51 protein-coding genes, 1 pseudogene and 1 other annotated feature (1 of these 53 running past the window's edge) are annotated in these 57,671 nt (G+C 45.8%); of the genes and pseudogenes, 50 read left to right on the top strand and 2 right to left on the bottom strand.

Annotated elements, in window-relative coordinates; all coding sequences use genetic code 11:
- The 34 genes from ACFSUO_RS06135 to ACFSUO_RS05970 form a co-directional block, all read left to right on the top strand.
- On the top strand, positions 1 to 989 hold the 3' portion of the coding sequence (locus tag ACFSUO_RS06135) for a stage V sporulation protein D (protein WP_382392110.1). The gene continues 946 nt to the left of window position 1, outside the view; only the last 989 of its 1,935 coding nucleotides appear in the window; its start codon lies off the left edge, out of view; its stop codon occupies positions 987 to 989.
- An 86-nt stretch (positions 990 to 1,075) separates the two neighbouring features.
- A complete protein-coding gene (locus tag ACFSUO_RS06130; protein ID WP_382392108.1) occupies positions 1,076 to 2,548 on the top strand; it encodes a UDP-N-acetylmuramoyl-L-alanyl-D-glutamate--2,6-diaminopimelate ligase in 1,473 nt (490 codons plus the stop codon).
- 68 nt (positions 2,549 to 2,616) lie between these two features.
- Complete coding sequence (locus ACFSUO_RS06125; RefSeq protein WP_382392106.1) at positions 2,617 to 3,993, top strand: UDP-N-acetylmuramoyl-tripeptide--D-alanyl-D-alanine ligase; 1,377 nt, start codon at positions 2,617 to 2,619, stop codon at positions 3,991 to 3,993.
- A gap of 51 nt (positions 3,994 to 4,044) precedes the next feature.
- On the top strand, positions 4,045 to 5,010 hold the full coding sequence (gene mraY / locus ACFSUO_RS06120) for a phospho-N-acetylmuramoyl-pentapeptide-transferase (protein ID WP_382392268.1): 966 nt from the start codon (positions 4,045 to 4,047) through the stop codon (positions 5,008 to 5,010).
- The gene (gene murD, locus ACFSUO_RS06115) at positions 5,007 to 6,353 is read left to right on the top strand and encodes a UDP-N-acetylmuramoyl-L-alanine--D-glutamate ligase (protein ID WP_382392104.1); all 1,347 of its coding nucleotides are present in this window, start codon (positions 5,007 to 5,009) and stop codon (positions 6,351 to 6,353) included. The genes mraY and murD overlap by 4 nt, the downstream gene beginning before the upstream one ends.
- Positions 6,354 to 6,452: 99 nt before the next feature.
- The gene (spoVE, locus tag ACFSUO_RS06110) at positions 6,453 to 7,619 is read left to right on the top strand and encodes a stage V sporulation protein E (protein WP_382392102.1); all 1,167 of its coding nucleotides are present in this window, start codon (positions 6,453 to 6,455) and stop codon (positions 7,617 to 7,619) included.
- A 137-nt stretch (positions 7,620 to 7,756) separates the two neighbouring features.
- Positions 7,757 to 8,554, top strand: coding sequence for a cell division protein FtsQ/DivIB (locus tag ACFSUO_RS06105; protein ID WP_382392100.1), 798 nt, complete (start codon positions 7,757 to 7,759; stop codon positions 8,552 to 8,554).
- A 201-nt stretch (positions 8,555 to 8,755) separates the two neighbouring features.
- Positions 8,756 to 10,036 carry a cell division protein FtsA gene (gene ftsA, locus ACFSUO_RS06100; RefSeq protein WP_382392098.1) on the top strand — a complete coding sequence of 427 codons (1,281 nt, stop codon included), beginning with the start codon at positions 8,756 to 8,758 and terminating at the stop codon, positions 10,034 to 10,036.
- A 114-nt stretch (positions 10,037 to 10,150) separates the two neighbouring features.
- The gene (ftsZ, locus tag ACFSUO_RS06095; protein ID WP_382392096.1) at positions 10,151 to 11,314 is read left to right on the top strand and encodes a cell division protein FtsZ; all 1,164 of its coding nucleotides are present in this window, start codon (positions 10,151 to 10,153) and stop codon (positions 11,312 to 11,314) included.
- Between the two features lie 369 nt (positions 11,315 to 11,683).
- On the top strand, positions 11,684 to 12,604 hold the full coding sequence (gene spoIIGA, locus ACFSUO_RS06090) for a sigma-E processing peptidase SpoIIGA (RefSeq protein WP_382392094.1): 921 nt from the start codon (positions 11,684 to 11,686) through the stop codon (positions 12,602 to 12,604).
- Positions 12,605 to 12,762: 158 nt separating this feature from the next.
- A complete protein-coding gene (sigE, locus tag ACFSUO_RS06085; RefSeq protein ID WP_382392092.1) occupies positions 12,763 to 13,482 on the top strand; it encodes an RNA polymerase sporulation sigma factor SigE in 720 nt (239 codons plus the stop codon).
- A gap of 121 nt (positions 13,483 to 13,603) precedes the next feature.
- Positions 13,604 to 14,383: an RNA polymerase sporulation sigma factor SigG gene (sigG, locus tag ACFSUO_RS06080; protein WP_382392090.1), complete on the top strand. Its 780-nt coding sequence runs from the start codon at positions 13,604 to 13,606 to the stop codon at positions 14,381 to 14,383.
- Between the two features lie 166 nt (positions 14,384 to 14,549).
- Complete coding sequence (locus ACFSUO_RS06075) at positions 14,550 to 14,819, top strand: YlmC/YmxH family sporulation protein (protein ID WP_382392088.1); 270 nt, start codon at positions 14,550 to 14,552, stop codon at positions 14,817 to 14,819.
- A gap of 112 nt (positions 14,820 to 14,931) precedes the next feature.
- Positions 14,932 to 15,741, top strand: coding sequence for a peptidoglycan editing factor PgeF (pgeF, locus tag ACFSUO_RS06070; RefSeq protein WP_382392086.1), 810 nt, complete (start codon positions 14,932 to 14,934; stop codon positions 15,739 to 15,741).
- 25 nt (positions 15,742 to 15,766) lie between these two features.
- Entirely contained in the window at positions 15,767 to 16,450 is a 684-nt protein-coding gene (locus tag ACFSUO_RS06065; RefSeq protein ID WP_382392266.1) for a YggS family pyridoxal phosphate-dependent enzyme, read from the top strand.
- Positions 16,451 to 16,454: 4 nt separating this feature from the next.
- Positions 16,455 to 16,898: a cell division protein SepF gene (locus tag ACFSUO_RS06060; RefSeq protein WP_382392084.1), complete on the top strand. Its 444-nt coding sequence runs from the start codon at positions 16,455 to 16,457 to the stop codon at positions 16,896 to 16,898.
- 6 nt (positions 16,899 to 16,904) lie between these two features.
- Positions 16,905 to 17,168, top strand: coding sequence for a YggT family protein (locus ACFSUO_RS06055; RefSeq protein ID WP_382392082.1), 264 nt, complete (start codon positions 16,905 to 16,907; stop codon positions 17,166 to 17,168).
- A gap of 11 nt (positions 17,169 to 17,179) precedes the next feature.
- Positions 17,180 to 17,956, top strand: a complete 777-nt coding sequence (locus ACFSUO_RS06050; protein WP_382392080.1) for a YlmH family RNA-binding protein — start codon at positions 17,180 to 17,182, stop codon at positions 17,954 to 17,956.
- Between the two features lie 111 nt (positions 17,957 to 18,067).
- Positions 18,068 to 18,595: a DivIVA domain-containing protein gene (locus ACFSUO_RS06045; protein WP_382392078.1), complete on the top strand. Its 528-nt coding sequence runs from the start codon at positions 18,068 to 18,070 to the stop codon at positions 18,593 to 18,595.
- 68 nt (positions 18,596 to 18,663) lie between these two features.
- Positions 18,664 to 18,887, top strand: a binding site (T-box leader).
- Positions 18,888 to 19,123: 236 nt separating this feature from the next.
- Positions 19,124 to 21,880, top strand: a complete 2,757-nt coding sequence (gene ileS, locus ACFSUO_RS06040; protein ID WP_382392076.1) for an isoleucine--tRNA ligase — start codon at positions 19,124 to 19,126, stop codon at positions 21,878 to 21,880.
- 144 nt (positions 21,881 to 22,024) lie between these two features.
- Positions 22,025 to 22,525, top strand: a complete 501-nt coding sequence (lspA, locus tag ACFSUO_RS06035) for a signal peptidase II (protein WP_382392074.1) — start codon at positions 22,025 to 22,027, stop codon at positions 22,523 to 22,525.
- Complete coding sequence (locus ACFSUO_RS06030; RefSeq protein ID WP_382392072.1) at positions 22,488 to 23,396, top strand: RluA family pseudouridine synthase; 909 nt, start codon at positions 22,488 to 22,490, stop codon at positions 23,394 to 23,396. The genes lspA and ACFSUO_RS06030 overlap by 38 nt, the downstream gene beginning before the upstream one ends.
- Positions 23,397 to 23,567: 171 nt before the next feature.
- Positions 23,568 to 24,110: a bifunctional pyr operon transcriptional regulator/uracil phosphoribosyltransferase PyrR gene (gene pyrR, locus ACFSUO_RS06025; RefSeq protein ID WP_382392070.1), complete on the top strand. Its 543-nt coding sequence runs from the start codon at positions 23,568 to 23,570 to the stop codon at positions 24,108 to 24,110.
- A 538-nt stretch (positions 24,111 to 24,648) separates the two neighbouring features.
- Positions 24,649 to 26,037, top strand: coding sequence for a solute carrier family 23 protein (locus ACFSUO_RS06020; protein ID WP_382392068.1), 1,389 nt, complete (start codon positions 24,649 to 24,651; stop codon positions 26,035 to 26,037).
- 33 nt (positions 26,038 to 26,070) lie between these two features.
- A complete protein-coding gene (locus ACFSUO_RS06015) occupies positions 26,071 to 26,958 on the top strand; it encodes an aspartate carbamoyltransferase catalytic subunit (RefSeq protein WP_382392066.1) in 888 nt (295 codons plus the stop codon).
- Complete coding sequence (locus ACFSUO_RS06010) at positions 26,955 to 28,238, top strand: dihydroorotase (RefSeq protein ID WP_382392064.1); 1,284 nt, start codon at positions 26,955 to 26,957, stop codon at positions 28,236 to 28,238. Before ACFSUO_RS06015 ends, ACFSUO_RS06010 begins: the two co-directional genes overlap by 4 nt.
- On the top strand, positions 28,231 to 29,331 hold the full coding sequence (locus tag ACFSUO_RS06005) for a carbamoyl phosphate synthase small subunit (RefSeq protein ID WP_382392062.1): 1,101 nt from the start codon (positions 28,231 to 28,233) through the stop codon (positions 29,329 to 29,331). Before ACFSUO_RS06010 ends, ACFSUO_RS06005 begins: the two co-directional genes overlap by 8 nt.
- Positions 29,324 to 32,524: a carbamoyl-phosphate synthase large subunit gene (gene carB / locus ACFSUO_RS06000; protein WP_382392060.1), complete on the top strand. Its 3,201-nt coding sequence runs from the start codon at positions 29,324 to 29,326 to the stop codon at positions 32,522 to 32,524. The genes ACFSUO_RS06005 and carB overlap by 8 nt, the downstream gene beginning before the upstream one ends.
- Positions 32,521 to 33,276, top strand: coding sequence for a dihydroorotate dehydrogenase electron transfer subunit (locus tag ACFSUO_RS05995; RefSeq protein ID WP_382392058.1), 756 nt, complete (start codon positions 32,521 to 32,523; stop codon positions 33,274 to 33,276). The genes carB and ACFSUO_RS05995 overlap by 4 nt, the downstream gene beginning before the upstream one ends.
- The gene (locus ACFSUO_RS05990) at positions 33,273 to 34,187 is read left to right on the top strand and encodes a dihydroorotate dehydrogenase (RefSeq protein WP_382392056.1); all 915 of its coding nucleotides are present in this window, start codon (positions 33,273 to 33,275) and stop codon (positions 34,185 to 34,187) included. Before ACFSUO_RS05995 ends, ACFSUO_RS05990 begins: the two co-directional genes overlap by 4 nt.
- Positions 34,184 to 34,894 (top strand): orotidine-5'-phosphate decarboxylase, encoded by a 711-nt coding sequence (gene pyrF / locus ACFSUO_RS05985; RefSeq protein WP_382392054.1) that lies wholly within the window; start codon positions 34,184 to 34,186, stop codon positions 34,892 to 34,894. The genes ACFSUO_RS05990 and pyrF overlap by 4 nt, the downstream gene beginning before the upstream one ends.
- A complete protein-coding gene (gene pyrE, locus ACFSUO_RS05980; protein WP_382392264.1) occupies positions 34,887 to 35,495 on the top strand; it encodes an orotate phosphoribosyltransferase in 609 nt (202 codons plus the stop codon). The genes pyrF and pyrE overlap by 8 nt, the downstream gene beginning before the upstream one ends.
- A gap of 124 nt (positions 35,496 to 35,619) precedes the next feature.
- Positions 35,620 to 36,480: a LysR family transcriptional regulator gene (locus ACFSUO_RS05975; protein ID WP_382392052.1), complete on the top strand. Its 861-nt coding sequence runs from the start codon at positions 35,620 to 35,622 to the stop codon at positions 36,478 to 36,480.
- Between the two features lie 98 nt (positions 36,481 to 36,578).
- Positions 36,579 to 37,010, top strand: coding sequence for an Ohr family peroxiredoxin (locus tag ACFSUO_RS05970; protein ID WP_382392050.1), 432 nt, complete (start codon positions 36,579 to 36,581; stop codon positions 37,008 to 37,010).
- 697 nt (positions 37,011 to 37,707) lie between these two features.
- Here ACFSUO_RS05970 and ACFSUO_RS05965 read toward each other — a convergent pair.
- Positions 37,708 to 39,423 (bottom strand): Rqc2 family fibronectin-binding protein, encoded by a 1,716-nt coding sequence (locus ACFSUO_RS05965; protein WP_382392048.1) that lies wholly within the window; start codon positions 39,421 to 39,423, stop codon positions 37,708 to 37,710.
- Between the two features lie 181 nt (positions 39,424 to 39,604).
- On the opposite strand from ACFSUO_RS05965, the gene ACFSUO_RS05960 reads away from it, so the two are divergent.
- The 14 genes from ACFSUO_RS05960 to spoVM all read left to right on the top strand — a co-directional run bounded on the left by ACFSUO_RS05960 (position 39,605) and on the right by spoVM (position 55,098).
- Positions 39,605 to 42,259 (top strand): calcium-translocating P-type ATPase, SERCA-type, encoded by a 2,655-nt coding sequence (locus tag ACFSUO_RS05960; protein WP_382392046.1) that lies wholly within the window; start codon positions 39,605 to 39,607, stop codon positions 42,257 to 42,259.
- 545 nt (positions 42,260 to 42,804) lie between these two features.
- Entirely contained in the window at positions 42,805 to 43,071 is a 267-nt protein-coding gene (gene remA / locus ACFSUO_RS05955; protein WP_382392044.1) for an extracellular matrix/biofilm regulator RemA, read from the top strand.
- 11 nt (positions 43,072 to 43,082) lie between these two features.
- Positions 43,083 to 43,703, top strand: coding sequence for a guanylate kinase (gene gmk, locus ACFSUO_RS05950; protein ID WP_382392262.1), 621 nt, complete (start codon positions 43,083 to 43,085; stop codon positions 43,701 to 43,703).
- Positions 43,700 to 43,903 (top strand): DNA-directed RNA polymerase subunit omega, encoded by a 204-nt coding sequence (rpoZ, locus tag ACFSUO_RS05945; protein ID WP_382392042.1) that lies wholly within the window; start codon positions 43,700 to 43,702, stop codon positions 43,901 to 43,903. The genes gmk and rpoZ overlap by 4 nt, the downstream gene beginning before the upstream one ends.
- Positions 43,904 to 43,999: 96 nt before the next feature.
- Positions 44,000 to 45,208 (top strand): bifunctional phosphopantothenoylcysteine decarboxylase/phosphopantothenate--cysteine ligase CoaBC, encoded by a 1,209-nt coding sequence (gene coaBC, locus ACFSUO_RS05940; RefSeq protein WP_382392040.1) that lies wholly within the window; start codon positions 44,000 to 44,002, stop codon positions 45,206 to 45,208.
- On the top strand, positions 45,205 to 47,613 hold the full coding sequence (gene priA, locus ACFSUO_RS05935; RefSeq protein ID WP_382392038.1) for a primosomal protein N': 2,409 nt from the start codon (positions 45,205 to 45,207) through the stop codon (positions 47,611 to 47,613). The genes coaBC and priA overlap by 4 nt, the downstream gene beginning before the upstream one ends.
- A gap of 47 nt (positions 47,614 to 47,660) precedes the next feature.
- Positions 47,661 to 48,605 carry a methionyl-tRNA formyltransferase gene (fmt, locus tag ACFSUO_RS05930; RefSeq protein ID WP_382392036.1) on the top strand — a complete coding sequence of 315 codons (945 nt, stop codon included), beginning with the start codon at positions 47,661 to 47,663 and terminating at the stop codon, positions 48,603 to 48,605.
- Positions 48,606 to 49,952: a 16S rRNA (cytosine(967)-C(5))-methyltransferase RsmB gene (rsmB, locus tag ACFSUO_RS05925; protein WP_382392034.1), complete on the top strand. Its 1,347-nt coding sequence runs from the start codon at positions 48,606 to 48,608 to the stop codon at positions 49,950 to 49,952.
- Positions 49,953 to 50,005: 53 nt separating this feature from the next.
- On the top strand, positions 50,006 to 50,761 hold the full coding sequence (locus tag ACFSUO_RS05920) for a Stp1/IreP family PP2C-type Ser/Thr phosphatase (RefSeq protein ID WP_382392032.1): 756 nt from the start codon (positions 50,006 to 50,008) through the stop codon (positions 50,759 to 50,761).
- Complete coding sequence (gene pknB, locus ACFSUO_RS05915) at positions 50,761 to 52,776, top strand: Stk1 family PASTA domain-containing Ser/Thr kinase (RefSeq protein WP_382392030.1); 2,016 nt, start codon at positions 50,761 to 50,763, stop codon at positions 52,774 to 52,776. The genes ACFSUO_RS05920 and pknB overlap by 1 nt, the downstream gene beginning before the upstream one ends.
- The gene (gene rsgA, locus ACFSUO_RS05910) at positions 52,777 to 53,658 is read left to right on the top strand and encodes a ribosome small subunit-dependent GTPase A (RefSeq protein WP_382392028.1); all 882 of its coding nucleotides are present in this window, start codon (positions 52,777 to 52,779) and stop codon (positions 53,656 to 53,658) included. It begins immediately after the preceding gene.
- A gap of 1 nt (position 53,659) precedes the next feature.
- Positions 53,660 to 54,316 carry a ribulose-phosphate 3-epimerase gene (rpe, locus tag ACFSUO_RS05905; RefSeq protein WP_382392026.1) on the top strand — a complete coding sequence of 219 codons (657 nt, stop codon included), beginning with the start codon at positions 53,660 to 53,662 and terminating at the stop codon, positions 54,314 to 54,316.
- A complete protein-coding gene (locus ACFSUO_RS05900; RefSeq protein WP_382392024.1) occupies positions 54,316 to 54,969 on the top strand; it encodes a thiamine diphosphokinase in 654 nt (217 codons plus the stop codon). The genes rpe and ACFSUO_RS05900 overlap by 1 nt, the downstream gene beginning before the upstream one ends.
- A gap of 45 nt (positions 54,970 to 55,014) precedes the next feature.
- Complete coding sequence (gene spoVM, locus ACFSUO_RS05895) at positions 55,015 to 55,098, top strand: stage V sporulation protein SpoVM (RefSeq protein ID WP_382392260.1); 84 nt, start codon at positions 55,015 to 55,017, stop codon at positions 55,096 to 55,098.
- A gap of 444 nt (positions 55,099 to 55,542) precedes the next feature.
- On the opposite strand, the gene rpmB is transcribed toward spoVM, so the two are convergent.
- Positions 55,543 to 55,731, bottom strand: coding sequence for a 50S ribosomal protein L28 (rpmB, locus tag ACFSUO_RS05890; protein WP_382392022.1), 189 nt, complete (start codon positions 55,729 to 55,731; stop codon positions 55,543 to 55,545).
- 322 nt (positions 55,732 to 56,053) lie between these two features.
- On the opposite strand from rpmB, the gene ACFSUO_RS05885 reads away from it, so the two are divergent.
- Together ACFSUO_RS05885 and ACFSUO_RS05880 are read left to right on the top strand one after the other, a co-directional pair.
- A complete protein-coding gene (locus ACFSUO_RS05885; protein WP_382392020.1) occupies positions 56,054 to 56,416 on the top strand; it encodes an Asp23/Gls24 family envelope stress response protein in 363 nt (120 codons plus the stop codon).
- Between the two features lie 80 nt (positions 56,417 to 56,496).
- Positions 56,497 to 57,671: pseudogene (locus ACFSUO_RS05880) on the top strand (DAK2 domain-containing protein); the annotation flags it as partial.

Genomic DNA, 57,671 nt, shown 5'->3' with positions numbered 1-57,671 from the left:
ATGAATACAATGATGATGGTGATATATCAGTCGGCGGCACGGAGCTGCATTGTTGGAAAAGCGGGGGACATGGGAACCAGACATACCTTGAAGTGGTCCAGAATTCATGCAACCCCGGTTTTGTCAGCTTGGGTGAAAAGCTCGGCAAAGAAAGGCTATTCAGTTACATTAAAGATTTTGGCTTCGGGAAGAAAACAGGTATCGATCTGCGGGGTGAAGGGAAAGGAATTCTGTTTGACCCTGATAATATTGGCCCGGTTGAACTTGGGACGACTTCGTTCGGCCAGGGTGTTTCGGTGACACCGATCCAGCAGGTGATGGCGGTTACCGCAGCCATTAATGGCGGAAAGCTATATAAACCGCATATTGCGAAAGAATGGATTGATCCGCGCACCGATGATGTGGTGGATAAAATAGAGCCGACGATGAAGGAAAAAGTTATTTCCAAATCAACGTCCAAAGAAATCCGTGAAACGCTGGAAAGTGTCGTCGCCAAAGGAACCGGCCGACCGGCATATGTTGATGGGTACCGTGTTGGCGGCAAGACAGGGACAGCACAAAAAGTTGGGCCTGACGGGAACTACCTTGCCAATAACTATATTCTGTCTTTTATTGGTTTTGCTCCGGCGGATGACCCTGAAATTGTTGTCTATGTTGCTGTCGATAATCCAAAGGGGACAGCCCAGTTTGGAGGGGTTGTCACAGCGCCTATTGTGGGTACGATTATCCATGACAGTCTACAGGCAATGGGTGTAGAGCCAAGTGAAGGTGGTCTGGAGAAAGAGTATACCTGGCCTGACAAGCCGAAAGTAGAAGTGCCTGATCTAATCGGACGGACGAAAAAAGAATTATCTGAGTTTTTGACGACTTTGTCCATTGAAACCAGTGGATCGGGAAAATACATCATTGATCAGGAACCAAGCCCGGGAACAAAAGTCGAACAAGGCGAAAAAGTAAGAATTTATCTATCTGATGAAAATCCATCGTGAATGTGGCTGATGTTTGCTATAATAAACAAAGATTGCTTTAATAACGGACTAAAAGGGAAAAAATATTGCAGTATAGGATGATGGTTATGAGACTGAAAAAATTGCTTTCCGCTTTGCCCTTCTATGATGCGCAGGGAATGCTGGATGATGTGGAAATCAGCCATCTTGAGGCCGACTCGAGAAAGGTGAAAGAAGGTAGCTTGTTTGTCTGTATCAAAGGCTATACAGTGGATGGTCATGATTTCATCAATCAGGCTGCCGCCAATGGGGCTGCAGCGATCCTGGCGGAAAAAGAAGTGGATGCGTCCGTACCGGTTATCCGTGTTGCAAGCACGCAGCGGTCAGCTGCGGTGCTTGCTTCCGCATTTCACGGCCATCCGACAAAGCAGTTCCCGCTGATTGGTGTGACGGGAACAAACGGCAAAACAACCGTTACATATTTATTGGAATCCATTCTAAACGAATACGATCAGAAAACGGGATTGATAGGAACAATCCAAATGAAAATCGGTCAGGATGCCTATCCGGTGCAAAATACGACTCCTGATGCCTTATTTTTGCAGAAAACGTTTCAGGATATGCACCATGAAAACGTTGATGCGGCAGTTATGGAGGTGTCGTCACATGCACTGGATTTGGGACGTGTCCACGGCTGTGACTTTGACGTTGCGGTTTTTACGAATTTATCACAAGATCACCTTGACTACCATAAGGATATGAACGATTACCTGCATGCCAAAAGTCTTTTGTTTGCCCAGTTAGGGAATACGTATGCCCAAGGGCAGAAAAAATTCGCGGTCATCAATGAGGATGATCCGGCTGGTGCTGTTCTGAGAAAAAGCACGGCACAGCATGTTATCACATATGGATGTGAAGCTTCTGCTCACGTCAGGGCAACAGACATCCAGCTGGAGGTGACCAGAACGGCCTTCACCATGGAAACACCAATTGGATCCATAGGGATTAACAGCAACCTGATTGGTAAATTTAATGTTTACAATATGCTGGCAGCGGCTGCGGCAGCGATTTGTGCCGGTGTGCCGCTACCTGTCATCCAACAATCCCTGGAAAAAATGAAAGGTGTCAGCGGAAGGTTTGAGCCTGTGGATGGCAGCGATGATTTTGCTGTCGTGGTAGACTACGCACATACTCCAGATTCTCTGGAAAATGTGCTGGAAACCATCAATGGGTTTGCAGAAAACAATGTGTATGTCGTTGTTGGCTGTGGTGGTGATCGGGACAAAAAGAAACGCCCGCTGATGGCATCCATTGCCTTGGAATATGCTGATCATGCTATTTTCACATCGGATAACCCGCGCACCGAGGATCCAGGTGCTATTTTAGCTGACATGACCAGTGAGCTGTCCGGTTCTGGCTTCGAAGTGGTGGAAAACCGAAAAGATGCGATAGCCCGAGCGGTCAACCTTGCTGAAAAAGGTGACATTGTATTGATTGCCGGAAAAGGGCATGAAACATATCAGGAAATTGGCCACACCAAATACGATTTTGATGATCGAGAAGTGGCCAGGGAAGCAATCCGGGCATCTGCTGCCAATTAAGATAATGCAGCAAGCAATGCCTGTTTGTTTTGGCATGCTGATTGCTTGATAATGAAGGAGAGAGGCCTATGTTATTTACTACTGAATGGCTCACAACTTTATTTGCCAATTACAGAGGTGCGGCAGCGGAACAGAATTCTCTTTTCGAAGTAGCTACAGACAGCCGCAAAAAAACGGAATGTTCTTTGTTTGTTCCGCTGTCTGGTGAGAATTTTGACGGCCATGACTATGTGGAGCAAGCCATTAATAACGGGGCTGCAGCCGTGTTGTGGCAAGAGGGAAGAAAGCTCCCGGATTCTGTTCCAGCCGGTTTTCCGGTGTTCTTTGTTAATGATACATTACTGGCACTGCAGGAACTGGCAGCCGCATATAGACAAGAAGTGAATCCGGCTGTCGTTGGCGTTACAGGTTCTAATGGCAAAACGACAACGAAGGATATGATTGCATCTGTTGCTGGAAGTTCGTTCCGGACACACTTTACAAAAGGTAATTTAAATAATCAGATTGGGCTGCCCCTTACGATCTTATCCATGCCGAGGGGAACCGAGGTACTTGTTGTGGAGATGGGTATGAACCATAAGGGTGAAATTGAGACCTTAGCCAATATTGCCCGGCCCGATTATGGCGTGATTACAAACATCGGTGAATCCCATCTTGCTTATCTGGGTTCAAGGGAAGGAATTGCTGATGCCAAGCTTGAAATGACCAAAGGGATGCCTGAAGATGGCCATTTAATCATTGATGGGGATGAACCTTTGCTGCGGCAGGTATCCCGGCGTGAGCGTGTCATCACATGCGGTTTTGATTCAATGAATGATATTGTCATCAAGAATGTGAACTTAACGAAGAAGCACACCGAATTTCAGCTTGATACCGATGATGAGTTGTATACCATTCCGCTTCTGGGAAGCCATCATGCGCTGAATGCCGCATTCGCTGTAACGGTTGCCGGATTGCTCAAAATAGCAAAACGAGACGTCAGGCAGGCACTCCAGTCTCTGGAATGGACTTCGATGCGCTTTGAGTTGCTGGAAGGAAAAAACGGCTCATCCCTTATTAATGATGCGTACAATGCATCACCGACCTCCATGAAAGCAGCCATCAATGTTGTGAAACAGATGGAGGGTTTCAAGCGAAAAGTGCTTGTCCTTGGTGATATGTTTGAGCTTGGGGAGAATGCAGAGGCCCTTCACCGCTCGGCTGTCGAGAATGTTGACCAATCTATTGATGCTGTCCTGACAATTGGGGAACATGCAACAGCAATGGCAGCGGCGGTCAGTGATCAGATAGATACCATTGACAGCAGGCACTTCACTTCCAAAGAAGCTTTGTTGCATGCTATCGAAACATATACAGCTGAAGACACGCTGATTCTTTTTAAAGCATCACGGGGTATGCAATTTGAGTCATTGATTGATCATATAATGAATTCACCACAATCATGATGGACGGTCGATGTAAGAGGAGGAGAAACAGTGAATATAGTAGTATTCGTCATGACAATTGCCATAGCTTTTTTAATTACCGTCCTTCTGTCCCCGATCTTCATTCCATTCCTAAGGCGTTTGAAGTTTGGACAAAGCATCCGTGAAGAAGGTCCGGAATCACATATCAAAAAGACAGGCACACCGACAATGGGCGGTATTATGATTATAGTCAGTGTAGTGATAACATCGCTTATCATGGTTAATAAGTACAGTTCAGGTACGATTGGGTATGAGTTATGGCTTTTGCTGTTTGTGATGGTTGGCTATGGTCTGCTTGGGTTCCTGGATGATTTCATCAAAGTTGCCATGAAGCGTAACCTGGGGCTTACCTCCGGACAAAAAATGCTTGGGCAGCTAGTCATTGCACTTATTTTTTATTTCATTCTGCAATACAATGATTTTGCAACTTATATTCATGTACCGGGAACATCTATTCAGCTTGAACTGGGCTGGGGATATGCCCTTTTGATTATCTTTATGCTTGTCGGGGCTTCTAATGCAGTGAATTTAACGGACGGACTGGATGGCCTGCTTGCTGGAACAGCGGCCATTGCATTTGGCGCCTTTGGCATTCTGGCGTGGTATGGTTTTCCGCAAAATGAAGTGACTATCTTTTCGCTGGCGGCAGTCGGGGCATTGCTTGGCTTTTTGGTATTCAATGCTCATCCGGCAAAAGTGTTTATGGGGGACACCGGTTCGCTGGCACTCGGCGGAAGCATCGCTGCTGTAGCTATTTTGACGAAGCTTGAGGTCATTTTAGTAATCGTTGGCGGTGTGTTCGTCATCGAAACGTTGTCTGTTATTATTCAGGTTATTTCATTTAAAACAACCGGTAAAAGAATCTTTAAAATGAGCCCGCTGCATCATCACTATGAATTACTCGGATGGTCAGAATGGCGTGTTGTGACAACGTTCTGGCTGTTGGGACTGATATTTGCAGCGCTAGGTATATATATTGAGGTGTGGATAGTTTGAAGGCATTAACGAATTTCCCGTACGACCGTGTGCTTGTTTTGGGACTGGCAAAAAGTGGCAGTGCTGCTGCAAAACTCTTACTAGAGACCGGGAGAAAGGTCCGGGTGAATGATAAACAAGCGGTAGAGGACGGACTGCTTGATGAATTGCAGTCACGTGGAGCGGAACTGATTACCGGCTCCCATCCTTTATCTGTTTTGGATGACATGGAAGTAATCATCAAAAACCCGGGAATACCGTACGATAATCCTGTACTGGTTGAAGCGGCCAGGCGGGATATACCAATTTTAACGGAAATTGAGCTTGCCGGGATGCTCGTGGACAATACCATTATTGGCATTACCGGTTCGAATGGTAAAACGACGACAACAACATTAGCCACCGAAATGCTCAATCAGGGGAATCAGGCAGCTAAAATTGCCGGTAATATCGGTACTGTTGCAACAGAGGTGGCACAGACACTTGGGGAAAATGAGAAATTGGTCCTTGAGTTATCATCGTTTCAATTAATGGGTGTTCAGACCTTTAAACCTAATATTGCTGTTCTCTTAAATATCTTTGAGGCACATCTCGATTACCATAAAACATTTGACAATTATCGGCAGGCCAAATGCAATATATTTGCCAGTCAGACCTCTGATGACTATCTCGTTTATAATGCAGACGATCCGATTGTTGAGGCATCTGCGGCCATAGCAGCTTCCATGAAAGTTCCATTTTCAGCTTTGGGACGGGTTGAAAACGGTGCTTGGGCAGATGAAACCAGCATTTACTTCTGCGATGAAAAAATTGCTGATAAAAAAGATATCGTACTTGTCGGAAAGCATAATCTCGAAAATATTCTGGCTGCAGTCTGTGCCGCCAAATTGAGTGGTGCTGCAAATGAGGCGATACGGTATGTGCTGCAGACTTTTACCGGTGTAAAGCATCGTTTGCAGCATGTTGCGACTGTCAGAGATCGCATGTTTTATAATGATTCCAAAGCGACAAACATACTGGCAACACAAAAGGCTTTATCCGCATTCACCAATCCTGTGATCCTTTTGGCTGGTGGACTAGACCGGGGAAATGAATTTGACGATCTGAGGCCATATTTAGAGAATGTGAAGGGGATTGTCTTGTTCGGTGAGACGAAAGAAAAACTGAAGCGGATAGCTCTTGAGGCAGATATACCGTTTATTCGCACGACAGACCGGCTTGATGAGGCTGTCAAGCTTGCGTTTGATCACTCGGAGCAAGAGGATGTCATTTTGCTATCTCCTGCCTGTGCAAGCTGGGATCAGTATCGCACTTTTGAAGAAAGGGGAGACATGTTTGAACAAGCTGTGCATAGATTAATGTAGGGGCTTGTTTCAGACTCAGCCGGAAAGGAATAAGGTCACACGAACTGAAATCGGCACACGGGCCGTTTTCGGGTTCCAGACCGGTGGTGTTCAATTGAGATGATCGGAGGAAACGATGCCCCTATTCCAACAATCTGGAACGGGGTGTTTTTTGTGTTTCGAAAACTATTTAATACCAAATATGCACCAGACTACACGCTTTTCTTTGTTATTTTGGCATTGCTTGTGGTAGGCACCATAATGGTTTACAGTTCTTCTTACGTGTGGGCAGAGTATAAGTATGCAGATCCGCATTTTTTTCTGAAACGGCAGATCCTTTTTAGCGGAGTAGGCATTGTTGCGATGCTTTTTTTCATGGCAATCCCATACACTGTCTGGAAAAAATACAGTAATAGTATACTGCTGGCGTGTTTTTTGATGCTTTTGATTGTGTTAATTCCAGGGATTGGTATGGAACGCGGTGGTGCACAGAGCTGGATTGGTGTCGGTGCCTTCAGCATTCAGCCTTCTGAATTTATGAAGCTTGGCCTGATTATCTTTTTGTCTGTATACCTGGCTGTACAGCAAAAGTATATAACATCGTTTAAGAAAGGTTTTTTTCCGTCTCTGATACTGGTGTTTACGGCATTTGGGCTAATTATGATGCAGCCTGATCTGGGAACGGGTGTTGTGCTGGTTGCGACTTGCATGGTAATGATTTATGCTGCAGGGGCAAGACTGCTCCATTTCTCAGGGCTGATAGCAATTGGTGCTGTTGGATTTGCTGCGCTGATCCTTTCCGCTCCATACCGAATCAGTCGTATCACATCTTTTTTGAACCCGTGGGAAGATCCGACTGGTGATGGGTTTCAGATCATCCAGTCATTGTATGCAATCGGTCCAGGCGGGCTGATGGGCCTTGGTTTCGGGGAAAGTATTCAAAAGTATTTTTATCTCCCTGAACCGCAAAATGATTTTATTTTTGCGATTATAGGAGAGGAGTTTGGATTTTTAGGCGGTACATTTGTTCTTGGATTGTTCGTGCTGTTGTTTTGGAGGGGTGTTAAGATTGCTCTGCAAGCTCCTGATGCCTACGGAAGGTTTTTGGCGCTTGGCATTGTATCGATGCTGACTATTCAGGTGATGATCAACATTAGTGTTGTCATTGGTTTAATTCCTGTTACTGGCGTTACACTTCCATTCTTAAGCTATGGTGGTTCTTCACTGACGCTCACACTCTGCTCGGTTGGAATCCTATTGAATGTCAGCAGGTATGCCAAACTATGAAAAATGCACAAATTGGTACATGTTTACTACATATACCGCGGTAATATGTGATATAATGGGGGCAATAGAAGCGGCATGCTATAATGCCGTTTTTGCTTTATCAGACTTTAATTATCCAAAAAAGGGAAGAAATAGAAATGGAGAAAAAGAATGTCGTTTCCATTGAGGATCGCATACCAACACTGAAACAGGAACGTAAAAAGAAGGCTAACCGCCGTCTTATATTTTATCTTTCTATTTTTTTCTTTTTAATTTCTATTATTGTCTATCTTCAGTCGCCCTTAAGTGACATCCGAACGATTAAAGTTACCGGGAACGCATTTGTTGCCGAAGAACAAGTGCTGGATCAGGTTGACATGGCTGAAGGTGATAATATTTGGACAGTCGATAAGGAGGCTGTGAGCCAGGCGGCCGCATCTAATCCGGCAATTAAAAAAGCTGAAGTACATAGGCGCCTGCCATGGACGATTGAACTGAATATAACGGAAGTGAATCATGTTGGCTTCGTCAGCCGTGATGACAATGTTTATCCAATCCTAGGCAACGGGAAAGTGCTGACAGAACATGTTCAGTCTGATTCCATGAATGGCAATGCCCCACTCCTGGCCGGATTCTCTGAAGAGGCTTATCTGAAGGATATGGCGGAACAACTTAGCTCATTGCCTGAAAGTATTCGCAGTCTGATTTCGGAAATACATTGGAAGCCAAATGACGGAAACAAGCATAAAATTCTGCTTTACATGAATGACGGTAATCTCGTGGATGGAACAATCAGACACTTTGCGGATAAGATGAGTGTTTACCCGTCCATTGTTTCCCAGCTGGAGCCAGACAAAAAGGGGATTGTACATATTGGAGTTGGCGCATACTTTGAAGAATTTGGAAGCGCTGGGGAAGATTCAGGTAATACAGACGGAACAACAAATGAAAATTAAAGAAAAAATAAAATAAAATAGCGAAATAAAAAGGATTTGGCTGTTTTTATATCGAAATTAACGAATATATATTTTCTTTTTTTGATTATTCCTTTAAAATGATAGATTATAGGCAATTAATAGAATGAAATAAAAACATCTGGTTGCAGCTGAATCTTATAGGATTGAATCAGATGCTTCTCGATCAGGAGGTGCCTTTCTTTGAATAACAGCGAAATACTAGTCAGTCTTGATATAGGTACATCAAAAATTAAAGTTATCATTGGAGAAGTTTTAAATGATACCCTGAATATTATTGGGATGGGAACAGCCCATTCAAATGGTATGAAGAAAGGTGCAATTGTAGATATCGATCAGACTGTCCAGTCAATCCGGAATGCAGTTGAACAGGCGGAGCGTATGGTGGGCATGCAAATTGACAGTGTGGTTGTAGGTATTGACGGGAAACACATCCAACTGCAGCCTTGTCACGGGGTTGTGGCTGTACAGAGTGAGAACCGGGAAATCGGTAACGAAGATATTAAACGTGTTATTGATGGAGCACAAGTGGTCTCGATTCCGCCGGAGCGCGAGATCATTGATGTGATTCCGAAACAATTCATTGTTGATGGCCTGGATGAAATAACAGATCCGCGCGGGATGATTGGTGTACGGCTGGAAATGGAAGGGACGATTATCACCTGTTCCAAGACCGTTTTACATAACATCCTGAAATGTGTGGAACGCGCCAATCTCCATATTTCCGACATCTGTCTGCAGCCGCTAGCGTCAGGAACAGTCGCTTTATCGAAGGATGAGAAAAATCTTGGTGTGACATTAATCGATGTTGGCGGGGGTTCCACGACTGTTTCCGTTTTTCAGAATGAACAATTGGCCAGTACAAGTGTCATACCGCTTGGAGGCGATAATATAACGAAGGATCTATCAATTGGTCTGCGTACATCAACAGAAGAAGCGGAAGATGTCAAACTAAATTATGGGCATGCATTTTATGATGATGCGCAGGAAGACGAAACCTTCGAGGTGTCTATCATAGGCAGCAATCATTCGGAAGTGTACAATCAATTGCAAATTGCTGATATGATAGAGGCGCGGCTTGAAGAGATTTATGCGTATGCCGAGCGGGAAATTCGCCGCATGGGTTACCAGCAATTGCCAGGCGGTTATGTCCTGACAGGTGGTACAATGAAAATGCCCGGTGTTCTTGAACTGGCACAGGATTTGTTTCAGTCCAATGTCCGCATAGCAATTCCTGACTACATAGGTGTGCGTGAACCACAATTTGCTGCTGGTGTTGGCATCTTGCAATTTGCCTACCGTAATGCGAAAATACAAGGAAAAGAATTATTGCCTTCTGTAGCAGCGGATCATGACGAAGCAAAGCCGAAACGTACGAAAAAGCCGGCTGAAACGGATCAGCCTGCTAAAACAAAGAAAAAAGAATCCGGACTGGCCAACTTGTTCAAGTACTTTTTTGATTGAGCAAGTGTTCGGTTTACTGCAGAACCGGACCGGGAACTTCATATTTGCCCGGACGGAGACATGAAGTAACAATTTAAATGCGTTGTAATTCAGCATATTAGGAGGAACGGATGTATGTTAGAGTTTGATACGAACATGGACCAGCTGGCAACGATAAAAGTAATTGGTGTAGGCGGCGGCGGAAGCAACGCTGTCAACCGCATGATTGAACACGGTGTAGAAGGTGTCGAATTCATTGCTGTCAATACGGATTCACAAGCTCTGAATCTATCAAAGGCAGAAACGAAATTGCAAGTCGGCGGAAAATTAACGCGCGGACTTGGCGCAGGTGCTAACCCTGAAGTAGGCAGAAAAGCTGCTGAAGAAAACAAGGAGCAGCTTGAGGAAGCACTACAGGGGGCTGACATGATTTTTGTTACAGCCGGAATGGGTGGAGGCACAGGAACCGGTGCCGCACCTGTAATTGCTCAAATAGCGAAGGAACTTGGTGCACTGACCGTTGGTGTTGTGACCCGGCCGTTCACCTTTGAAGGCAGAAGAAGATCGACACAGGCAGTTTCGGGGATTGATGCACTAAAAACAAATGTCGATACATTGATTGTCATTCCAAACGATCGCCTGCTTGAAATTGTTGATAAAAATACACCAATGCTGGAGGCGTTCCGTGAGGCAGACAATGTATTGCGCCAGGGTGTTCAGGGCATTTCCGACCTGATCGCCAAACCAGGTCTCATTAATGTGGACTTCGCTGACGTGAAGACAATCATGTTTGATAAAGGGTCCGCATTGATGGGAATTGGAATTGCAACCGGCGAAAATCGGGCATCAGAAGCAGCGAAAAAAGCCATTTCCTCGCCACTATTGGAAACGTCCATCGACGGGGCACATGGTGTTTTAATGAACATTACCGGTGGAGCCAACTTGAGCCTGTATGAAGTTCAGGAAGCTGCAGACCTCGTAACATCAGCGGCCGACAATGAAGTGAACGTCATCTTTGGTTCCGTCATCAATGAAAACTTAAAAGACGAAATAATTGTAACGGTCATTGCAACTGGTTTTGATGAGAGCCAGCAAGAGGATAATCAGCCAAGGCAGCGCCCGGTTATCAATCATAATCAGCATGCAGCGACAAGGGCTTCCGAAGACACGCCGCGCGAACGTGAGCAGGGACAAAGCCAGCAAAATCAGCAAAACCAGCAAAGCCGTCCGACCCCGAGTCAGCAAGAGGATGAATTGGACATCCCTACATTTCTGCGGAACCGCAACCGCAACCGATAAAACCGGCTTTGGCTTTAATAACTAATAGTGCGTGTTCAAAAGGAGAAAGTGTCATTTTTACCGGACTTTTTGAACAACCTCTAATAGGATGAATCAAAAAAACACCGCCAATCGTGTATACAACACGATTGGCGGTGTTTTTTTGTTAGGGAAAATCTAGGACCTGCCTTCTCCGACAAAGTCCCTGATAAGCAGATAAAATTAGCCCCATTCCCTCTACACAAATTGACAGACTTTGCTGTCCAATCCCACTATACTCGTTGTAAAGGATGTTAGTTTTAGAAGCTCGGCACAACGCCAGCCTTAGTTGCACTTATGCAGTAAGAAAGAATTAATTCTTTCTTAACTGGAAAGGAAAGGAAGAACCATGTGACCATTTATCTTGATGCTGTCTGGCTTTTAAATTTCCTGCTGGATATGATGCTGCTCATGCTTACACAGGCACTGGCAAAAGACAGCACAGGAAAGCTCAGAATTATTTTTGGTGCGTTCATTGCTTCGTTGTTGGTTCCGTTGTCCATTTACTATCCGGATTCATTTTTTACTAGTATGATAGGCAAACTTATTTACTCTGTCATTATCATTCTCTGCAGCTTCCAATTTTATACCATCTATCGGATGGTTAAATTGTTTTTTCTATTTTATTTTGTAACTTTTTCCATAGGGGGTGGATTGATAGCCATACACTTTCTTTTCCAAAACCCGGTTGGTCTATCTGCAAATGGAATTCTCACGTTTAACAGTGGTTACGGTGATCCAATGAGCTGGCTGTTCGTCGCAGCAGGATTTCCGCTTTCCTGGTTGTTCACAAAGACCCGTATGGACAAGCACGCAGTAGAAAAAATCCGTTATGATCAGCTGTACCCGATTTCGATCCAAATGAAAAATATTGCCCACTCAACAACAGCTTATATTGACAGCGGGAACCAGTTGACAGATCCATTGACCAAAAATCCGGTTATCATTTGTGATGAGCATTTTTTGAAACAATGGTTTTCAGAAAATGACTGGATGAAACTGAAGGCCGTCCAGGATACGCTTGATTTCGAGCAGCTTCCTTCTGGCTGGGAAAAAAAGTTTCAGATTGTTCCTTACCAGGGGGTCGAAGGTAACCGTACATTTATGCTGGCTCTGAAGCCGGATCGAATAACGATTGATTATGACGAAAAGGAGATTGTTACACACAAAGCATTGATAGGTATCCAATTTGCATCATTGACAAAAGATCAGTCTTATCATTGCCTGCTCCATCCGCAAATCATTAAGATGGCAGCAGCCACGTCGGCATGACTGGCGTGAATGGGTGATAAAATGAATGGCTTATAAAGGTTGTTCAAAAAGTCCGGTAAAAATGACACATCGAATTTCTCGGTCCTTTTTATCCTCCTTTTTGAACACGCACTTATACTGCCATTGTTTGCAATAATAGCGAAAAGGAGCGACTCAATTTGGCATTACTCAGACTTCGACTGCGTTTATGGTGGTATAAATTATTATTTAAGCTTGGTCTCAAAACAGATGAGATTTATTACATAGGCGGCAGTGAGGCTCTTCCTCCACCGTTGTCAAAAGAAGAAGAACAGCGGCTTTTGGAATTGCTCCCCAAAGGCGATAAATCGGCCAGGGCAATGCTCATTGAACGGAACCTCCGTTTAGTCGTCTATATTGCCCGTAAATTTGAGAATACTGGTATCAATATTGAAGACCTTATCAGTATCGGAACCATTGGGCTGATTAAGGCAGTCAATACATTCAACCCGGAAAAGAAAATTAAGCTGGCAACCTATGCATCAAGGTGTATTGAAAATGAAATACTAATGTACTTAAGACGAAACAATAAACTAAAATCTGAAATATCATTTGACGAACCGCTGAACATTGATTGGGACGGCAACGAGCTGCTTCTGTCCGACGTTATGGGAACAGATGAAGATGTAACGACAAGAGACATGGAGACGAAGGTTGATAAACACTTGTTAAAAGATGCGCTTTCCCAATTGAATCCACGGGAAAAACAAATCATGGAACTTCGCTTCGGCCTGATTGGGCAGGAAGAAAAAACACAAAAAGATGTAGCCGATATGCTAGGCATTTCACAGTCCTATATTTCACGGCTTGAGAAAAAAATTATACGTCGGCTGCAAAAAGAATTTAATAAAATGGTGTGACCTGTACTGGCGTGATTTCCGGACGGTTTTAGACAAGCTATAGCTCAAGGCCACCTGCATAAAAACCCTCCTATGGGGAGATACTGTCCATGAACAGCATCTCCAACCGGGAGGGTAGAACATGACAAAACATAAAGTAGAAATTTGCGGCGTTGATACATCAACATTACCCGTACTAAAAAACGATGAAATGCGAGAACTATTCAAACAAATGCAAGACGGTGACCTGGAAGCACGCGAGAAATTGGTCAATGGGAATTTGCGGCTTGTGCTTAGCGTCATACAGCGGTTTAATAACCGTGGCGAATATGGCGATGACTTATTTCAGGTTGGCTGTATAGGACTTATGAAATCAATTGATAATTTTGATTTAGGACATAATGTACGGTTTTCCACGTATGCTGTTCCAATGATTATTGGGGAAATCAGACGCTATCTGCGTGATAATAACCCAATCAGAGTGTCACGGTCATTGCGTGATATTGCCTACAAAGCACTCCAAGTCCGGGAAAAGCTGATTAATAAGACATCGAAAGAGCCAACTGCTATGGAACTTGCCGAAGAGATGGGCGTCCCACATTCCGATATTGTTTTTGCACTGGATGCTATACAAGATCCAGTTTCCCTATTTGAGCCCATTTATAATGACGGTGGAGACCCCATCTATGTGATGGATCAATTGAGTGATGACAAGGACAAAGACTACCTTTGGGTGGATAAGCTGTCCTTAAAAGAAGGGATGCATCAGCTGGAGGAACGGGAAAAATCGATATTGAGCAAACGCTTTTTTCAGGGAAAAACACAGATGGAAGTGGCGGACGAAATCGGCATTTCCCAGGCACAGGTTTCCCGTCTCGAGAAAGCAGCAATTGACCAGATGAACAAGGAAATGTTTGAGTAAGGCAGTCGCCTTTACCAGAAGTTTTTTTGGCAACAATACAATAAAATAACAGGCAAGTAGAATCGGCACCTACAATAAGCGGGTGTCGATTTTTTGTGTTATGTAGCAGTAATAATATTTTCAGCCCATGCCTGCATATAATGGCTACTAAGGCAGGTGAGTGTGTGTGGTTACGCTATCAGATTTGCAAATAAAAGAAGTCATTGTCAGGAATGACGGCAAACGGCTTGGGCACATATCTGACTTGGAAATCGACGGAGATAATGGGAGAATTACGGCATTGGTCATTTATGTAAAGGACAAGAAATCAGGGCTGTTCGGGAAAACTGATGAACTGATTATTCCATGGAATCATATTGAAGTAATCGGAACCGATGTTATCCTTGTCAGAGAAGTGACATCCCCTTCCCTTTATCCCGGGCAGCAATTTATGTAGTCAACAAAGATAAGTGCATGAAGCATGTCCCGCTCATTGTGCATAATTCTGTTTATCCATTGTCGATAAAAGTGTGGTAGAATGTAAGCAGTATAGTTCGGGAGGTACATTAATGGCAGAACCATTCCAGTTGCAGACAGAATCTCTGCTTGCGATAAAAAAATGGGGGGCAATAAGTCCGGGGCTTCAGGCAGGGTTTACAACGAGAAAAGGCGGATACAGTGCACCCCCTTTCCATTCATGGAACCTTGGTCTTCATGTGCCCGATGTGAAGAAAAATGTGGACGCAAACCGGCAAAAGCTGAGTGGAGCCATCCGTTTTCCGCTGCAATCATGGGTGTCCGGGGAACAGTCACACAAGACGAACATCCATATTGTAACTGCTGCGGACAAGGGAAAAGGAGCAGAAACTTATAAAACGTCACTAACCGATACTGATGGGCTTATCACGAAGGAAAGCGGCATATTGTGCACTGCTTTTTTTGCAGACTGTGTACCTATCTATTTTCTTGATTCTGTTTCGGGATATATCGGGATTGCGCATGCAGGCTGGAAAGGAACGGTCAATGGTATCGCCGGAAAAATGGTTGAAACGTTCAAGGAGCTGGGAACGGTCCCAGCTAATCTGCTGACCGTAATCGGCCCGTGCATTTCCCATGATGCCTATGAGGTGGATGAGCAGGTCGTCGGGCATATTCCGGATGAATGGCGGGATAAGACAGTCACCGCGCGGGAAAATGGACGTTATTTATTGGATTTAAAGCAATTAAATACAGAAATCCTTTTACAGCAGGGTGTTTTACGTCGTAATATAGATGTGACACAATATTGCACATTCCGTGATGAATCATTGTTTTTCTCCCATCGCCGGGACAATGGCAAAACGGGGAGAATGCTTGGCTATATCGGATATGAGAACTGATTATGATGGGGAGGGCATGGATAGAATGGATGTAGCAGCCAATCTGGAAGAAATCCGTCAGCAGATCAGACAAGCATGCGCAAACAGCAACCGGAATCCGGAAGACATAACCATTATTGGTGTGACGAAATATGTTACCACTGAGCGGGCAAAAGAAGCGATTGAAGCCGGAGTCACGAATCTTGGCGAAAATCGAATGGAAGGTTTTCTGGAGAAATATGAATACATACAAGATGATGCAGTCTGGCATTTTATCGGAACGCTGCAGTCAAGAAAAGTAAAGGATGTCATCGGCAAGGCCGACGTGATTCATTCCCTTGACCGGAAGTCGCTTGCGAAAGAAATCAATAAGCGGGCGGCCGGTCCTGCAGATTGTCTTGTACAGGTGAATGTCAGCGGTGAGGATTCGAAACATGGCATAGACGCAAAAGAGGTTATCTCTTTTGTCAGGGAATTAAAGCGCTATGAGAACATTCGGGTTGCCGGTCTAATGACAATGGCGCCCCACACTGATGATGAGGATCAGCTGCGGACGGTTTTTCGAAAACTTGCGTCGCTTCGGGAAGCGGTACAGGCCGAACAGCTTCCGCATGCCCCGTGTCAATATCTTTCCATGGGCATGAGTAACGACTACCAAATTGCGATTGAAGAGGGAGCTACACATGTCCGTATTGGATCGGCATTGGTTGGTTCCCGGGAAACGGAGTGAAGATATGAGTATTATGAACAAACTAAAAACGTTCTTCACGATGGATGAGGAAGATATGTACGCTGACGAGGAGATGGATACGGGCACGCCCGGTAATGGTGCCGGCCAGAATAGTCAGCGGCATAACAGGGAAAATGTAGTAAATCTGACAAGCATTCAGCAGCCCGCATCGAAAGTTGTGCTATATGAGCCGCGCAACTATAATGAAGCACAGGAGATTGCTGATAATGTGGTGAATAAACGTGCGGCAGTCATTAATCTGCAGCGCATTGATCAGCAGCAGGCGAAACGGATTGTCGATTTTCTGAGTGGGACTGTCTATGCTGTGAACGGGGACATTCAAAAATTAGGCGACCAGACATTTCTGTGCACGCCTGAGAATGTAGATGTTTCCGGAAGCATAACCGATACGCTCGTGGAAGAAGACGAATTTCATAAAGGATGGTAGCAGACTATGCAATCACTATTGGGTTTATTGTACTGGGCATTGGAACTTTACAGCTTTGCGCTGATTATTTATATTTTCATGTCCTGGTTTCCAGGGGCGAGGGAATCGGCATTTGGAAGTTTTTTGGCTAAAATTTGTGAACCTTATCTTGAACCATTCCGGAAGATTATACCACCTCTTGGTATGATTGACTTATCCCCGATTGTAGCCATTTTCGTTCTTTATTTTGCCAGGATGTACGGGCTGCCGGTTCTGATTACCTGGTTCTAGGGGCTTGTGCGATGGATATATACCAGCATTTCAGAAAAGAAGAACAGCCATTTATCAATCATGTTCTGTCCTGGATACGGGATGTGGAAATGACCTATCAGCCAAAGCTGACTGATTTCTTGAATCCGAGAGAACAGCAAATAGCTGATATGCTTGCTGGGACAAGCCTTGAAGATCTAAAAGTGTCGAAACATGGAGGTGATCAGTCCGCTGAACGAAAGCGGATCATGATTGCCCCGATGTATGAACAGATAACGGAAGATTCGTTTCAGCTTCGTCTTTTGCAAGGTTCCTATCATGATAAATTTGTTTCCCTGACACACCGGGATGTGATGGGGGCCTTCTTATCCCTCGGTATTAAGCGAAAAAAGCTGGGCGATATAATAGTTGAAGATGGGCTTGTGCAAATCATTGCAGCAGATGAAATTGCACCGTACGTACTTGCGAATCTCACCACCGTCAAGAAAGCGAGCATCAGACTTGAAAGCAAGCCGCTGTCTGCGCTGGTTGAAAGCAAGGCCTCCTGGGTTGAAACGGACCATATCATCTCATCATTGCGGCTGGATACCGTTGTAAAAGCGATTTATAAATTATCAAGAAAAAATGCAGCCGCTATGATTGAAAAAGGGATGGTGAAAGTGAATCACCAAGTTGCGGATGACAAAAAATTCACCCTTGAGGAAGGCGATTTGCTGTCATTGCGTGGGAAAGGCCGAAGCAAACTGGCCGCTATCAATGCCCGAACAAAAAAAGATAATATAAGTATAACAGCAGCTGTACTAAAATAATTCGGCACATTATGCAGGAATTTCAGTTTTTATGTCGAAAAAATAGTATACAGCAATTACGACCTTATGTATTATTATTTCACACTGACTAACTAAAAGGAGGTGGCCTGTGTGTCATTATCACCGTTGGATATACACAATAAGGAGTTTACAAGAAGTTTTCGCGGCTATGACGAAGATGAGGTCAATGAGTTTCTTGATCAGGTCATAAAAGATTATGAAATGACCATCCGTGAGAAAAAAGAATTACAGGAGCAGGTCGAGCAGCTGAATGAGAAACTTGGACATTTTACTAATATTGAAAGCACGCTAAATAACTCTATTCTAATTGCCCAGGAAACGGCTGAAGAATTAAAAGGGAATGCCCAGAAAGAATCGAAACTGATTATTAAAGAGGCTGAGAAAAACGCTGATCGGATTGTGAATGAGGCGTTAAATAAATCCCGTAAAATCGAAATGGATGTAGAGGAATTAAAGAAACAGGCAAAAGTCTTCCGAACCCGTCTGAAGATGCTGGTCGAAGCTCAGCTTGAAGTAATCAATGCAGATGACTGGGATGGATTGTTTGATGAAGAGGGCGAAGAAGAAGTGGAAGGAATACAGGAAGAAACATCCGAGTATGCCAATAGTAATGCGTAGACCTTGACGTTTTCAGGAATTTTACATATAATTCATTATCATAAAGGTCTCAAAGGTCTTACCAAATACAAACCACGACGACGGAGACAGTATGAATGCCACCTGCTGCCCAGCGAATCAGGGATGGTGCAAGCCTGATACAGCAATACATTCAGAACATCACTCCCGAGTGTCCATTTTGAACTTGAGTAAAAATGGACGGTTCATCCACGTTACGGATATCGAGTGAATTTAAAATAGGCGCCAATTTTAAATTCATAAGGGTGGTACCGCGAGTCTTCTCGTCCCTTTTTGGGATAGAGAAGACTTTTTTTACTCACGTGTATTGTTAGTCTGTATTGTTGATTTCAGCACTAGACGCTCGCTTACCGTGGGCTCGCGCCAAGCCTCCTCGACAGTTCATTGCTTCACTGTCTGTGGGGTCTCGGCTGTCTCGCTTTCCCGCAGAAGTCTCGCGTCTTCTGCTTCAATCAACGCCACGTTGTTAAATACAGCCCCGATTTTCACTAAAGACAAGGAGGATAACACATGGATTATAAAGACACGTTGCTGATGCCGAAGACGAAGTTTCCTATGCGCGGCAACTTGCCGAACAAAGAACCAGAACGTCAGCAAAAATGGGATGAAGAACAAATTTACGATAAAGGGCTTGAGCGGACAAAAGGACGTCCACTGTTCGTTCTGCATGATGGACCGCCATATGCCAATGGTGATTTGCATATCGGGCATGCTCTCAACAAAATTTTAAAGGACTTTATCACAAGGTACAAATCCATGAGCGGCTTTTACGCGCCATACGTTCCCGGCTGGGACACCCATGGCTTGCCTGTAGAAACTGCTTTGACGAAAAAGAAAAAAGTGGACCGTAAAAAAATGAGCATTGCGGAATTCAGACAGAAATGTGCCGAGTATGCTATGGGGCAGCTGGATAATCAAAGGACCCAATTCAAAAAACTTGGTGTCCGCGGTGACTGGGATAATCCGTATATTACGCTAACCAAAGATTACGAAGCCGCCCAGATTAAAGTGTTTGGTGAAATGGCCAAAAAAGGCTACATTTACAAGGGCTTGAAGCCTGTGTACTGGTCCCCGTCCTCTGAATCTGCGCTGGCAGAAGCAGAAATAGAATATCATGATAAGCGGTCACCATCCATTTATGTGGCATTTGACGTAACAGACGGCAAAGAGGTGCTGGACGGAGGTGAGAAAATTATTATATGGACCACAACCCCATGGACCATTCCGGCAAACCTTGGCATTGCCATTCATCCAGAACTGGAATATGCCGTTGTCGCTGTTAATGGTGAAAAATACGTCATTGCCCATGAACTGGTTGAAACACTGACAGAAGAACTGGAATGGGAAAACCCGGAAGTTATCAAGACTTTCAAGGGTGAAGAAGCAGACCGGGTAGTAGCCAGACATCCGTTTTATGATCGTGATTCGCTGGTTATGCTTGGTGACCATGTAACAACAGATGCTGGTACCGGCTGTGTTCATACAGCACCAGGTCACGGAGAAGATGACTTCTATATGTCCCGGACGTACGGTATCGAACCATTCTCTCCGGTTGATGGGAAAGGGCATTTCACTAGCGAAGCACCAGGATTAGAGGGAATGTTTTATGACCAGGCAAACAAAACAATTACGGAAAAACTGGAAGAGAGCGGGGCGCTACTGAAGCTTACGTTTATTACCCACTCCTATCCGCATGATTGGCGTACGAAAAAGCCGACTATTTTCCGGGCGACATCGCAGTGGTTTGCATCCATTAAAGATTTTCGCCAGGATATTCTGGATGAAATCAATCGCATCAACTGGTATCCATCATGGGGAGAAACCCGTCTGTACAATATGGTACGCGACCGTGAAGACTGGTGCATTTCCCGGCAGCGGACTTGGGGTGTTCCAATCCCTGTGTTTTACGGGGAGGATGGAACGCCAATCATCAATAATGAAACCATTGCCCATGTTTCTAATCTGTTTGCTGAGCACGGCTCGAACGTTTGGTTTGAATGGGAGACACATGACTTGCTTCCGGAAGGGTTCACGTCCGAACACAGTCCGAATGGTACCTTCACGAAAGAAACCGATATTATGGACGTCTGGTTTGATTCGGGGTCATCACACGAAGCTGTACTGAAGGGACGTGAGGATCATAAACGCCCGGCCGATGTTTACCTTGAAGGAAGTGACCAGTATCGCGGCTGGTTTAACTCATCGATTTCTACAGCAGTTGCGGTAACAGGCAAGGCACCATTTGAAACCATCATCAGCCATGGCTTCACCCTTGATGGTAATGGACGAAAAATGAGTAAATCACTCGGCAATGTTATGGATCCGTTAAAAATTCAGAAACAGCTTGGATCGGATATTTTGCGTCTTTGGGTATCCTCGGTTGATTACCAGGCAGACGTAAGGATTTCTCAGGAAATTCTGAAGCAAGTTTCTGAGGGCTATCGGAAAATCCGAAATACCGTACGGTTCATGCTCGGAAACTTAGCTGACTTTGATCCGGCTAAAGATGCTGTACCTGAATCAGAAATGGCGGAAGCTGACCGGTATATGCTACACCGGCTGCAAACGATGCTGAAAAACGTCAGGGGCAGCTATGACGTTTATGAATTCGCACCAGTTTATTCAGAAATTCATAATTTCTGTACGACTGATTTAAGTTCGTTCTATCTCGACTTTGCCAAAGATATTTTATATATCGAAGCAGCGGATGACCATCGCCGCCGGAGTATTCAGACGGCGTATTATGAAATGGTCACCACGCTAGTGAAGCTCCTGACACCGATTATTCCGCATACGGCTGATGAAATCTGGGAGTACATTCCTGGTGCGGAAGAAGAAAGTGTCCAGCTGACGGATATTCCAGAACCAAGAGAAATCACTGGCTTTGACAAACTGTATGCGAAGTGGGACCACTTTATGCAGGTTCGTGATGATGTTCTAAAGGCGCTGGAAGAAGCGAGGGAAGCCAAAGTCATCGGAAAATCACTGGAAGCCAAGATTACGGTTGTTCCAAAAGATGAGCAGACAAAAGAAGTGCTCGATGGTATCTCCGATGTGCATCAGCTGTTCATCGTGTCCGAAGCAGACGTTACAGATGAGGCACCTGATGCGAAGGCGTATCACTATGTAAATGTTCTGGTTGAGAAACATCCTGGTGAAAAGTGTGCACGCTGCTGGACAGCCGCTGATACCGTTGGCCAGGATCAGGATCACCCAGATTTATGCACACGGTGTGCCGATATTGTGAAAGAGCATTACAGTGCATAAATAATTCGGTAAGTAAAACAGGATACAGACCAAAATAGGAATGCTTGCTTGTGGCATTCCTATTTTTTGTATAGCTGAAATTGTGGTAAACTAATAAAGCATCTAAAATATAGCTAAGGTGTTAGGAACGATGGAGGAAACGAAATGTACTTGTATTACATAGTGGCACTCGTTGTGATTGCACTTGACCAGCTGACGAAGTGGGTCGTTGCACAAACGATGGAGCTTGGTGAGCAAATAACGGTTATCGGGAATTTTTTCTATTTAACGTCACATCGTAATAGTGGAGCGGCTTGGGGAATATTGCAAGGAAAAATGATGTTTTTTTATATTGTGACAGTCATTGTCATCGCCGGAATTATTTATTACATGCAGAAGTATGCCAGGGAAAGTAAACTGCTGGCTGTTGCATTAAGCCTGATTCTGGGTGGTGCGATTGGGAATTTCATTGACCGGCTGTTCCGGAAAGAAGTTGTGGATTTCTTTGACTTCATCATTTTCGGGTATGACTATCCAATCTTCAATATTGCAGACTCAGCCCTGGTCGTCGGTGTGATTCTTGTGATAATAACGACTATTATGGATGAACGAAAGGAAAAAAGGCAAAATGACAAATCAGCACACGGTAACGGAAACAGAGCATAACACACGAATTGATAAACTGCTATCCAGTGTGATAGCAGATACATCCCGTTCGCAGGTGCAGGCATGGATAACCGATGGCCATGTGCTTGTCGGCGGGAAGCAAGTAAAAACGAATTATAAATGTCAGGCCAGTGATACCATTGAATGGGACGAGCCGGACGAGGAACCGCTCACAATTGACCCGGAAAATATTCCGCTTTCAATTGTTTATGAAGATGCTGATCTTTTGGTCGTCAACAAGCCAAAAGGGATGGTTGTCCACCCGTCGGCAGGTCATCAAACCGGGACATTGGTGAATGCACTGCTCCACCACTGTGACAGCTTGTCCCAGCTAAATGGGGAGGAACGGCCGGGTATCGTGCACCGCATCGATAAGGATACTAGCGGCCTATTAGTTGTTGCCAAAACGGATGAAGCGCATAGCAGTCTGTCTGAACAGCTCTCTCTAAAAGACATGGATCGTCGATATGAGGCAATTGTGCATGGAGTGATTGAACACGAAACCGGTGTCATTGATGCCCCGATTGGCAGAGATCCAAATGACCGGAAAAGGATGGGAGTCGTTGATAATGGAAAGGATGCGGTAACCCATTTTCGTGTGCTGGAGCGGTACACGGATTTTACACACATTGTCTGTCAGTTGGAGACAGGCCGTACCCATCAGATTCGCGTTCATATGAAGTATATCGGCTTTCCTGTTGTCGGTGATCCGAAATACGGTCAGCGCAAAACGATGAAACTTGGCGGCCAGGCATTGCATGCGAAATCACTGGCATTCAACCACCCGGAAACCGGTGAACAACTGCACTTTGAAGTGGATCCACCTGCTTATTTCCAGGAACTTCTGGACCAATTGGAGAAAATGGATTGACAATCCCCTGGAAATCTGTAATAATTAACGCAGATGAATATTGACCCTTTAAGATAGTCCAGTGAGGCTAAAAAGGTTGCGGAAGACAATTGTACTTGAGTGTCGTATACCCAAATCCCTTTTTTCCTCACCGGAGAAAAGGGATTTTCTAATGTCTGGAGGGGATTGAAGATGCAGAAAAAAACAGTCCTGCTTGATCAGGCGGCAATTGGTAGGGCGATAACACGGATTGCCCATGAAATTGTCGAGAAAAATAAAGGCGGGGAGAACCTTCTGCTCGTCGGTATTAAAACACGAGGTATACCGTTGACGAAACGCCTGCAGGAAAAAATCCGGCAAATTGAAGGTATCACCGTCCCAACCGGGGAACTTGACATTACGTTATACCGGGATGATCTGGAGACAGTAACAGCTAATGATGATCCTGAATTAAAAGATACGAAAGTTGACGCCGATTTAAAGAATAAGAAAGTTATTTTAGTCGATGACGTGCTGTATACCGGCAGAACGGTTAGGGCAGCGATGGATGCAATTATGGATATTGGCCGCCCGTCCCAGGTTCAGCTTGGCGTACTCGTTGACCGGGGGCATCGCGAACTGCCGATTCGAGCAGATTATGTTGGGAAAAACATCCCCACCTCTGATCAAGAGGTCATCGTTGTGCAATTGGATGAAACGGATGAGCAGGATGAGGTAAGTATTTACGATAATTGAACTACCCACCACTTAGCTGACGCTTGAAGTGGGGGATTCCTGCGAACACCAGTGTAACCACTAGTTATTTTAGCAGGCTCTACCCGTCGTCCCAACGGTGAGAACAAAGATTTTGTACGTTGGACTCGTGCCGTCTAGCGTAATGCACAGGTTTAGTCTTTTCGGCTAGACGGGGCGAATGATGCTTGGATATTTTACGTGACAAAGAAATTCTTGTCACAACCTCATATATCCAGTTTTCATAGAGCAACCTATACAGGTATATTATACCAAAGGAACAAATGTTTTGCTATACAAAAGGCGATTCATCTCCCGCTTATTTTTGGGCATTGCCCTTCACAAAATTGAAGTGGGAGTCTTCTCGCCAAAAACGATAAATAGGAAGACCTTTAAGTAAATCCAGTGAGATTTATAAGGTCGCTGACAGGGAACGTGTATCGATTCTGATGGACACGTGTGCCTCTTTGCGGCCTTTCGCAAAGAGGCTTTTTTATATCCTAAGAAAGTAAAAATTAAAATCAAATAGGAGGAAATCGATATGAATAAACAAGAAATGGTAATGGATGTGCATGAAGTGCCAAAACTGCAGCAGTGGATTGTTCTTAGTCTGCAGCATTTGTTCGCCATGTTCGGCTCAACGATACTAGTCCCATTTCTGACCGGGCTGTCCCCCGCAGTAGCGCTAATATCCAGTGGTGTTGGAACACTGGCCTATCTCGTAGTCACCAAAGGGAGAATTCCCGCTTATTTAGGATCCAGTTTTGCATTTATCGCACCGATTATTGGGGCGAGCGCGGCAAGTGGTCCGGCCGGGGCAATGGTTGGCACCTTTTTAGCGGGACTTGTTTACGGCGGGGTTGCCCTGCTGATTGGCATGCTTGGCCTGAATTGGCTCATGCGCATATTGCCGCCAATCGTGGTCGGCCCTGTCATTATCGTTATCGGACTTGGGCTGGCATCAACTGCCATTGATATGTCCATGTATGTGCCGGGGCTCGATGAAAATGTCTATAGTGGAACCCACTTTAGCGTAGCCCTCTTCACACTGGCAGTGACCATTGTTGCGTCGATTTTTTTCAGAGGCTTTTTCGGCCTGATTCCGATTCTAATTGGTATTACATCCGGGTATGTCTTCGCACTGTTTCAGGGTATTGTAGATACAGCGGAAATCAGTGAACAGTGGGCAGCCATTATGTCAGCTGGTTCCATATGGGGGACTGCTGCTGCATTATTCCAGACACCGGACTTTGTCGTACCATTTCTGGATTATGCGCCATTGGAGGTGCTGAACGGGGAAATTGTTCTGCTCATGGTGCCTGTTGCGCTTGTCACGATAGCAGAACACATTGGCGATCAGATGGTACTGTCAAAAGTTGCCGGGAAAAACTTTTTGAAGAACCCAGGGCTGCACCGTTCTATTCTCGGTGATGGTGTTGCAACGATGATTGCATCATTCCTTGGTGGTCCGCCAAATACAACGTACGGTGAGAATATCGGTGTATTGTCCATCACGAGGGTGTTCAGCGTGTTTGTTGTCGCCGGTGCGGGTCTAGTCGCGATACTGTTCGGATTTACCGGCATTGTCACGGCTACGATCAGTTCCATACCTTCCGCAGTTATGGGCGGGGTTTCCATTCTCCTGTTTGGTATTATTGCATCCAATGGACTGCGGATGCTGATTGATAACCAAGTTGACCTTGGCAATAAACGAAATCTCGTCATTGCTTCGGTTATTCTCGTGATCGGTGTCGGCGGCGCATTCATCCAGCTATCGGATAACCTGCAAATCGCGGGAATGGCTTTGTCGGCAATCATTGGTGTCTTGTTGAATCTCGTACTGCCGGGCAAGGAAAGTGGGTATGGCAATGGTGTTATGTTCGACGACAGCAATATGGAGACAGATAGCAGGCAGCACGATGCAGCTTAACGAACAAGCGGAGAACAGAAAGGGTGAGTGGAAGTGCAGCATTTTTTATCAGCAAAGGATCTTTCGGCGGATGTTATTCAGTCCATCATGGACCGGGCTGAAGCGACGGGGAAGCCATTGACGGGAGATAGCAGGGGACACTTTGCCGCCAATCTATTTTTTGAGCCAAGCACCCGGACAAAAACAAGTTTCCTAGTTGCGGAAAAAAAGCTCGGAATGGAGATACTGGACTTTCAAACGGAAACATCCAGCATGACAAAAGGAGAATCGCTCTATGATACGGCGCGGACATATGAGGCAATTGGCGCTGATCTATTAGTTATTCGCCATGGCCGGGACACTTGGTATGAACAGCTTGCCGGCCGAATTTCCATTCCCATCATAAATGCTGGATCCGGAAAAGGGGAGCACCCGACACAATGCATGCTGGATTTGTTCACGATCAGACAGGAGTTCGGTGCTTTTAAAGGGCTGAATGTTGCGATTGCCGGTGATATTAAGCATAGCAGGGTAGCCCATTCTCATGCCTGTGCATTGCGGACAGTCGGAGCCAATGTCTATTTTGTGGAGGTGCCTGGCTTTAAGGATGAAACGCTGGACATTCCGTACGTGACGATGGACGAGGCTTGTGCCATGTGCGATGTGCTGATGCTGCTGCGAATCCAGCATGAACGGCATGGAGGATCTGGTTATGATGCTGCCTCCTATCTTGCGGATTATGGCCTGACGATGGAACGTGAAAGAAACATGCAGGGTCATGCGATTATCCTGCATCCCGCACCGGTCAACAGGGGCGTTGAAATCGATACAAGATTAGTAGAATGTGACCGCTCACGCATTTTTCAGCAAATGGAAAACGGTGTGGCAGTAAGAATGGCGATTATCAATCTTTTATTGGAAGAACGGAGGGTGCTCGTATGAACACTGTATTCAAAAATGCGAAACGGCTAATGGAAGATGGTTCTCTTGAACAATGTGAACTGAAGGTTGAGAAAGGAAACATTACAACAATTGCCCCCATTGTACCGGAAAATGGGGATGATGTGATTGACTGTAACGGTCGGCTGCTTCTCCCAGGGTTTGTCGATGTTCACGTACATTTGCGTGAACCGGGCGGCGAACATAAAGAAACGATTGCCACCGGTACAAAGGCAGCTGCCCGGGGGGGATTCACCACGATATGTGCTATGCCGAATACGAATCCTGTTCCAGATAATCCAGAAACTGTTGTTGAACTGCTCGAAAAGGTGAAACAGAATGCTGCTGTACGGGTGCTGCCCTATGTTTCTATTACGGAAGGGCTAAAGGGTGAAAAGCTTACCGACATTGAAAACCTTTCCCAGATGAGTGTTTTTGCTTTCACAGATGATGGTGTTGGCGTTCAGACGGCGGATCAAATGCTCGAGGCTATGTCACAGGCTGCTGCCAATGGAAACCCGGTTGTCGCCCACTGTGAAGATAATTCACTTGTGTACGAGGGGGTTGTGCATCAGGGGGAAATAAGCACACGGATGAACCTGCCCGGCATTCCGTCTGTGAGTGAATCCGTACAAATTGCCCGTGACGTGCTGCTGGCTGAGGTAACGGACTGTCATTACCATGTCTGCCACGTCAGTACCAAAGAATCTGTGCGCGTCATTCGCGATGCCAAGAAGGCCGGAATCCAAGTGACAGCTGAAGTGACCCCGCACCATTTGCTCTTGAATGAACATGCAATTACAGCTGATGATGCCAATTTCAAAATGAATCCGCCGCTGCGCAGTCCGGAAGATCAGGAAGCATTGCTGGAAGGCTTGCTTGACGGGACGATTGACTGTATTGCGACCGACCATGCCCCGCATGCGGAATCGGAAAAGGTGAGCGGTTTCCGGACAGCACCATTTGGCATTACCGGACTGGAGACAGCCTTTCCGCTCCTATATACCTATTTCGTCCGAACGGGAAAAATAAATTTGAAGCAGTTAGTCGATTGGCTGACGATAAAGCCTGCCGGTATATTCCAACTGCCATACGGACGGCTGGAAGAAGGAGGAGTGGCTGATTTCACACTGGTCAGCTTTGACGAAGAAAACAAGGTTGATAGAAACGCGCTTTACTCAAAAGGAAAAAACACCCCGTTTCATGGCTGGACAGTAAGAGGGATCCCGTCCATGACAGTGGTGAACGGAGATATTGTCTACAAGGAGGATGCACATGACTGAACGTCAGCTTGTTTTAGAAGACGGCAGTATTTTTTCAGGAAAAGGATTTGGTGCTGATATAGGCACAAGCGGAGAAATTGTCTTTCACACGGGAATGACCGGCTATCAGGAAATTCTGTCAGACCCGTCCTATTGCGGACAAATTGTTATCCAGACCTATCCGCTAGCGGGCAACTACGGCATTAATAGAGATGATTTCGAAGCGGTAACACCGTTTGTGCATGGGTTTATCGCCAAAGAGTACTGCCAGTTTCCATCAAATGCCCGCAGTGAAGAGACGCTGCATGACTATTTGCAAGCGCACAGCATCCCAGGGATTTCGGGCATTGACACAAGGAAACTGACGAAACACATCCGTACATATGGGACGATGAGAGCTGTCATTTCGGACGCGGATGAGGGGCCGGAACAAGTACTGGAAACACTTCGGGATACAGATGCACAAACCGGTTTGGTTCAGAAGACTTCTGCACTGAAACCTTATGTTGTTCCCGGCAGCGGCAAGCGAATTATTCTCGTCGATTTCGGAATGAAGCATGGTATGATGCGAGAGCTGGTGAAACGGAATTGTCATGTGACCGTTGTTCCCTACAATTATCTTGCGGAAAGCATTTTACGGCTAAAACCCGATGGAATTTTGCTTTCAAATGGACCCGGTGATCCGAAAGATATACCAGAATCCCTGGAAACAGTCCGATCTCTAATTGGCAGCTATCCGATATTTGGGATTGGCCTTGGCCATCAGCTGCTGGCACTGGCAAGTGGTGCTGATACAGGGAAATTGGCTTTTGGTCATCGGGGGCCAAGTCATCCGGTAAAAGATCTGGAAAACAATAAAATTGTCATGACGTCGCAAAATCATGGCTATGCCGTCTCCCATCAGTCGCTTCGATGGACGCAACTGGAACTGACCCAGGTGTCGGTGCACGATTATTCCGTAGAAGGTGTCCGACATACCACTTACCCGGCATTTTCTGTCCAGTATCAGCCGGAAAGTGCTCCAGGTTCAGAAGACATGAAACATTTGTACGACGAGTTTTTGCAGCTGATAACGGACTGGAATGTCAAATGCAAGGAGGATATTTATGCCTAAAAACACAAACATACAGACCATTCTCGTGATTGGATCCGGACCGATTGTGATCGGCCAGGCTGCTGAATTTGATTATTCCGGCTCACAGGCATGCCAGGCGCTGTCAGAGGAAGGCTATACCATTGTTCTGGCTAATTCCAATCCCGCCACTATCATGACAGACCATACGATGGCAGACAAGGTTTATATGGAGCCATTGACGGTCGACTTTTTGACCAAAATTATCCGGAAAGAAGAGCCTGATGCGATTTTACCGACACTTGGCGGGCAAACAGGGTTGAATATGGCAGTTGCACTAGAGAAAAGTGGCATATTAGACATGTATCAGGTTGAACTATTGGGAACGTCACTTGAAGCGATTCAAAAGGCGGAAGATAGAGAAGTATTCCGATCATTGATGAATGAGCTTGGTGAACCGGTGCCCGAGAGTACAATTGTCAACTCCGTCGAGGCGGCCTTTCAATTTGCAGCAGAAATAGGCTATCCGGTTATTGTCAGGCCCGCTTATACATTGGGGGGAACCGGTGGAGGAATGTGCTGGGATGCGTCTGAACTGGAGGAAGTGGTCCGCAATGGCCTGGCAATTTCGCCAGCCGGACAATGCTTGATAGAAAAAAACATTGCTGGATTTAAGGAGATTGAATATGAAGTCGTCCGGGATAAAAACGATCTGGCGATTGCTGTCTGCAGTATGGAAAATATCGATCCAGTCGGTATTCATACCGGGGACTCCATTGTAGCTGCCCCGACCCAGACATTGAGTGACCGGGAGTATCAGATGCTTCGGAACGCATCATTGAAAATTATTCGTGCCCTGGAGATTGAAGGTGGCTGTAATGTTCAGCTTGCACTCGACCCTAATAGTTTCCAGTATTACATTATCGAAGTGAATCCACGCCTCAGCAGATCGTCAGCACTGGCATCGAAGGCAACAGGCTACCCGATTGCCAAAGTAGCTGCCAAAATAGCGATCGGTCTGACACTTGATGAAATTATCAACCCTATTACAGGTAAAACGTATGCCTGCTTCGAACCGGCACTGGATTATGTCGTAACGAAAATTCCGCGTTTCCCATTCGATAAGTTTGTATCGGGCAACCGCTACCTTGGAACGCAGATGAAAGCAACCGGTGAAATCATGTCCATAGGGCGCAGTTTTGAGGAGTCATTACTAAAAGGAATCCGGTCGCTGGAGATTGGAACGGAAGAATTATGGCTCCCAGGTTTAGTAAACTTGTCGCTTGATGAATTGAAAAGACGATTGCAAAAGGCTGATGATGAGCGATTATTCGTGCTGGCGGAAGTGATCCGCAGAGGGCTGACCACTGATGAATTATACCGGCTGACCCAGATTGACCGCTTTTTCCTTGTGAAGCTGCAGCAGCTGATCAGCCTGGAAATGAGTCTTTCTGAGGAGCCATTCTCACCTGAGGGAACGAAACAGGCGAAAGCGGCCGGCTTTTCGGATGCGCACATTGCCCGGCTATGGCAGGTGTCCGTCGACCAGGTATATGCATTCCGCATGGAACAATCGATTGTCCCTGTGTTCAAAATGGTCGACACGTGTGCAGCGGAATTTGAATCGGAGACACCGTATTTTTACAGTACGTATGAAGAGGAAAATGAATCACTTCCATCTGGACGTAAAAAAATTCTTGTTATTGGGTCGGGGCCAATTCGCATCGGACAGGGAATAGAGTTTGACTATGCCACTGTGCATTCCGTGATGGCAATCCAGGAAATGGGATATGAGGCCATTATTATGAATAACAATCCGGAAACGATTTCAACCGATTTCAGCATATCCGATAAACTTTACTTTGAACCGCTTACCTTGGAAGATGTCATGCATGTTATCAATCTGGAACAGCCTGAAGGAGTAATTGTTCAGTTTGGCGGTCAGACAGCCATTAACCTTGCTGATGGATTGAAACGGCGCAATGTCACCATTCTGGGTACGAATCTTGAGGCAATTGATCAGGCGGAAGACCGGGATAAATTTGAGCTGCTTCTGAATGAGCTTGACTTGCTGCGGCCAAAGGGTAAGGCTGTTTCTCATCTGACTGAAGCGTTTGGCGCGGCGGAGGAAATTGGCTACCCCGTACTCGTGAGACCATCCTATGTCATTGGCGGCAGCCGAATGGATATTGTGCATGATGAAGAAGAGCTTCAAGCTTATTTGGTAAAGTCGGATGGTGCGGACAGTGAACACCCGATTCTGATAGATAAATATATTACCGGGATGGAAGTGGAAGTGGATGCCATCAGTGACGGGGAGACCGTGATTGTTCCGGGTATCATGGAGCATATCGAACGTTCAGGTGTGCATTCAGGTGATTCGATTGCCGTTTACCCGCCTCAGCGAATCGATGAGACGGTCAAACAACAGTGTTTGGATGCAGCGGTCAAAATAACAAGAAAGCTGGGGGTTGTCGGGCTGATCAATCTGCAGTTTATTATCAGCCAGGATGATGTATATGTCCTTGAAGTGAACCCGCGGGCAAGCCGGACGATCCCATTTCTGAGCAAAATAACCGGAGTAACCATGGCGGCAATCGCAACACGCTGCATTTTGGGTGAATCTTTGCGGGATATGGGTTATACGACGGGGATCCTGCCTGAGCAGGAAGCAGTTTCAGTTAAAGTGCCGGTATTTTCATTTGAGAAACTGCGCAGTGTGGATACAACACTTGGGCCGGAAATGAAATCAACAGGAGAAGCAATCGGACATGACGCGACTTTGGAAAAAGCATTGTATAAAGGGCTGACTGCAGCAGGTTTGCCTGTGCCGAAAGACGGCGCTGTTCTTATAACTGTTGCTGACAAAGATAAACAGGAAGCAATGGATGCTGCTAGACGGTTTTATCAGCTAGGTTTTCAGCTGTACGCAACAAAAGGAACAGCAGCCTGCGTGAAAAGTGCCGGCATCCCGGTGACGGAAGTAGCAAAAATCGGATCGGCTGAACGGGATGTTATTTCTATTATTGAAAAAGGAGAAGTCCAGCTTGTCGTTAATACACTGACATCCGGCAAAAAACCTCGCTCAGACGGGTTTATGATCCGCCGGGAAGCGGTCGAGCACGGGATTCCTTGCCTGACGAACCTTGATACAGCCAATGCCATTTTAAATGTGATTGATACGACTACCTTTAGTGCTGCACCAATGTCAGACAGGCGGGCGGTATTTACATGAAAAAACGTGCAGAAATGGCGGTAGAAACCGTGCAGGAGGTTGCCTCGGATACAATCGAGATGAAGCTGTACCACCCATACATTGCTGCAACAGCACGCCCCGGGCAGTTTTTGTATGTGCTGGCGGAGGGGCATACATTACGAAGGCCTATTTCCATTGCCAGTATCGATAGGGAACAAAGTACCGTAACGATTTTGTTTAAAATAATAGGCAGCGGAACGAAACACCTGGCTGATATGGAAGCAGGCATGACATTAGATGTCGTCGGGCCTTCCGGCAATGGATTTGCCACAAGTGAGACGTCCGTGCAGACAGCACTTCTCATAGGAGGGGGCATCGGTGTCCCTCCGCTGTATGGGCTTGCTGAGGAACTGCAGCAAAAGGGAATGAAAGTGAAAGCTATCCTTGGTTTTCAATCAAAGGCACATGTATTTTACAAAGAACAATTTGAGCGCATTGGACAAACGTTTATCGTAACCGATGACGGGACGATTGGGCATCACGGGCTTGTTACGGATGTATTGGACGAGGCCGGGGAGTTTGATCATTATTATTCCTGCGGGCCGATTCCGATGCTCCAGGCAGTACAAAACAAGCTGAAGGGACATTCCGGCTTTGTATCACTGGAAGAGCGAATGGGGTGCGGAACAGGGGCCTGTCTGGCCTGTGTGATCCGGACTGAAACAGAAAGTGGTTACAAAAAAATTTGTACAGACGGCCCGGTATTTGCTGCGGATGAGGTGATTCTATGACGGATCTGGCTGTGGAACTTCCCGGAATGAAGCTGAAGAACCCGGTAATGCCTGCGTCAGGATGCTTTGGGTTCGGCAGAGAGTACAGCGCATTTTATGATTTGAATAAACTTGGTGCCGTTATTATGAAAGCAGCAACCGGTAATGCGCGTTTCGGAAACGCGACCCCGCGTGTGGCCGAAACTGCCTCAGGTATGCTGAATGCGATTGGGCTGCAGAATCCCGGGGTTCAACAGATCATTGCAGAGGAAGTGCCGTTTCTGGCAGCGTATGATGTTCCGATTATGGCCAACGTAGCCGGCAGCACCATTGCTGAATATGAGAAGGTTGCGGAGGCATTTAACCATGCCCCATCTGTGAACGCACTTGAATTGAATATTTCTTGCCCGAATGTGAAAGAAGGAGGAATACAGTTCGGCGCAGATCCTGATATGGCTGCTAATGTGACGGAGAGAGTGAAAGCAGTCAGTAATTTGCCTGTTTATGTCAAGCTTTCACCGAATACAGCTGATATAGTCACGATGGCCAAAGCCGTTGAACGGGCAGGGGCAGACGGTCTGTCCATGATGAATACATTAACCGGCATGCAGATACAGCTATCAAGACGAAAACCGCTGCTGGCGAATGAAACGGGCGGGCTTTCCGGGCCAGCAATTAAACCGGTGGCAGTCCGGATGATTTATGCGGTGAAACCTCACGTATCCATCCCGATTATTGGAATGGGCGGCATTCGTACAGCTGAGGATGTTTTGGAATTTCTGCTGGCGGGTGCTAGTGCAGTTGCAGTCGGTACAGCGAACTTTACTAATCCGTATGCATGTCCGGAGATTATCGAACAACTGCCGCGTGTATTTGACCATTATGGATTTGCTTCCGCTGCCGAAGCAATTGGAAGGGGACATGACGAATGAAAGAGATGTATTTGGCATTAGATTTCCCTGAATGGGAAGAAGTCAGCGCGTTTATTAATGCACATAACTTTCATGGTATTCCTGTAAAAGTGGGAATGGAGTTATTTTATAGGGAAGGACCGCCATTAATCGATAAACTGAAACAGAATGGCCATCCTATTTTTCTTGATTTAAAGCTGCATGATATTCCGACAACTGTCATGAAAGCAATGAAAAATATAGCCAGGCTGGACGTGGATATGGTGACCATTCATGCGCTTGGCGGCAGTGAGATGATCCGGAAGGCGAAAGAAGGGCTTATCTCCGGGTCTGTACCAGGCCATCATCCTAAGCTGATTGCTGTAACGATGCTTACGTCGGCAAATACAGGAGTCATGAATCGTGAACTGAAGATTTCAGGGAATGTGGAGGATCATGCCGCCCATCTCGCTGCACTGGCACATCAGAGCGGTGCGGACGGTTCCGTCTGTTCGGTCGGAGAAGTACAGAATATAAAAAAGACATGCGGATCATCGTTTTTGGCTGTGACGCCTGGCATTCGCTTAAAAGGGGATTCCACGGATGATCAGAAGCGACCGTCCACACCCGCATGTGCCAGCAAGAATGGGGCTGACGTTCTTGTTCTTGGCCGGACTGTACGCAACGCTTCGGACCCTGGTGCTGCATATACGAAAATAATAGAGGAGTGGAATGATGGAAATGCATGATGCCATTGCAAGCGAGTTATTAGCTATAGAAGCGATTCAAATCAGAACACATGACTATTTTACATGGGCATCCGGAATTCGGTCTCCGATTTATTGTGACAACCGTCTGACGATGTCCTATCCGGCTGTGCGCAGACAGATTACATTAGCTTTTGCTGAAATGATAGAAAACATGGACGAGCATCCTGATGTTATTGCTGGCTGTGCCACTGCTGGGATTCCGCATGCCGCCTGGCTTGCTGAAAAGCTGGATATGCCGATGGTTTATGTCCGGTCAAAACCGAAAGAGCATGGTTTGGGCAATCAAATCGAAGGACATCTGACAATAGGTCAGCGCGTACTGGTAGTGGAAGATCTCATTTCTACCGGCGGATCCTCAATTGAGGCGGCTGAGGCACTAAGAGAACGAGGGGCGGATGTTCTTGGGGTGGCTGCCATTTTTACATACGGACTGCGAAAAGCAGAACAGCAATTTGCCGCGGCAAATCTTGCTTTCCGCACCATTACTGGCTTTGACGCCATATTGCGTCTCTTGACGGATGATGGAACAATCACCAGCAGTGAGCGACACCAGCTGGAGGAATGGCGCCGCGGGCTCTAAGCCGGGGACTGGATGAAACATGATATACAGTGCGCACCAAAAAATGAACAGTGCTGGTGCAATCATGAAACCAATACGGTATAATGAAACTGCATTTGGATTACTTATCAAACGAGGGAACCTTATGAAAATAGAAGATTATGAGCTACTCCTTAAATTACATGAAATCGGCACTGTTCGCGGGACGGCCAAGGCTGTGCTCATTTCCCAGCCGGCTGTTACGCAGCGTCTGAAATATATAGAGGATTATTTTGGTGAACAGATATTTATCCGAACATCGAAGAGCCTTGTGCCAACTCCTGCCGGGGAAATGATTCTTGCACATGCCCAGAAAGTAACGGATCAGGAAGAGGCCATCAAAAGCACACTTGCCCAGTCCAGCGGGGAGGTGCAGGGAACATTATCCATTGCCTGTTCGTCCTTAGTCAGTCAGCGGTTTCTTCCGTCCATTCTCGGTGAATATACGCAAACGCATCCAAAAGTCGAAATTGATTTAGTCACCGGCATCAGTGAAGATATCAAGCGTGAACACAAAAACTATCATGTTTGCATCATTCGCGGGGAAAAGCTGAAAGAAGCTGTCAGCAAGCCATTGTTTGAGGATCCTTTGTATATATTTGATACCGAGCCATTTCCGGAAAACCAATGTAAAGAGCGCCCGCTTATTTCTTTTAAAAGTGATGACAGTATGCATGATCAGGTTGATAACTGGCTTTATCATCATCAAAACGAGATAAATTCCATTAAAAAAATCAGTGTTGACCAGATTGAAACGTGCAAACAATTTATGCAAGAAGGGCTGGGGATGGCTGTTTTGCCGGAAAGTGTTTCCGGTCCGCTGATGGATAAATATCCTCATGTACCGCTTCAGTTGGATGGCAAACCGGTTACCCGCAAGACGTGGGTTTGCTACCAGGAAGGGGTCCGCAGTCTGCCGCAAGTGGACCGGTTTATTGCCGGTTTGGAAGAAAAGGCATTCCTATAGGTGGTTTTTACCGGACTTTTTGAACAACCTCTATAGGTGTTTAAACTTGGGCTGAAACAGGAAAACCACTTGTACATCTATTGATAGGAGTGGTAGACATGAGTGAGGTTATTTTTACTTCAAAAGCAGCTGCAAGGAACGGACGTGACGGGCATGTCCGGTCAGCAGATGGGTTAATTGATTTAAAGCTTGTCAATCCGGCCGGCACGAATGAGGGAACAGGGTCCAATCCAGAACAGCTTTTTGCCGCCGCTTATTCATCGTGTTTCGATGGTGCGCTTCATCTGATGGCAGCAAAGAAAAATCAAAACATTGACTCAGAGACCACTGCTGAAGTACGTTTCTGCAAGGATCCAGATGATGGCGGAAATAAAATAGCAGTTACTCTTGATGTGCGAGTGGAAGGAGTTAATCCGGAAGAAGCGGAAGAACTGGCCAATGAAGCACATCAGGTTTGCCCTTATTCCAAAGCGACCAGGGGAAATATTGCAGTCACATTGAATCCGAGAGCGGTGGAAAAGCCTAGTTAACGGAATCCACAATAGGGCTGGGACATTATTTTCGTATAATAGTGGGATAAATATTAACCACCGCTCCGGAAATACATTCACAACTGTTTGAATATATTCCTCTAGTTCTGTCGCTGCGGAAAAATACTCCCTTTCACCACTCCGGGTACAAGCGCGACATCTGCTCAAGCTTCCTTTGGTCGCATTCGCAGTGTCTTCTTTGCCGCGGGGAACGCTTCAGCCTCCTCACTCACTACCGAATGCTCGTGGGTCTTCAGACTGTTCCTTTCCCGCAGGAGTGTCGCATTTTGCTGTAGCTTAGTGTGGTGTTCTTTCCATATGCAGAACTTCACTGACAGCGGAGGCAATATACGAAGACTCCTATGGGAACAGCACGCGTCCGAAGACCCCGCAGGAAAGTGTTCTTTGCTTTCCGAGGAGGCTGAGGCCGTGCCCATGGAAAGCGAAGTATATTGCCGGAGCGATTCTAAGCACTTAACGGTAATCAGAACAGAAGAAAGTCTCACGAAAGAGAAGTTTCATTATGTCGCAGTTTATATCAACTACGCTGGAAAACAACGAAAGTGACGAAAAGAGCCATTAGAAGAACTCAAGCCCAGCCTCGTCTCATAGCGAGTGCAGAAGTGTTTCTTATATGGAAGAAGAAAAATCCGAACTGATTTGATACCTGAAATCATCGTTCGGATTTTTTAATGCTTCAATATTTTTGTCCAAGCCGCATTAATTTTGCTGTCGTTTCTGCATCTGGTGTGACAAACAGTGTTTGCTGATTATCATATGTGACATATCCGGGCTTGGCCCCATTCGGTTTTTTTACATGCCGTATGCGTGTATAGTCGACAGGCACGGATGATGAATGCCGTGACTTACTGAAATAGGCTGCGAGCTGGGCTGCTTCGAATAGCGTCTGTTCACTTGGCTCCCTGGAGCGAATGAGCACGTGGGATCCCGGTATATCTTTTGTGTGCAGCCAGATCTCATCACGCTGGGCAAGTTTCATTGTCAAATACTCATTCTGTTTGTTGTTTTTGCCGACAAGGATAACGGCACCATCTGATGCAGTGTATTTTTCCGGAGTTGGTTTCTGCGGTTTTTTCTTTTTCCCTTGTTTTTGCTTCTTCAAATACCCTTCTTCCCGGAGCTCTTCCCGTATTTCTTCAATATCATCTTCGCGTGCAGTGTCGATTTGCTGGAGCAGCTGATCCAGATAATTAATTTCGCTGTGAGTTTTGGCTATTTCCCGCTGCATTTTTTTCTTGGATGTTTTTAACTTCTGATACATTTTGAAAAAACGCTGAGCATTTTCACTCGGTGTCTTGTTGGGATCCAGTTCAATCGTTAATGAATTCTGTTCCGGGTCATAATAGTCCGTTACTGTCGCGGCGGCATCACCGTGGCGCACTAAATGCATATTCGCAGTCAGCAGTTCCCCGAGCTTTTGGTACATTTCGGCGTCTTCGGATTTGGCCAGCGTCTGTTCATGTTTTTTTAGTTTGCGCTTATTTTTATCCTGTTCGTTTTTAATGAACTGGTACAGATCTTTGGCCTGCTGTTTTACCCGGTCCCGCTCAGCCTTACCGGAATAGAATTGATCGAGCATTTCATTCGTCCCTGCAAATGTTTCGGATTCTCCGTTCCAATACGTAATCGGCAGAACGTGAAAATCTTCTTTCTTGCCTTTATAGATAGCCGGTGTGTAATGATTATGATTCATATCATCTCTGATTGTTTCAAATATTTCTCTGTAAGTGTCCATCGTTCCAAGCCTGGCCCTGTGGACGAGCTCGGCAGCAATGAATGGTGAAAAACCGGTCAGCGTCCGGACAATCTGCATTTCCATTTTTCCAGCGTTGAAGTCCAGTTTTCTGACAAGCATGTCGCCATCTGTTTCTAATGGGTTACGTTTGTTTTGGCTTGGCGGAAGTTTGTACGCATGCCCAGGTAATATCGTTCGGTGCCGGTTTTGTGCTGCGGAAATATGTTTCAGGCTGTCAAGAATGAGGCCTGTTTCCCCATCAACAAGCATGATGTTGCTATGTTTCCCCATGAGTTCAACGATGAGTTTTTTCGTTGTCCTGTCGCCTACTTCGTTTCTCGTTTGAATGGTGAAAGTAATCATTCGTTCCATGCCGTCCTGATCAATTGATTCGAGCACTGCACCGGAAAGGTGTTTCCTTAGAAGCATGCAGAACATTGGGGGTTCCTTAGAATTACGGTAGTTGTCATTGGTCAAATGGGCACGTGCATATACTGGATGAATAGAGAGCAACAGGGAGTGGTTCTGTCCCTGGCTTCGTATGGTAAAAACAAGCTCTGTATCCGTAGGCTGGTATATTTTTGCAATTTTTCCGGGGATGATTTTTTCTGTCAGTTCTGTCATTACCGCACGGGTAACAATTCCATCAAATGGCATATGATCACCTCTTCTGTCTGTCTGTAAATGCTACGGAGATTACCGTGTCCGGGCACGGGAGTAGTAAACGCACTTCTCTTTTCTTTCAATTATAGCATGTTTCAGGACAAGTCTGCATAGTTATCGGTACTGAAGGGATGGCGTGAAAAGTTTTTATGTGGATGAATCTGGAGGAATGCAGATGAAATGGTATCAAATGAATGCAGATGAAGTCGAACAAAAACTGTATGTAACAACAAAGCACGGACTGGCAGGTAAACAGGCAGATGAACGGCTGAAGCAATATGGGCCAAACCGCCTGGAATCAGAAAAAAGTGTATCTAAATGGCTTATTTTTCTGAAGCAATTTCAGGACTTTATGGTTCTGATTCTGCTTGCTGCCACGCTGATTGCTGGCCTACTGGGGGAGTATGTCGATGCAATAGCCATTATGGTGATTGTTCTTGTGAATGGCTTTCTTGGATATTTCCAGGAGCAAAAGGCTGAAAAATCGCTCACCAAATTAAAGGAGATGTCAGCACCATCCGCACAAGTCCTGCGTGATGGCAAGTGGGAAAAAGTCCCGTCCCAGGAAATAGTGGTTGGGGATGTCGTGCGGATAAATAGTGGTGACCGGGTCCCAGCAGATATCCGAATCGTTCAGGCCAACAGTCTGGAAACGGAAGAATCTGCCCTGACCGGTGAATCACTGCCGGTGCAAAAACATGCCGCCAGCATTGACAAAGATAAACTGGATGCTCAGGATCAGGTGAATATGGGGTTCATGAACACGATGGTGACCAGAGGATCCGGTGTTGGCATTGTTGTTGGGACAGGCATGGATACCGTTATGGGTCAAATCGCATCTCTAATGGTGAAGACAGAAAAAACAACGACCCCACTGGAACATAAACTTGCTGAATTGGGAAAAGTGCTGATTAGTGTTGCACTTGTCCTGACCGCACTGGTTGTCCTTGTTGGTGTGTATCAGGGGCATGCGGTATATAACATGTTTCTTGCCGGTGTGTCTTTGGCAGTTGCAGCCATTCCTGAAGGATTACCGGCGATTGTAACTGTAGCATTGTCACTTGGTGTCCAGCGGATGATCAGAAAAAACGCCGTCGTCCGAAAACTGTCAGCTGTCGAAACATTAGGATGTGCTTCGGTTATTTGTTCGGACAAGACCGGGACGATGACGGAAAACCAAATGACAGTGAAAGAAGTTTTCCTGAATGGGAAAATGCTGTATGTTACTGGTGACGGCTATGATATCAATGGGGATTATTTCTGGAATAAAGAAAATGTAGGTAATACTTTCCCTAATTTGGAAAAAATGCTTTTATACGGCATGTTGTGTAATAACGCTTCCCTGATTGTGAAAAAAGGCAAATATGCTGTCGATGGTGACCCGACGGATGGGGCTTTATTGGTTGCGGCAAGGAAACTTGGACTCCAGCGGAAACTGCATGATAACTACCGCATTATTAAAGAATTTCCGTTTGATTCAGAACGGAAAAGGATGAGTGTGGTAATCGAAGACGAAAACAACATGCGTTTTCTGATAACAAAAGGCGCACCGGAAGTACTCTTGCCTCGTTCCGCATATATGATGAAGGAAGACGGACGAACGCTTTTGAATTCCGGTGATGAATCGCATATTCACGACACTATTGACAATATGGCAGATAAGGCACTCCGGACACTGGCAATTGGTATGAAACCGCTGAAGAAAAATGACTCATTGGAGTCTGCGGTACTGGAGAAGGATCTCACATTCATCGGTCTGTACGGGATGATGGACCCGCCAAGAAAAGATGTTAAAAAGGCGATTGCGGAATGTCGGGCAGCAGGAATCAAATCGGTCATGATTACCGGTGATCATGAAAAAACTGCTAGAGCCATTGCAACTGAATTGGATTTACTTCCAGAAAACGGTATGGTGCTCGATGGCTATCAGCTGAATAAAATGTCAGTGACCGAACTGGAAGACATCATTGATCAAGTGTATGTCTTTGCCAGGGTCACTCCCGAACATAAACTGAAAATTGTCAATGCATTTCAAGAGAAAGGACACATTGTCGCCATGACCGGGGATGGTGTTAATGATGCACCTGCCATTAAGGCGAGTGATATCGGAATAAGTATGGGGGAAAGCGGTACAGATGTCACCAAAGAAGCATCGTCCCTTGTGTTGATGGATGATAACTTTGCTACGATTAAGTCCGCTATCATTGAAGGCCGCAATATCTATGAGAATATCCGGAAGTTTATCCGGTATCTGCTTGCATCCAATGTTGGCGAAATTCTCGTCATGCTGTTTGCGATGTTGCTTGCTATGCCATTACCGCTGGTTCCGGTGCAAATATTGTGGGTCAATCTGGTGACGGATGGACTGCCGGCCATGGCATTGGGATTGGATCAGTCAGAGGATGACGTCATGAAACGAGGACCGCGGAATCCGAAAGAAGGTGTGTTTGCCAGAGAGCTTGGTTTTAAAATTATCAGCCGCGGTATCCTGATAGGTGCTGCCACCTTAGTTGCCTTCATGCTGGCCTATCAGGGCAATCCGGATAATCTGGTCTATGGGCAGACAATCGCCTTCACAACACTGGTGATGGCACAGCTGATTCATGTTTTTGACTGCCGGAGCGAACATTCGATATTCAAAAGAAATCCTTTTGAAAACAAATACCTGGTGCTGGCCGTTCTATCGTCTGTCGCCTTACTCGCTGTTGTTATTTACTGGGAGCCTCTGCAGCCGGTATTCCATACGACAGCCCTGGGCATCAGAGATTGGATGTTTATCCTGGGCATGAGCGCCCTGCCAAGCATTCTATTTGGATTCACCAAAAAATAAAGCAAGAAACCCTTCCAATCGCGGAAGGGTTTTTCGACGTACAGGACAAGGAAAGCTTCGGCAGCGATGCATCGCACGAAGAAAAAGTGCTTTTCTTTTTCGAGGACGTGCTAATGCAGACTACGCCTTCCTCTAATTTGTCAACTTTTCGAACACATACTATAATGGAAAATGTTGATTTTTTATAGCGGTGCCAGGAAGATCGATAGGATGATTAAGCTGAGCGTATCCCTTTCCTGTCGGCACGGGACAAACGAGTAATAGGCGAAGTTTTTGGCTTGCGACAAATGGTAAAATCCGCGGACAAGGTCAAAATAATGGGTAAATGCTTGTATTTTGGCGTTTGCTTTCTTTATAATAGATATTATTATCGTGGATTCCTGTAAGCTTGCGTAAAATGTTTTTTCTTCTTCATACGCATTAATAAGTATTTGTTGGGGATATCCCATTGCATTACAAAAGAGAATTTTAGAGCCGAGAAAAGAGATTCAAATAGCCTAGCAATGGAGTCGTTAAACCGGAGAGAATTCTAAGGGGGAGCCAATTTGAGTTTACGATTAATCAATATAGGATTTGGGAACGTTGTATCGGCCAATCGGGTTATTTCGATTGTTTCGCCGGAATCCGCACCAATCAAGCGTATCATCACAGTGGCCCGTGACAATGAAAAATTAGTCGACGCTACTTACGGCCGGCGAACACGCGCGGTTATCGTTACAGACAGTGATCATGTTGTTCTGTCAGCGGTGCAGCCTGAAACAGTCGGTCAGCGTGTAATCAGTCACGAGGAAATGATAGATGAAAGCAACTAGGAGGAACGAAGCTGATGGATGAAAACGGGATTTTGTTCATTTTGTCGGGGCCTTCCGGTGTCGGGAAAGGGACAGTCAGGAAAGAACTTTTTAAGCGGGCGGATGACCTTGCCTACTCCATCTCCATGACAACAAGGGAACGTCGTGCGGGTGAAAAAGATGGTGTTGATTATTTTTACAAAACAAACGAAGAATTCGAACAGCTTATTGCGGACAATCAGCTTTTGGAATATGCCCAGTTTGTCAATAATTACTACGGAACTCCAAGAAAATATGTAGAAGATACACTTGCAGCGGGCAAGGACGTCTTTTTGGAGATTGAGGTACAGGGTGCAATGCAAGTAAAGGAAAATTTCCCGGAAGGTGTTTTCATCTTTTTATTCCCGCCTAGTCTCGAGGAATTGAAAACCCGCATCACGAGCAGGGGAACTGAATCACAGAATGCTGTTCTGAAGAGACTGAAAGAAGCTCGTGGTGAAATTGAAATGATGGATGCCTATGACTATGTTGTCGTCAATGATGACGTGGATCACGCGGTGAGGAAAGTTCAGTCCATCATACAGAGTGAACATTGCAGGCGCGAACGCATTGCCAAACAATATAAACGGTTATTGGAGGATGATGAATTATGATGCTGGAACCGTCTATTGACGATCTGCAGAAAAACATCAAATCAAAATACACACTTGTTACCATTGCTGCCAAACGGGCACGCGAATTGCAGCACACGGGAAACGTGCTTGTCGAAGATTCGAAATCAAATAAGTACGTTGGGCAGGCCTTAGAAGAAATAAAGGCGGGAAAACTGTTTGTAAAAGAAGATAGCAAGTAAACATACCAACCCTCGCTTTTGACCTGTTTGCGGGGGTTTCACGTTTTTAATGTGGTTGTCTAGCCGCAAAGGTTCTGTCAGTAAAGGGGGATAGAGATGATCGGAAATAAACATATTCTTTTAGGGGTTTCAGGCGGAATAGCGGCATACAAGGCCTGCGCATTGACGAGCAGGCTGACCCAGCTTGGTGCGGATGTAAAGGTGGTGATGACGGACAATGCCCAGAAATTCGTATCCCCGCTCACATTTCAGGCATTATCAAGAAACCCCGTCTATACCGACACGTTTGATGAAAAAGACCCGGCGAAAATAGCCCATATCGATTTGGCCGACTGGGCCGATATTACCCTGCTGGCACCGGCGACAGCGAACATTATTGGAAAAGTCGCGAATGGCATCGCTGATGACATGCTATCGACCATTCTACTGGCCACACAGTCACAGGTATATATCGCACCGGCAATGAATGTACATATGTATGCACACCCGGCCGTTATGAAAAACATGAAACAGTTGGAATCATGGGGATACCATTTTATTGAGCCAGGTGACGGCTATCTGGCTTGCGGATATGTAGGTAAAGGACGTCTGGAAGAGCCGGAAAGCATCATAGCGGCGATGGAGGATCACCAAAAACGCCATGCTTTACTAGCCGGAAAAAAAGTACTCATCTCTGCCGGTCCGACAAAAGAAACAATTGATCCCGTCCGCTTTTTCACAAACCGTTCAACCGGCAAGATGGGGTTTGCCCTTGCTGAGGCGGCTAGCAGCATGGGAGCAGAAGTAACGCTCGTGACCGGTCCGGTGAGCCTTTCATTATCGGACAGTAAGGTGAAGCGGATTGATGTTGTTACCGCTCGCGAAATGCATGATGTGATGCATGAACACTTCGCATCGAATGATATTGTCATAAAAGCTGCTGCCGTAGCAGACTACCGGCCGAAACGGGTTCATAGTGAAAAAATGAAAAAACATGATGGCGACTGGTATGTAGAAATGGAGCGGACAACAGATATTCTTCAGTCGCTGGCCGAACGGAAGACCAACCAATTTCTGGTTGGATTTGCTGCCGAAACGGAAAATCCTGTTGACTATGGCGTCAAAAAACTTAAGAAAAAAGGATTGGATGCTATTGTCATCAATAACGTAGCCGCGGATGGCGCAGGTTTTGGCAGTGATACGAATGTGGTTACATATGTGAACCGAGATGAAAAAATGGAAGAGGTTTCATTGGCTTCCAAACCGGATATCGCCGACCGAATTATGACCTTTATTTTGCGTGACATGAAGGATGGAGAAAAGTGATGATCGCGAACGTTATTGTTGATGTCCCAGCGATCCCCATTAACCAGACATTTGACTATAGAATTCCGGAGCGTTTCCAGGAAGTGCTTCAGCCAGGTATGCGTGTGATTGTGCCATTCGGGCCGAGGAAGGTGATGGGATTTGTCACAGGCAAAACAAGCAAATCTTCTTATGACAAGCTGAAAGATATTGCTGATGTGCTTGATTTGACACCGGTTTTGACGTCTGAACTGCTTGACTTGGGGAGGTGGCTTGCTGAAGACACGCTTAGCTTATACATCACTGCATTCCAGGCGATGCTTCCGCAAGTGCTGAAGGCAAACTATAAAAAAGAACTCGAACGGTTGTCAGAGGCCCCATTGCCTGAGGAGCTTGAGTCGTTATTTGCTGGAAGGGATTTTGTCCCGTACGTGGAAATTGAAACGTCCGGCGTCCATTACAACCAGGTGCAGAAGGCAATCCAGGATGGCGATGTAACCGTTCACTACCTTGTCAAGTCGCGCGTGACCAGGAAGCTTGTTACGTATATCAAACCATCTCGTGACGTACATTTGCTGGAGGAAGCATACAGGGATTTATCCAACCGAGCCAAAAAGCAAAAAGAACTGCTTGCTTATTTTATCGAACGACCGGACGAGACGGAACTGAGTGCTTTGCTTAAGAAATTTGGCACAACACGGTCTGCGGTGAATTCTCTGATAGACAAGCAGCTTCTGGAAACGTCGCAAAAGGAAATATACCGGAACCCTTACGATGATCAGGCGTTTGAACAAACGGAAGCACTGAAACTGACAGAACAGCAGGAACTGGCTATTGAGCCGATAAAGCAGGATATCCGCGAGAACCACCATAATGTTTTTCTTGTCCATGGTGTAACGGGAAGCGGGAAAACGGAAATTTACCTGCAGGCGATTCAGGATGTGATTGCCAAAGGCCAGGAAGCGATTGTACTGGTACCGGAAATTTCCCTGACCCCTCAAATGGTACGAAGATTCAAAGGCCGTTTCGGATCCAGTGTGGCTGTCATGCATAGTGCTTTGTCTAACGGTGAAAAATATGATGAATGGCGCCGGATTCATCAGAAGGAAGTCCAAGTGGTAGTCGGTGCGCGCTCGGCGATTTTCGCACCTTTCGAGAATATTGGCATTATCATTATTGATGAGGAACATGAAAATAGCTATAAACAGGAGGATCAGCCGCGCTATCACGCCCGGGATGTTGCCATACGCCGGGGGCAGAACCACCAATGCCCGGTTATCCTCGGCAGCGCGACCCCATCATTGGAGTCATATGCCCGTGCACAAAAAGGCGTTTATAAATTGTCCACCCTGTCAAAGCGGACAAATGACAAAGCAATGCCGCATGTGGAAATTGTTGATATGCGAAATGAATTGCATGCCGGCAACCGGTCGATGTTTTCCCGGAGTTTAAAAGAAAAAGTGGAGCAGTGCCTAAGCCGCGGGGAGCAGACTGTTCTGCTTCTGAACCGCCGCGGATACTCCACCTTTGTTATGTGCCGGGAGTGCGGGCATGTGAAGGAATGCCCGCACTGTGATATTGCCTTGACATTTCATAAAAATAGCAATCAATTAAAATGCCATTACTGCGCTTATGAGGAACCGATGCCTACCTACTGCCCTTCCTGCAGCAGTGATCTGATCCGCTTTTTTGGGACAGGCACACAGCGTATTGAAGAAGCATTGACCAAGTTGATCCCCGAAGCACGTGTGCTGCGGATGGACGTGGATACAACAAGGCGAAAAGGGGCACATGAAAAGCTGTTGAACCAATTTGCCAATAAAGAGGCAGATATACTGCTTGGAACCCAAATGATTGCGAAAGGCCTTGATTTTGAAAATGTGACGCTTGTTGGGGTACTGACAGCAGATTCGATGCTGCATCTGCCTGATTTTCGTTCAGCAGAAAAAACATTCCAGCTCTTAACACAAGTGAGCGGGCGAGCAGGAAGACATGATTTGCCCGGTGAAGTAATTGTTCAGACATATACGCCGGAACATTATAGTATCGAGCTGGCAAGTCAATATGATTATGAGAAGTTTTATCAGAATGAAATGCGTGTGCGGAAGAAATTTCAGTACCCGCCGTTTGTATTTCTTGCACTAATAACGGTATCCCATCAGAACCACGTTACAGCGGCCCAGACGGCACAGCGGATTGCCAAAGGCCTTTGGAACCATATTCAAACCGAGACTGTCGTGTTAGGGCCGACGCCGTCACCAATTCCGAGGATTAAGGATAGATACCGTTACCAATGCATGGTAAAATATAAGCAAGAACCGAATCTGCGCGCATCCATCCAACAGGTTATCCGCCAGTTTGATGATCAAGTGCGTAAAGACGACCTGCAGATTACCGTCGATATGCAGCCGTACCAGCTGATTTGATGCAGAGCAGGTAAAGATAGTTTTAAAAAGAAAGGAGCGCCGGCCAATTGAAGCGAATTGTTTTTATGGGCACGCCGGATTTTGCCGTGCCAGTCCTCCAATCACTTATCCAATCCGGACATGAGATTGTATTAGCAGTAACACAGCCTGACAGACCAAAAGGCAGAAAAAAAATCATGACACCTCCTCCAGTGAAGGAAGAGGCGGAAAAACATGATGTGCCGGTGCTGCAGCCGGAAAAAATAAAAAATGACTATGCGCGAATACTGGCATACGAGCCTGATATCATTATAACGGCGGCATATGGACAAATCCTTCCGGCCGAACTCTTGACAACACCACCGTTTGGCTGTATTAATGTGCATGCATCACTGCTTCCGGAACTGCGTGGTGGCGCACCAATCCATTATGCCATCCTGCAGGGGAAAGAAGAGACGGGCATCACGATCATGTACATGGTCGAAAAATTGGATGCAGGGGATATTATCGCCCAGCGGAAAGTGCCGATTGCGGAGGATGATCACGTTGGAACACTGCATGATAAATTGGCAGAAACTGGCGCGAGCCTTCTGACTGATACACTTCCGGCCATATTCAGCAGCAACATAACCCCTGAAAAACAAAACGAAGACTTGGTGACATTTGCATACAATATTAAACGCGAACAGGAAAAAATAGACTGGCAGAAGTCCCGCGATACAGTCTATAATCATATTAGGGGACTCCATCCGTGGCCAGGCGCATTTACAACGTATGAAGGAAATGTCATGAAAATTTGGTGGGGAGAGAAAGATACACATACATATACAGAAGGGACCCCAGGTGAAATCGTCCGGATTATCGACCAGGAAGCATTTGTCGTCGTCTGTGGCGATCAGAAAGGCATCCGGATTACGGAAATACAGCCTGCAGGAAAAAAACGCATGACAGTTGGGCAGTATCTGCAGGGATCCAAGGATAGAATTAAAACAGGGACAGTATTGGGTGGTTAGATGCAATCATTTAAAGTGAGGGAGACCATCGTTGAGCTGCTGACGCGCATTGAACAGGATAGCGGCTACAGCCATCTGCTGATTGACCATGAGATTAAATCCAAGAGCATTCCGTCCAAAGATGCGGCACTGCTGACAGAGATTGTTTATGGCACTGTTCAGATGCAGATCACGCTCGACTATTATCTCAGCCCTTTTTTACAGACGAAGAAAAAAATACAGCCGTGGATACGGAACCTGCTCCGGATGTCCGTTTACCAAATGCAGTTTTTGGACAGAGTGCCGGATCATGCGATCATCCATGAAGCAGCTGAAATTGCCAAACACCGCGGGCACAAAGGAATTGCCTCATTTGTGAATGGGGTTCTTCGCAGCGTGCAGCGCAATGGTGTACCGGACACGTCCAAAATAGAAGACGATGCAAAACGGCTTGCAGTCGAAACGAGCCATCCTGAATGGCTCATTAGACGCTGGGTGGACATGTATGGCTGGCGAGTCACGGAAGATATGTGCCATGCTAACAGTAGCCAGAAACCAATGTCGGTCCGTGTGCAACCTCTGAAAATATCTCGTGATAGAGCAATGGATGAACTGCACGAACTGGGATTCGAGACACGTGAATCTGGGTTTTCCGGGCAGGGAATCATCATTGATAAAGGGAATATTTTAAAGACATGGCTGTTTGACGAAGGGTATGTGACCATTCAGGATCAGAGTTCCATGCTTGTGACAGAAATGCTTCAAGCGGAACCCGGCATGGCAGTGCTGGATGCTTGCAGTGCCCCCGGCGGAAAAGTGACCCACACCGCAGAGAAAATGGAGAACAAAGGCTCTGTTGCAGCATATGATCTCCACGCCAAGAAGGCAAAGCAAATCAGACAAAAGGCTGATCAGCTGGGGCTGACCATTATCAATGCCAAACAGGGTGATGCGAGGAAGCTTCAGACGGAGCACAAACAGGAAAGCTTCGATCGGATTCTGGTCGACGCTCCGTGTTCAGGATTCGGGGTCATTCGGGGCAAGCCTGATATCAAATATAATAAACAGGAAAAGGACATCCATCAATTGGCACAGATACAGGCGGATATACTGGAGCAAGTAGCACCTTTACTAAAAAAAGGCGGACTGCTTATTTACAGTACCTGTACGGTTGATAAAGATGAAAATGAACATCTAGTTGAGTCGTTTTTGGCGCAACACCCGGAATTCGTTTTAGATGAAACGTTCTTTGGCGAATTACCGCCAATGATACAGCAGTCTCCGGGACAGTCAGCAACTGGACTGCAGCTATTCCCGCAAACGTTTTCGACAGATGGATTTTTCCTCACAAGGATTAAACGAGTGTAGACAGCCTGGTGTACCTGTGTTTCACAGGCACTGTACTGGCAAGGGGTGAAAGAATGAAAGGTGTATTTAAGACAGACCAGGGACAGGTTCGAAATCATAATGAAGATTCAGGTGGCATTTTCTATAACCGGGATGGTGAGCTTCTGGCAATCGTTGCAGACGGTATGGGAGGACACCAAGCCGGTGATGTAGCCAGTCAAATGGCAACAACCTTTGTCCAGGAAAAATGGGAAAAAACAGAAGCCTTTTCATCACCGGAAGCAATAGAAACCTGGATGAACGAAATGGTTGCAGATATGAATGCGGCCATATTGAGGCACTCCCAGGAACATGAAGAATGTGCCGGTATGGGTACAACAGCCGTCATGGCAGTTTGCACCGATGCTTATGCGGTGATTTCCCATATCGGGGATAGCCGCTGTTATGTATGGAAAGAGAACGGTTTGCACCAGGTTACCGAGGATCATTCATTAGTTAATGAACTTGTCCGTTCAGGCCAAATTACAAAAGACGAGGCGGAGGAGCATCCCCGCAAAAATGTGCTCCTAAAAGCACTGGGGACAGAAGAACATGCCGCAGCTGACGTTCAGACTATTGAATGGGGCGCTGGAAACAAACTATTGCTCTGTTCTGACGGGCTGACCAACAAACTGCCGGATGATGAGATGGAAACATACCTTCAAAAACAGCTGGCGAGTGACGTGATGGCTGAAGAGCTTATCAGCCTGGCTAATGAACGTGGCGGCGAGGATAATATTTCCGTCATCATACTGGAGCATGATTCATCAGCGGAAGCGGGTGATACGTAATGCTTGAGGGCCACCTGTTAAATGAACGGTACAGAATAAAGGAGACCATTGGCGGCGGCGGGATGGCCAACGTCTATCTTGCCAGAGACATTATTTTGGACCGGGATGTGGCAATAAAAGTACTGCGGATGGATTACGCTGATGATGAGGAGTTTATAGCCCGGTTTGACCGCGAGGCACAATCGGCAACAAGCTTGTCCCACCCGAACATTGTCAGTATTTATGATGTTGGGGAAGAGGACCAGATTTTGTTCATGGTTATGGAGTATGTGGATGGGATGACGCTGAAAGAATATATCCAGCATTACGCCCCGCTCGATGTGCAGGAGGCGCTGGATATTATGAAGCAAATTGCCGACGCCATTGCACATGCACACGCCAACGAAATCGTCCACCGTGATATTAAACCACAGAACATACTGATTAATACATATGGACAAGCAAAAGTGACTGATTTTGGAATTGCCGTTGCCTTGAGTGCTACCGCCCTGACACAGACGAACTCCATTCTTGGCTCTGTTCACTATTTATCACCGGAACAGGCACGCGGAGGAATGGCAACGAAAAAGTCTGACGTCTATTCATTGGGGATTGTCCTTTTCGAACTGCTGACAGGGCGCTTGCCATTTTCAGGTCAGACACCGGTTTCAATCGCCCTCAAACACTTACAGGATGATACACCATCTGTAAAACGCTTCAATCCGAATGTTCCTCAGAGCGTGGAAAATATAGTATTGCGGGCAACGGCGAAAGATCCATTTCACCGGTATGCTTCCGTCTATGAAATGGAAGAAGCATTGGAAACAGCCCTTGATCCGGATAAACGAAATGAGGAAAAATACGAGCCACCTGTAGAAGCAGGGGAAGAAACAAAAGCCATCCCGATTATTACAGACAATCAGATACAGCAAGATGACGCGGCTGATACAATTACCCATTCTGGGGGAAAAGACACAAAGAAATTTAATAGCAAAAAGAAGAAGTCCACTGAAAAGCCGGCTGATAAAAAAGGCAAACGCAGCCGGAAAAAAAAGTGGTTTCTATCTCTTGGTCTGTTGTTCGTACTCCTGGCAGCGGGGGTAGCGTCATTTTTCATCTTCCCGGGACTATTTGGACCGAAAGATGTTGTCATTCCCGATGTGTCAGCCATGCCTTATGAGGATGCTGTTACCGATTTGCATGATATGAACTTGGATACAGAGCGTGAACAGATGTATTCGGAAGAAGTTGATGAAGGGGTTGTTATCCGTACTGACCCAAGCGCTGGAACGAAGGTAAAAGAGGAAGATACAGTCACACTTATCGTCAGTGAGGGTGAAGAGGAAGTTTCCTTTAAGGATTATACCGGTAAAGACTATAATCAGACAAAGCAACTACTTGAAACACAGGGATATAATGTAGCTTCAGAGGAATCCCATTCGAAAAATGTTTCTGCAGGCAATATTATTTCGCATATCCGTCCGGCTCCAGGAACAGGTGTCAAACCGAGTGAAACAGACGTCAAATTCGAAGTCAGCATTGGGCCGAAACCGATTGAGTTAAGTAATTTACAGGGAATGACCGAAGAAAAGGCGATGGACACTTTGAAAGAACAAGGGTTATCGGCTAATATCCAAGATGAACATTCAGAAACCGTACCAAAGGGTGAGGTTATTCGCCAGGAACCTGAGTCTGGCAAGGAAATGAGTGAAGGAGATACGGTTGATGTGTATATATCGTCAGGTCCTGAAGAAAAGCCGCCAAAGAACCATCAGGTGACATTTACAGTGCCATATAGTCTAAGTGGAGAAAATGATGAATCGGATACACCTCCAGAACAGACGGTGAAAATTTATATCGGTGATAAGAACCGTACCATCACCGAAGTTTATGACACGTATACCATCTCCGACGACAGAGAATTCACGATAACCTTGACGATAGCGCCCGACAGTATTGCTGACTACAAAGTGTACCGTGACGATAATTTATTTATTGATAAATCAATCTCTTATGAAGATGCAGAGGGTGAATAGATGACGGAAGGCAGAATCATTAAAGCGTTAAGCGGGTTTTACGATGTGAAAAATGAAGAAGGGACTTTCCGGTGCAGAGGCAGGGGTGTTTTCCGTAAAAAAAATATCACCCCGCTTGTCGGTGATTTTGTTGAATTTGACAAAAGCACACAGGGAGAAGGCTACATTCTTTCGATTAAGCCGAGGAAAAACGCACTTATCCGTCCGCCAGCAGCAAATATTGATCAGGCAATTATTGTAACTTCCGCTGCACGCCCTGATTTTAACCCGCTGCTTTTGGACAGGTTCCTTGTGCTGATCGAGTCGAAACACATCCGGCCAGTTATTTTAATAACGAAAAAGGATTTGCTGTCTGAATCAGAGGAAGCTGATCTCTTAGACTGGCAAGCAGTTTATCAACAAATCGGCTATTCGGTGGAATTCGTATCTGCCCGTGAGCTGGGTGATTTTGAATTCTTGAAGCAGCATTTCAAAGACTGTGTATCAATCGTTGCGGGGCAGTCCGGTGTTGGGAAATCGTCCCTCTTGAATGCTGTTAATCCATCCCTGGAACTGCAGACAGATGATATATCGACAAGTCTTGGTCGTGGAAAACATACGACAAGACACGTCGAACTGGTGGAAGCTGGTGGTGGCCTGGTTGCCGACACGCCAGGCTTCAGTACGTTAGATTTAACAGACATTTCCGCTGAGGAACTTTCTGATTGCTTTCCGGAAATAAGTGAACGGGAACCTGGCTGCAAGTTCCGCGGCTGCTATCATTATAAAGAACCGAAATGCGCAGTAAAACAAGCAGTTGAAGATGGAGAAATTGCCGAACAGCGATATGCACACTATATCCGTTTTTTGGATGAAATTAATTCACGAAAGCCGAGGTATTAATATGACGAAAATAGCACCATCCATTCTGTCAGCTGATTTTTCGAAGCTGGGTGAAGAAATAAAGGATGTGGAACGGGCCGGGGCAGATTATATTCATGTTGATGTGATGGATGGACACTTTGTTCCGAATATCACCATTGGTCCTCTTATTGCGGAATCAATAAAACCGCATACGACATTGCCACTGGATGTTCATTTGATGATTGAAAATCCTGATCAGTACATTCCGGCATTTGCTGAGGCGGGGGCTTCCATTATTACTGTCCATCAAGAGACCGCACCGCATTTGCACCGGACAGTCCAGCTTATCAAACAGCACGGCGTAAAAGCTGGTGTTGTCATCAATCCGGCCACACCGGCGGAGATGATCAGGGACATTTTGCATGAAATCGATCTGGTTCTTATTATGACAGTCAATCCGGGTTTCGGCGGACAGTCATTTATCCCGAGTACCATTCATAAAATTGAACAGGTTGCCAGGTGGAGAAATGCAGATGGGCTGTCCTTTGAAATTGAAGTGGATGGAGGAGTCAAAGCCGAAACAGCAAAGTCCTGCACAGATGCCGGGGCAGATGTGCTGGTGGCAGGGAGCGCAATTTTTAAGCATGTTGACCGGCAGCAGGCAATCGATGCTATCCGCCGCTCCGTTCAGGTGTGATGGACATGCGTACGGTCGCCATTGTAGGGAACGGTCCTAGAGACTTGATTCCTGATCTTGCTGCATTTAACGAATCAGTCGATGTATGGATTGGTGCAGACAGAGGAGCACTGACACTGGCAGAAACTGCTATAAGACTGGATTATGCTGTTGGTGATTTTGACTCAATGACTGCGGGGGAAAAAGAGATTGTGCAAGGTAAGGCAAATGTATTTCGTATGTATCCTTCCGAAAAGGATCAGACCGATTTGGAAATTGCACTGGAACAGGCCTATGAGCTGGCTCCCAAGACGATCTATATATTCGGCGTTACCGGCGGGCGTCTTGATCATGAACTGATTAACGTCCAGCTGCTGCACAGGATAATGGATCAGGGTATACAAGGGGTAATAATAGACCGGCAAAACCGTCTGGAACTTGTGGAACCAGGCCGGTATGAAGTTCGTCATGACAACCAGTACCCAACGATATCCTTTGTGCCATTCACAAGCTGTGTCGAAGGATTGACACTGGAAGGCTTTTACTATCCATTGACTGACGCATCGGTTGCCTGGGGGTCAACCCTCTGTATTTCTAACAAGCTTATTTCAAATTATGGTACTTTTTCGTATCATAAAGGCATACTATTGATAATAAAGAACAATGACCAATAGACTACCATTGTAAGCTTGTTTGCGAACAGAGGAGGCGGAGAACTCATGAAATTTTATACGATTAAACTCCCACGATTTATCGGCGGCTTTGTTCGTGCTGTCGCCGGAGCTTTCAGAAAAGGCAAGTGATGATGAATAGCTTTTGCCACAATGCTGGCAGAAGCTTATTTTTTTGGATTTAAATAAAAAAAGCATCCGAATTTGTACAGATTGTCGTTATTTATTCCGCATCCCAAATACACTTCGCTTTCACCACTCCGGGTACAACTGCGACATCTGCTAAGCTCCCTCTGGTCGCTTTCACAGTGTCTCCTTTGCCGCGGGCGAGTGGCAAGCCTCCTCGGGCTTTGCCCTGTGGGGTCTTGCCTATCTCGCACTTCCCGCAGGAGTCTACGTGTATTCGGGATGCTCAGAGCATATAGCAGTTTTTTTATCCATTCAAAAGTAACGATCTTTTAGAAAACAGCCTAAATAAAAAAAGCATCCGGCAGTTGGGGATGCTTTTTCGTGATCACCCGGCTATAACGGTTTGGCTTTGCAGCATATCCGTCATATGTGGGCGGTTTTGTTCTATCAAACGCGTTGTACTTTGCCGGATTTCAGTGCACGGGCAGAAACATTAACACGTTTCGGTTTGCCGTCCACCATAATGCGAACTTTTTGTACGTTCGCCTTATAGTTACGTTTGGTTGCGTTCATAGCGTGGGAACGATTATTACCGCTGCGGGTTTTACGTCCGGTAACGACACATTTTCTAGACATGACAATCCCTCCTGTTAAACACGTGTGTCAAATAATACTTATCTAATTTATCATAAGTTACATGCTAATGCAATTGCTATCATATCATAATTATAAAGAAAAATAACTTGACAGATAAGCGGAAATCATTCATTGTGTAAAGGAAATCATTCATAGTATGGTGCAGTCTGTCTGCTTTTAAAATGGGGACGCGTATAGTAAAATGTTGTTATAATGTGTGTTCAAAAAGGAGGATAAAAAGGACCGAGAATTTCGATGTGTCTTTTTTACCGGACTTTTTGAACAACCTCTTATAATGATCGGTAATCAAAGGAGGATCATGATGTCCATAGAGCTGAATACAAATGATGGTCAAGTGACAATCACAGATGACGTGATAACGACAATTGCCGGTGGAGCGGCAGTTGAATGCTACGGAATTGTTGGTATGGCATCGAAAAGCCAGATCAGAGATGGAATTGCCGAGATTCTAAGGAAAGAAAATTTTTCAAAAGGTGTTATTGTACGGCAAGTTGATAATCGTCTTCACATTGATATGTATATCATCGTCAGCTATGGAACAAAAATCTCTGAAGTTGCCCATAATGTGCAGTCACAAGTAAAATATACGTTGAGCAAATCATTGGGGCTTGAGGTTGATTCCGTCAACATTTATATCCAGGGTGTCCGTGTTGCCCGGGATTAAATAGGTAACATAGGCCTGCTGCAGCACACCTGTCTGCAGCACATGCTTATGGGTATTGCAGTTATGAAGGAGGAAAAATTGTGACATCAGAAACAGTAAACGGTTCAATGTTTACGAAAATGGTACTGTCAGGTGCACACCATTTGAAAAACAATGCCGAAAAGATAGATGCATTGAATGTTTTTCCGGTTCCGGACGGGGATACCGGCACAAATATGAACTTATCCATTACTTCTGGCGCAGATGAAGTGAAAAAATTAAGCAGCGACAACGTCTCAGATGTTGCCAACTCCTTTGCAAAAGGGCTTCTAATGGGAGCACGAGGCAATTCGGGAGTTATTCTGTCGCAATTATTCCGCGGTTTTGCCAAAGGAATGGGGCAGAACGAAACGCTGACTGCTAAGGATTTAGCCAATGCCTTTGACAGTGGTGTCGCTACCGCGTACAAGGCGGTTATGAAACCAGTTGAGGGAACCATTTTAACAGTTGCCAAAGATGCAGCTGAAACAGCAGTCGTTGAATCGGAAACAGAAAATGATGTAATCGCTTTAATGGAGAAAGTCGTGCAGGAGGCTAAAGCGTCCTTAAAGCGCACACCGGATTTGCTGCCTGTCCTGAAAGAGGTGGGTGTCGTTGATTCTGGCGGACAAGGACTCGTCACGATTTATGAAGGATTTTTGGCTGCCATGAAAGGTGAGGAAGTGCCCGCAAAGGATGCAGATGAAATAGAAATGGAAGAAATGGTCAATGCTGAGCACCACAAAATTGCCCAGGATTTCATGGATACTTCTGAAATCGTATATGGCTACTGTACGGAATTTATGGTCCGGTTTGAAGCGGACAAGCTGAAAGAGAACCCGTTTGATGAGGAAAATTTCCGAAATGAATTGAGCAAGCATGGTGATTCATTGCTCGTCGTGTCGGATGAGGAACTTGTCAAAGTCCATGTACATGCGGAGTATCCAGGTGAAGTCATGACACTAGGCCAGCGATTTGGCAGCCTGACCAATATGAAAATCGAAAACATGCGTGACCAGCATACAGCAATTGTCGGTGACAATGAGCAAAATGAAGCACCGAAAGAAAAAGCGGCCTACGCGATTGTGACGGTGGCAATGGGGTCCGGCATCAATCAGCTGTTTGAAAGTCTTGGTGCAACAGTCGTTATCGAGGGTGGCCAGACAATGAATCCGAGTACACAGGATATTGCCGAAGCCATCCAGGAAGCCAATGCGGAAAACGTGCTGATCTTGCC

This window comes from Lentibacillus juripiscarius, assembly GCF_042685205.1.
GTDB lineage: Bacteria > Bacillota > Bacilli > Bacillales > Amphibacillaceae > Lentibacillus > Lentibacillus juripiscarius.
Note: the sequence above shows the minus strand (reverse complement) of the source record. Positions and strands in the feature narration are given on the sequence as shown.

Excerpts from the sequence above, each read along its gene's own strand:
- pyrR (WP_382392070.1), top strand. The coding sequence starts at position 23,568 with ATGCAGAAAAAAACAGTCCTGCTTGATCAGGCGGCAATTGGTAGGGCG.
- ACFSUO_RS05885 (WP_382392020.1), top strand. The coding sequence starts at position 56,054 with ATGTCCATAGAGCTGAATACAAATGATGGTCAAGTGACAATCACAGAT.
- pyrE (WP_382392264.1), top strand. The coding sequence starts at position 34,887 with ATGCATGATGCCATTGCAAGCGAGTTATTAGCTATAGAAGCGATTCAA.
- ACFSUO_RS06055 (WP_382392082.1), top strand. The coding sequence starts at position 16,905 with ATGCAATCACTATTGGGTTTATTGTACTGGGCATTGGAACTTTACAGC.
- ACFSUO_RS05990 (WP_382392056.1), top strand. The coding sequence starts at position 33,273 with ATGACGGATCTGGCTGTGGAACTTCCCGGAATGAAGCTGAAGAACCCG.
- pknB (WP_382392030.1), top strand. The coding sequence starts at position 50,761 with ATGCTTGAGGGCCACCTGTTAAATGAACGGTACAGAATAAAGGAGACC.
- ACFSUO_RS05920 (WP_382392032.1), top strand. The coding sequence starts at position 50,006 with ATGAAAGGTGTATTTAAGACAGACCAGGGACAGGTTCGAAATCATAAT.
- ACFSUO_RS06020 (WP_382392068.1), top strand. The coding sequence starts at position 24,649 with ATGAATAAACAAGAAATGGTAATGGATGTGCATGAAGTGCCAAAACTG.
- ACFSUO_RS06105 (WP_382392100.1), top strand. The coding sequence starts at position 7,757 with ATGGAGAAAAAGAATGTCGTTTCCATTGAGGATCGCATACCAACACTG.
- spoVM (WP_382392260.1), top strand. The coding sequence starts at position 55,015 with ATGAAATTTTATACGATTAAACTCCCACGATTTATCGGCGGCTTTGTT.
- pgeF (WP_382392086.1), top strand. The coding sequence starts at position 14,932 with ATGGCAGAACCATTCCAGTTGCAGACAGAATCTCTGCTTGCGATAAAA.
- ACFSUO_RS06010 (WP_382392064.1), top strand. The coding sequence starts at position 26,955 with ATGAACACTGTATTCAAAAATGCGAAACGGCTAATGGAAGATGGTTCT.
- ACFSUO_RS06060 (WP_382392084.1), top strand. The coding sequence starts at position 16,455 with ATGAGTATTATGAACAAACTAAAAACGTTCTTCACGATGGATGAGGAA.
- ACFSUO_RS05900 (WP_382392024.1), top strand. The coding sequence starts at position 54,316 with ATGGACATGCGTACGGTCGCCATTGTAGGGAACGGTCCTAGAGACTTG.
- ACFSUO_RS05975 (WP_382392052.1), top strand. The coding sequence starts at position 35,620 with ATGAAAATAGAAGATTATGAGCTACTCCTTAAATTACATGAAATCGGC.
- mraY (WP_382392268.1), top strand. The coding sequence starts at position 4,045 with ATGACAATTGCCATAGCTTTTTTAATTACCGTCCTTCTGTCCCCGATC.
- ACFSUO_RS06005 (WP_382392062.1), top strand. The coding sequence starts at position 28,231 with ATGACTGAACGTCAGCTTGTTTTAGAAGACGGCAGTATTTTTTCAGGA.
- sigG (WP_382392090.1), top strand. The coding sequence starts at position 13,604 with ATGACAAAACATAAAGTAGAAATTTGCGGCGTTGATACATCAACATTA.
- rpe (WP_382392026.1), top strand. The coding sequence starts at position 53,660 with ATGACGAAAATAGCACCATCCATTCTGTCAGCTGATTTTTCGAAGCTG.
- ileS (WP_382392076.1), top strand. The coding sequence starts at position 19,124 with ATGGATTATAAAGACACGTTGCTGATGCCGAAGACGAAGTTTCCTATG.
- ftsZ (WP_382392096.1), top strand. The coding sequence starts at position 10,151 with ATGTTAGAGTTTGATACGAACATGGACCAGCTGGCAACGATAAAAGTA.
- rsgA (WP_382392028.1), top strand. The coding sequence starts at position 52,777 with ATGACGGAAGGCAGAATCATTAAAGCGTTAAGCGGGTTTTACGATGTG.
- ACFSUO_RS06125 (WP_382392106.1), top strand. The coding sequence starts at position 2,617 with ATGTTATTTACTACTGAATGGCTCACAACTTTATTTGCCAATTACAGA.
- coaBC (WP_382392040.1), top strand. The coding sequence starts at position 44,000 with ATGATCGGAAATAAACATATTCTTTTAGGGGTTTCAGGCGGAATAGCG.
- carB (WP_382392060.1), top strand. The coding sequence starts at position 29,324 with ATGCCTAAAAACACAAACATACAGACCATTCTCGTGATTGGATCCGGA.
- ACFSUO_RS05965 (WP_382392048.1), bottom strand. The coding sequence starts at position 39,423 with ATGCCATTTGATGGAATTGTTACCCGTGCGGTAATGACAGAACTGACA.
- rpoZ (WP_382392042.1), top strand. The coding sequence starts at position 43,700 with ATGATGCTGGAACCGTCTATTGACGATCTGCAGAAAAACATCAAATCA.
- ACFSUO_RS05995 (WP_382392058.1), top strand. The coding sequence starts at position 32,521 with ATGAAAAAACGTGCAGAAATGGCGGTAGAAACCGTGCAGGAGGTTGCC.
- ACFSUO_RS06050 (WP_382392080.1), top strand. The coding sequence starts at position 17,180 with ATGGATATATACCAGCATTTCAGAAAAGAAGAACAGCCATTTATCAAT.
- lspA (WP_382392074.1), top strand. The coding sequence starts at position 22,025 with ATGTACTTGTATTACATAGTGGCACTCGTTGTGATTGCACTTGACCAG.
- ACFSUO_RS05960 (WP_382392046.1), top strand. The coding sequence starts at position 39,605 with ATGAAATGGTATCAAATGAATGCAGATGAAGTCGAACAAAAACTGTAT.
- rpmB (WP_382392022.1), bottom strand. The coding sequence starts at position 55,731 with ATGTCTAGAAAATGTGTCGTTACCGGACGTAAAACCCGCAGCGGTAAT.
- ACFSUO_RS06030 (WP_382392072.1), top strand. The coding sequence starts at position 22,488 with ATGACAAATCAGCACACGGTAACGGAAACAGAGCATAACACACGAATT.
- rsmB (WP_382392034.1), top strand. The coding sequence starts at position 48,606 with ATGCAATCATTTAAAGTGAGGGAGACCATCGTTGAGCTGCTGACGCGC.
- ACFSUO_RS06065 (WP_382392266.1), top strand. The coding sequence starts at position 15,767 with ATGGATGTAGCAGCCAATCTGGAAGAAATCCGTCAGCAGATCAGACAA.
- ACFSUO_RS06130 (WP_382392108.1), top strand. The coding sequence starts at position 1,076 with ATGAGACTGAAAAAATTGCTTTCCGCTTTGCCCTTCTATGATGCGCAG.
- ACFSUO_RS05970 (WP_382392050.1), top strand. The coding sequence starts at position 36,579 with ATGAGTGAGGTTATTTTTACTTCAAAAGCAGCTGCAAGGAACGGACGT.
- pyrF (WP_382392054.1), top strand. The coding sequence starts at position 34,184 with ATGAAAGAGATGTATTTGGCATTAGATTTCCCTGAATGGGAAGAAGTC.
- spoVE (WP_382392102.1), top strand. The coding sequence starts at position 6,453 with ATGATCGGAGGAAACGATGCCCCTATTCCAACAATCTGGAACGGGGTG.